The organism is Exiguobacterium sp. PHA03, assembly GCF_041945985.1.
GTDB lineage: Bacteria > Bacillota > Bacilli > Exiguobacteriales > Exiguobacteriaceae > Exiguobacterium_A.
Window position 1 is genome coordinate 230,687 of sequence record NZ_JAUTYQ010000002.1, and the last position, 55,053, is coordinate 285,739.

The following is a 55,053-nucleotide window of genomic DNA, read 5'->3' on the forward strand; positions in this document are numbered from 1 at the left end:
ACTTCCTCTATGCATATCGTGGTTCGGAATGGCTCGGACTTGCACCGCATATCGAAGAGGACGTCGCTTCATCCTCGATCGCGCAAGATTCGATGGGGCACGCGGCAATGTATTACCAACTCCTTGAGGAACTTGGTGAAGGGAATGCCGATGCGTTAGCCCACGTCCGCTTGGCACACGAACGGAAGAACTCGATTCTTGTCGAACGTGTCAATGGACCCGGCTACTATATGGAAAAACCCGAATATGACTGGGCATTCGCTGTCGTCCGGAACTATTGCTATACGGTCGCGAAAAAGATTCGGATTGATGCGTTGAAATCGAGCAGTTACGAGCCCCTTGCTGCTGCTGCCGTCAAGATCAACATGGAGTTGTACTATCATTTGCTGCACTGGCAAACATGGTTCACCCAGCTCTATCAATCGACGGAAACAGCGCGGCAGAAGATGGATGCAGCCCTAGAAAAAGTCCTCTACGACTTCGGCGACATGTTCGATTATGGTGAACACGGTCAAATGATTGAAGAGATGCGATTGATTGAAGGGCAAGGGATTTTACTTGATCGTTGGTATCAGACGATCACGCCGTTACTCGTCGAATTGAACGTGACCCTTCCAGAAATGCAGATGACACGCAATGGACGGGACGGCGATCACACGGAAGACTTGAATGACGCACTCGCGACACTCGGAGAAGTCTATCTGATTGATCAAACGGCGACGTGGTGAAAGGAGAGGGAAGCATGACGACAACGCTTCAGCATGCGATCCGTGAAGCCCTGAATGGGGTGAAGGATCCAGAAATCGATAGCGTCAGTATTTTAGATCTTGGCATGGTCGAGACGATGGACGCGGAAGCGACGGCGCATGGCTACACGGTGCACGTCACGCTTCTCCCAACGTTTCTCGGTTGTCCGGCGCTTGAAATCATTAAAAAAAATACCGAAGCTGCCTTGCAGGTGATTCCGAACGTCGAACAGGTCGATGTCCAGTTCCGGTTTGATCCACCGTGGACATCGGACCGAATCACAGAACAAGGGATGCAAGGATTAAAAGCATTCGGCATCGCACCCCCTCGATTCGAACAAGGAAAGTGGGAGATTGACTGTCCGTATTGTGGATCGACGTATGTGACGATGGAAAACTTATTCGGACCGACGGCATGTCGAAGTATTCTCTACTGTAAATCATGTAAAAATCCATTCGAGGCGATGAAACCCGTCTCTACTCTCATGTGAAGGAAGGTAATCAATATGGCAAAATTAATCGCATTGTACAAACACCCGGAAAATAAGGAAGCATTCGATCAGCATTACTTTGAGGTCCATGGTCCGTTAACAGCAAAAATTCCAGGACTACAAGAAATGAACGTCACAAAAATCGTTGGTTCACCAATGGGTGGAGACGGAAAGTACTACTTAATGTGCGAGATGGTCTATGAAAGTCAGGAAGCGATGCAAGCTGGCATGCGTTCTATTGAAGGAAAAGCGTCAGGGAAAGACTTGATGAGCTTTGCGGGGGATCTCGTCACATTGATGATTGGTGAAGATGTCCATGCCGACACAACAGTACGTTAAGACGGAAATGGTTGGTCGGATCGGTCGAATTCGCCTCGACCGGACGGCACGATACAATGCGCTGAACCGGACGATGGTCCGCGAAATCGTCGAGGCGATGGAGATATTTGATCGTGACGACCAGGTGACGGTCATCGTCTTGACGGGAAACGGAAAGTCGTTTTCAGCAGGTGCTGATATCGAGGAGATGCTTGAAGCGACACCGATCTCGATGGAACTCCTCGATCCGTTCGCGGACTGGGACCGGATCAGCCGAATCAAAAAACCGATCATCGCAGGTGTCCACGGTTTTGTTCTCGGAGGCGGCTTCGAACTGGCGCTCGCTTGTGATTTAATCTACGCCGATCCCGCGACTCAGTTCGGTTTTCCAGAAGTCGGACTCGGCGTCATGCCGGGAGCAGGCGGGACGCAACGTTTGACGAAATGCATTGGTCGAACGCGGGCGCTCGAATGGCTCTTCACGGGTGACCGGATGCAGGCAGAGGAAGCGGAACGACTCGGTATCATCAATCGAGTGACGATGGACGTTGAAGCGACGGTGCTTGCGATGGCAGAGCGGTTATCGAACCAGCCGAGCATGGCGTTACGACTGATCAAGGACGCAGCAAACAAAGCCGTCGATTTATCGTTACAAGATGGCATGGAGCACGAACGCCGAAACTTCTATCTGTTGTTCGCAACAGCCGATCAAACAGAAGGTATGCAAGCTTTTCTCGAAAAACGCCCACCGATTTTCAATCAACAGGAACAGGAGTGAATACAATGTCGACAGTACATGAAAAAACACTTGAAATGAAACGGTCCGTCTATCATTTGCTCATTAACGGCGAACAAGTCGAAGGTGCAACAGGCGAGACATTTAAAACATATAATCCGGCAACGGGTGAAGTGATTGCGGAAGTTGCAAAAGCGTCGAAGGAAGACGCTGATCGTGCCGTTCAAGCCGCACGGGATGCGTTTGATCACGGGAAGTGGAAGATGTGGCCAGTCGGACGCCGCGCGCAAATCTTAAATAAGATTGCGAGCATCATGCGTTCCCGCTTCAACGAAATCGTCGAACTGGAGATTCTCGATACAGGGAAATCACTAGCAGCGGCACAAGGACAAGTCACGCAAGCGATTGAAGACTTTGAGTTCTACGCAGGTGCGATCGTCGGTCATCGTGGTGTCGTCAATAACGTGCCGGGACAATTCCATAACTACACAGAAAAAGAAGCGGTCGGTGTTTGTGCGCAAATCATCCCGTGGAACTATCCGTTGATGATGGCAGCTTGGAAAGTCGCACCAGCGATCGCAGTCGGTTGTTCGGTCGTCGTCAAACCAGCGACATTGACACCGTTGACAGCGATCATTCTCGGTGAGATTTGTCTAGAAGCTGGCGTTCCGGCAGGTGTCGTCAACGTCATCCCAGGCTCAGGACGCGAGATCGGCAACCATCTCGTCGAGCATCCAAACGTCGATAAAGTCGCCTTCACGGGCTCGACGCCAGTCGGAAAAGACATCATGGGACGTGCCTCGGAAACACTAAAACGAGTCACACTCGAACTCGGTGGAAAATCACCGAATATCGTTTTTGAAGATGCAGATGTGACAGCAGCCGTTGATGGTTCATTGTTCGGAATCTTCTATAACAGCGGTCAATCGTGTGAAGCACGCTCACGTTTGTATGTTCACGAAGAGATTTACGACGCGTTCATGGAGCAATTCGTCGCAAAGACAAAACAACTCGTTCTCGGCAATCCATTTGATAAAGGGACACACGTCGGAGCGATCATCGACCAACAACAAGTCGATGTCATCGATGGATACGTCCAGTCAGCGAAAGCAGACGGAGCGACGATCGTCACAGGTGGTCATGCGACAGCACCAGAAGGATACGAAAAAGGCTTCTGGTACGCACCAACGATCATCACGGACGTCACGCACGAGATGAAAGCGGTCAATGAAGAAATCTTCGGACCGGTCGTCGTCGTCATGCCGTTCAAAGATGAAAAAGAAGCGATTCGTTTAGCGAACGACACATCGTTTGGACTCGGATCAGCGGTTTGGACAAAAGACGGTGCAAAAGCGACGCGCGTTGCCAACCAAATCAAAGCCGGTATCGTCATGGTCAACTGTCCGTTTTCTGCTTTCCCAGGTACACCGTTTGGTGGGTATAAACAATCAGGATTCGGTCGTGAACTCTGTATCGAAACACTTGATCTGTACACAGAAACGAAGAGTATCTTGTCGTATTACGGCAGTCGTCCACTCAATCCGTTCGGACTATAAGCAAGAGGGAAGGCTGGAGTTCCGTCGGGAAGTCCAGCCTTTTTTAACAGCACAGGGGATAAGGGGGAAATCAGATGGTAGAACAAATCGTTGTCGTCGGATCCGGCGTCATGGGACGTGGCATTGCGTACGTTGCCGCACACCGTGGATTTCAGGTGACACTCGTTGATATTAAAGAAGCGTATGTCGAAAGTGCCTATCAAGAACTCGAACGCATCGCGGAGAAAGGCATCGCGCGGGGGAAAATGTCCGCGAGTGAAGTCGAGGGACTGTTCGATCGATTAAGTTTGTCGACGGATTTAGCAACAGCGGCACAACAAGCGGATCTCGTCATTGAGGCGGTACCGGAACAACTCAGCATCAAACAGCAAGTCTTTGAAACGTTAGAAGCGAATGCACGTCCGGACTGTTACTTTGCGACGAACACGTCGACGATGAGTCCGACGGAAATTGCCTCTTTTACGAACCGGGCGGACCGGGTCATGGCGATGCATTTCTTCAATCCGGTTCATTTGATGCCACTGATCGAGCTCGTTCGTGGTCTTGAGACGTCGGATGAGACGGTTGCTGCCTTAGAGCAAGTGGCGCGTCAAATGCAGAAGGAAACGGTCGTCATCCGTGAGTTTCCCGGTTTTGTGACTTCACGGATCAGTGCGCTCGTCGGAAACGAAGCGTTTTATATGTTGCAAGAAGGGCTTGGAACACCGGAAGAGATCGATAAAGCAATCAAACTCGGCTTGAATTATCCGATGGGACCCTTTGAACTGGGTGACTTGGTCGGACTCGATACTCGACTCCACAACTTAAAGTATCTCCATGAGAAACTCGGTGAAAAATACCGTCCGGCACCACTGCTTGAACAGTATGTCAAAGCCGGTCGACTCGGTCGTAAAACAGGTCGTGGGGTTTACGACTACACGAATCGTGAGGTGACGTCATGAAACGGGTCGCCATCATCGATGCCGTTCGGACACCGATCGGTCGCTATAACGGCGCGTTGCGTCAAGTTCGCCCGGATGATTTAGGGGCACGTGTCATCGAAGCGTTGCTTGAGCGCAATCTACAAGTCGATCCGAAGACGATCGAGGAAGTCATTTTCGGCAATGCGAATCAGGCGGGGGAAGATAACCGGAACGTCGCCCGGATGTCGGGACTACTAGCTGGTCTACCGGTCGAAGTAGCCGGTACGACGATCAATCGTTTATGTGGATCAGGACTCGACGCCGTCATCGCGGCGGCGCGCGGAATTGCCTTAGGTGAAGGTGACATCTATATCGCTGGTGGGACGGAAAGCATGACGCGTGCACCGTTCGTTCTCGCGAAGCCGGATCAGGCCAACCCACGTGGCAATCAGACGATGTACGATACGACGATTGGTTGGCGCTTCGTCAATGATCGTTTAGCAGATCAATACGGAACGGATTCGATGCCGGAAACAGCTGAGAACGTCGCCCGTCAGTACGGAATCTCGCGCGAAGCACAGGACGACTTTGCGTTCGAAAGCCAACAACGCGCAAAACGAGCGATCGAGGCAGAGCACTTCACGGACGAACTGGTTGCGGTCACACAAACGGACCGGAAAGGTAACGTCAGCGTCTTCGACCGCGATGAACATCCTCGTCCTGAGACGACACGTGAGAAACTGGCGACACTTCGTCCGTTATTCCCGAACGGTACCGTGACGGCGGGGAATGCATCTGGTGTCAACGACGGTGCGTCGGCGTTGTTATTGATGAGTGAAGAAAAAGCAAACGAACTCGGTTTGACGCCGCTTGGGTATTACCGGGCGAGTGCGACGGCAGGGGTCGAACCTGCCATCATGGGGATCGGACCGATCGACGCGACGAAAAAAGTCCTCCGACGGGCAGGGTTGACGGTCGAACAGCTCGATCAAATCGAGTTGAACGAAGCGTTTGCGGCTCAAAGTCTTGCCTGTATCGAAGCACTTGGTTTACCAAGCGAAAAAGTCAACGTCAACGGCGGTGCGATTGCCTTCGGTCATCCACTTGGTGCAAGTGGGGCGCGGATTTTGACGACATTATTGCATGAGATGCGCCGGACGAACCGGACGTATGGTCTCGCGACGATGTGTGTCGGAGTCGGACAGGGTATCGCACTCGTCGTCGATCGGGAGGGGCTCGTATGATTCACTTAGAACGAGAAGGCTATATCGCAATCGTTCGGATTGATCGTCCAGAACGTTTGAACTGTCTCGATTATCCGATGCTTGTCGCTTTGCAAGAACAAGTCGATGCGTTATCGGTCGACCCGGAAGCGCGGGTCGTCCTGTTTACGGGAACGGGGAAAGCATTTAGCGCCGGCGCCGATTTAAAAGAACGCGTGCATTTAAACGAAGAAGAAGTCCGGCGCAATGTCCTTGCGATCCGGAATGTCTTCACTTCGATCGCACAATTGCCGCAACCAACAATCGCAGCCGTCAACGGTCACGCGCTCGGCGGTGGGTTCGAGTGGATCCTTGCCTGTGATTTCCGTTTTCTCGTCGAGGATGCACTCGTCGGCTTGACGGAAACTAGCTTCGGGATCATTCCAGGAGCCGGTGGAACACAACGCTTGCCACGACTGATTGGGGAGACGCGGGCAAAGGAATTGATCTTCACAGCGAAAAAAATCGATGCGATGACAGCAGAACGGTACGGACTCGCGACAGCCGTCGTCGCCCGGGAAGCGTTGATGACGACCTGTCTTGAGTTTGCCGGTCAGATGTTACAGAATGGTCCGATCGCCTTGCGCCAAGCGAAGCGAGCGATTGATCAAGGGCGGGATGTCTCACTCGAAGAAGGACTACAGCTCGAAACAGAAGCTTATGAAGTCGTCATTCCGACGGCTGATCGTCAGGAAGCGCTACAAGCCTTCGCTGAAAAACGACCACCACGCTTTGAAGGAAGATGAGGATGGTCGACGTTTGAAATAACCCGTATACTAACGATACACACTATGAACGACTGAAGAGAGAGTGAATACCATGAGTGCGAACACCCAATCGATGATCTTTACGATTTACGGCGATTATATCCGCCATTACGGCAATCAAATCTGGGTCGGGAGTTTAATTCGACTCGTCAAAGAGTTCGGACATAACGAGCAGGCCGTTCGGGTTGCTGTGTCCCGGATGGTTAAACAAGGCTGGCTCGTCTCCGAGAAACAAGGAAATAAAAGCTTCTATTCATTGACACCACGTGGGGTGGAACGGATGGAGGAGGCTGCACGTCGGATCTACAGATCAACACCGCACGACTGGGACGGGAAGTGGCGGACGCTGATGTACACGATTCCGGAGGATAAACGCCAGATTCGCGATGAGCTCCGCAAAGAACTGACGTGGAGTGGGTTTGGCAACCTATCGAATGGGGTTTGGATTTCACCGAACCCGCTTGAAAAAGAGGCGGAACGATTGATTGAAGCGTACGAAATCGAAGAGTATGTCGATTTCTTCGTCGGTGAATACCACGGTCCGAAGCAAGACCAATCCCTTGTTGAGCGCGCTTTTCCACTCGAGGAATTGCAGGAACGTTACGAAACGTTCATCACGGATTATAGCCGGCAATACATCGTCCATCAGAGTCAGATCCAACTAGGAGAAATGACGGATGAGCAGTGTTTCGTCGAACGGACGATGCTCGTACATGAGTACCGAAAATTCCTCTTCACGGATCCGGGACTCCCGCAAGAACTATTACCGGATGCTTGGAGCGGACACCATGCGGCACTGTTGTTCGAGCAATATTACCGTCTGCTTGCGCAACCAGCGAGCCGCTTCTTTGAATCAATCTTTGAAGAGACACACGATGTGTCACAACGTAGCGCTTCGTATGATGCAACAGAACACCCGCTGTTTGCGGAACGATGATATACAAAAGAGCGGGACGGATCGCGCGATCCGCCCCGCATTCGTGTCATTCAGATGTGTTTTGTTCGGTTGATCCTGCGAGAATGTTTCGGAAAGCGTAACCTTTATCGACATAGGAATCAATCGACTCCTGAATCATCGCGAGGTCCGCTTCCGTCAGTTCACGCACGACTTTACCCGGTGAGCCGATGATCAGCGAACGGGGTGGGAAGACTTTTCCTGATGGAATCAACGTGTTCGCCCCGATGATGCATTCTTCACCGATGTCTGCGTGATCAAGAACGGTCGCGCCCATTCCGACGATCGAACGACGTCCGATTTTACAGCCGTGTAAAATCGCGTTATGTCCGACCGTCACTTCATCCTCGATGACGACAGGTGCGCCTTCGTACAGATGAATCGTTGCGTTGTCTTGGATACTGCAGCGTTTGCCGATTGTAATCGGTCCTTCGTCACCGCGTAATACAGCGTTGAACCAGATGGTAGACTCGGAACCGATCGTGACGTCTCCAATCAGATAAGCGCCAGGAGCGATGAATACATCGGATGCTACGTTCGGATGAATCGATTGATACGGAATCTTCATAACAGAACGACCTCATTTCTAGGATAAGATGAACTACTATTCATTCCCTGTCAGTATATCATGCGGTGGGAGTCGAGAACGGAGGAAAGATATGTTTCCGATTTGTGAGCTATTCAACATTCGTTATCCATTGATCCAAGGAGGGATGGGTAACATTAGTCATGCAGCACTCACGGCAGCGGTGTCGAATGCCGGAGGACTCGGAACGCTTGGGTGCGGTACGTTGTCGGTCGATGAAGTAGCGTCTCGGATTCACGAGACACGAACCCTGACGGAGCAACCATTTGCCTTGAACATCGCGATTCGTGTATCTCCTTATACGGAAGCACTGATCGATCTCGCGATTGCAGAAAAGATTCCGGTCGTCTCTTTGTCGGCAGGAAATCCGGCACCATACATAGAGCGACTTCAAGCTGCTGGCATCAAAACGATCGCTGTTGTCGCTTCAGTCAAACAGGCAGTAAAGGCAGAACAGGCAGGCGCTGATGTACTCGTAGCGGAGGGAGTTGAAGCGGCAGGTATCAATTCCCCGCTTGAACTGACGACCCTCACTTTGATTCCGCAGCTTGTCGACCGGGTCAAGATTCCGGTTCTTGCAGCGGGTGGGATTGGCGATGGGCGTGGGCTAGCAGCTGTCCTGTTGCTTGGTGCTGCCGGCGTCCAGCTCGGAACACGGTTGATCGCGACGGAAGATGCGAAGGTCCACCCAGTTTATAAATCGCGCTTAACGGATGCGACAGATACCGATACACGCATCATCGGGCGCTCCGTTGGATTTGTCCGACGTGTCCTTGATGGTCCTTACGTCGAACAGCTCACAGCCAAGACACCTGCTGCTTTTCTCGATCAGACGAATGAGTCGTATCATATTACAGGCGCTCTTGAAGGCGATGAAGAGAAAGGATATGTCAACGCTGGACTGGTTGCCGGTTTGATTCGTGATGTGCCAACGGTTGCTGAGTTGTTTACGCGCATGATGGAGGAAGCAGAGGAACAGCTGAAGCGGACGACTGCTCGTTTTGCGACATGAACATACAATGATGACCCGTAAACCCGCTTGTGGAAAGCGGGTTTTTCATGTTTTTTTGAAAATGGGACATTTGTCCTTTTCAAGTGAGGCACGAATAAGGTCTACTCTAGTGTAGAGATTAAAGGAGGAGATGACGTGCAAGGAGTCGTGTTTGCTTTGATGAGCGGTCTGTTCATCGCCCTGCAAGGTATATTCAATGCGCGCCTTGCGACAGGCGTCGGACCGTGGTTATCCGTATTGATCGTCCACTTTGTTGGTCTGATGGGTTGTTTAGTCATTTATAGCTTCGTACGAGATCGGAAAATCGGCGGATTCCGTCAGTTACCGTGGATTTATGCGAGCGGTGGTTTGATTGGCGTGCTAGTCGTCGTAACGGAACTGACAGCGATCCAAAAACTCGGCATGACATGGGCGATGTGTTTGTTACTCGTCGCGCAGATTTTATGTGCCTTTCTGATTGATTTAAAAGGATGGTTCGGTGTCTTAAAAAAACAAGGAAATCGTGGTCAGTGGGTTGGTGTGGGTCTCATGCTTGCAGGAGTTGCGATTTTCTCACTTGCCTAAAGGGAGGGAACGAACATGGAAACCGTCATCCAACAATATGGACTGGATACGATTTTAACGGAAGAGACGCGCGCTTGGTTGCGTGAAGAAACCTTCCGAAAAGGAGAACTCCTCTGTACGACCGGTGCGACAATCGACCGGATGTACTTCATCGTCGCAGGCAAGGTCAAAATTTCTGCTGCTTCGTCAGAAGGGAAACAACGGATTTTACGATTCAAAACACCACTGACAGTGATTGGTGACGCCGAGTTCATCAATGAACGAGAAGTGTTGAATACAGTTGAGGCGGTGACCGATGTCGATGTGTTGAGCGTGCCGTATGCGATTTTACGCGAGCACAATACGACGAATGTCTTTCTGCAATTTTTACTACGAACAATTACAGCGAAGTGGTATGCCGATTCGAAATCAGCGTCGCACCACGTACTCTATACGGTCGAGGAGCGATTTGCAGGCTACTTATTATCGATTGCGTCCGAAGCTAGTGACAGTTTGTTTTATCAGGAGATGCGGACGTCGAATCTACATGACGTCGCTGACTGGCTTGGAACGAGTTATCGTCACCTTAACCGGATCATCACGAAGTTGTGTGAGGAAGAGATCCTTGTTCGACGACGTGGCAAGATCATCATCGTCGATTTGGAACGGATTCGCGAGAAAGCGAACGGTAACAGCTATGAGTAAGGAGGAACGAACATGATAATAGGCATTGTATGTGCCGTATTGGCTGGAATGTTAATCAGTTTGCAGACGGTATTGAATGCTCGGATGAGTGATGCATTCGGCGCATGGGCGACGACGACGCTGGTTTTCTTCGTCGGCTTCATCGGAGCAAGCATCACGTATGTCCTGTTTCGTGGTGGAACGATCGGACAGATTCAAAACGTATCGCCACTCTATTGGTTTGGTGGACTTGTCGGTGTCGGCGTCGTTTTTTGTGTCATGCGTGGGATTCAGTTGCTTGGTCCGTCCGTCGCGATCTCTGTCGTTCTGATTTCGCAGTTAAGCTTTGCTCTTGCTGTTGATACGTTCGGCTGGTTCGGTTTACCGCAAATTGATTTATCATTCGGTCAGCTCGTCGGTCTCGCCGTCATGGTATGTGGGATCTTCGTTTTGAAGCGGTATCAAGTCGTGGCGCCGGAAGAGAAGGCGAAGGATATACCGAAGCAAGTCTCTTAAAAAATCTGATACTAGTTCGATCGACTGACGAACGTTTCTGTCATCCTCGCTTTCCGCAGGCGGGAGGTAAGCCGCGTCATCCCGCATTCCATGCGATTTGCCGGGTCTTACCTGACCCTGAAGAAAGCGCGATTCGCGCTTTCTTTCCCTGCAGGAGTCGAGGATGAACACTCACGTTCTAGATTGACTAAATAAAACATGCGCGTTTCCCGCTAATTCAATCGGGAGATTCGCATGTTTTTATGTGTTGTGACTTGATTTCAATCGAATAGATGAACCATTCGTCTTCTGAAGTAAAGCGAGAGGACAAGGATAAGAAGACCACAGTACAACATGATCGTCGTGATTGAAACATGAAACGACAGTAGAAAAGAGAGAAGCGCATAAGATAATGGAACGAGACCGTTTGACGCGGCATTCACGACACTCATGACACGTCCCATCGTCTGTTCCGCACACTGAGACTGGATGAACGTAATGAAGCGAATATTGATGATGGAAGAAAGGACACCAAGTGATAACAGGATGATCAGGTACAACAAAATCTGCTGGGCTTGACTAAGCAGGAAGAAAAGCAAACCTAAGGCGCCAATTAATCGGACCGATGAGGTAAGCCCATTTGCTTTCGTCTGCGCAAAACCACTCCAGAGCGCCCCTCCGAGCATTCCCATTTGATAAGCCCCTTGCATATAACTTAAATCCATCGCATCTCCTTGGAGCACATCATGAACGAGTAAGGGGATTCCGAGTAAGAGTGGTCCAAAGAAAAAGAAATTGACACAGATGACAAGAAAAAGTGTCTGCTTGAGTTGCTGAAAGTGAAAGACGTAATGTAGCCCTTCTTTTAGTTCAAAGAAAGCTGAATGCTGACGTGCTCGCTTGACCTTAGATTCACGAATACCATACGTGAAGAGAAGCGTCAGACAGAGTGTTCCGAAAATCACGAGAAAGACGTACGAGTAAGAAGAATGACTGAGGATGACTCCACCAAGAATCGGACCTGAAAAGAGAGCGATTTGATTAGATGTCTGAATCAATGAATTGGCTTTAGTGAGCTGTTTTTTCGAAACGAGTGTAGGCAGTAAGGAAGCATTCGCTGGCGAAAAGAATGCATCCACACTACCGAATAAAAAGGCAAATCCTAAAATCGTCAGCAATGTAAGCTGATCGGCATGAAGTAACACGAGGAGGCAAATTATAAAACTGATCCGTAGACCGCTTGAGATACGCATGATCGTTGAACGTTTATAGCGATCGGATAAGACGCCACCGAACAACATGAGAAAAATACGGGGTAACAAGGTGGCCATGAGGACGAATCCGAGATATGACGCCTGGTTTAGCGTATGGATGACATACCATTGTTCAACAAACAGATAGGTTGATAGGGAGAGGGCGGAGCACATACCGGACCCCCATAAAAATAAAAAAGATTGATTTTTAAACAGTGATTGTTCCGTATCCATTTCAACAGGTAGCATAAGACACCTCCGATTTAGACCTCGTCGTTCTCAAACAGTGGTTCATCAATTGCGAAGGCAGTCGACATGATATAGAAGTGTTTTTTATCTTCTTCGTCTAGTGAAGGAGACCGTGTGAACTCGTCCAATAGAGCACGATATTTTGTAGCAAAGCGTTGGAAGTCGGCTTCAGACATCGTCAGTTCCTTTTGAAGTGATAAGCTCATCCAGTCCTCGACGTTCGAAGATGAAGGAGAAAAAGTAGCTGTCGGAGCCGTTAGAACGCGTGTCTTTGCCCGGTCCAATACTTCGAGATACGACTGTCGGGTCGCTTCATTTGTCTCGACGAAGTTCAGTAGATGATCGGCAGGAATGTATCCTCGAGCAATCGCTTGATAGTATTTCAATAGATTGCCGCCCTGTTCTTCCGTCCGGACGAGACGAATCAAGTCATGCTTTTCAAGTTCCCGTACGTGATAGAGGACCTTCGCGCGGGATAACGTCAGCAAGTGGGCTAACTGATGTACCGTATGTGGTTTTTCGACGAGAAACATAAGAATTTTTGTTCGTAACGGATCACTGATCACTTTTAACTGTTCATAGCTCTCTAATATGTGAATCGCTTTTTGTTCCATGCAATCATCTCCTTTTTAACCGGTTAATTTTTATTAACCGTAAAACAAAAGACTGTTTTTGTAAACGGTTACAAATTTATGTAAGGGTGTTGATAAAGAAGACATCATTTGTTTGCATACAAAAAACTGACTCCCGTAACATCTCGATCATCCTCCACTTTCTACTGAAAGTAAGGGAAGAACGAGATGTTTGAAATCAGTCTCAGCTACTGTATGTGGTTCGAGGTGATTAGACCGTCGTCGTATCTTTCCATTCCTGCTCGATGAAAGCATCGCGACCAGAAGCAGCACGATCTTTTTTATAGTGCTCTGGATTTTTCTTATGGAAGTCTTGATGGTACTCTTCCGCTGGATAAAATTCAGAAGCGGTATCAATCCGCGTCACGATTGGCTGTTTGAAACGGTTGCTTGCAGCAAGAGCGTCACGAGAAGTAATCGCAGCTTCATGCTGCGCATCCGTATGATAGAAGATTGCTGGCGCGTACTGCGTACCGCGATCTTGGAATTGACCTTCTGCATCCGTCGGATCCGTTTGGGGCCAGTAGAGTTCAAGTAAACGCTCGTACGGGAACAGGCTCGGATCAAACGTGATTTGGACGACCTCGAGGTGTCCCGTCGTTCCTGTTTTGACTTGCTCGTATGTCGGGTTATCGACGTGTCCGCCCATGTAACCTGATACGATTCCCTCGATTCCTGGTAATTCTTCAAATGGTGTCACCATGCACCAAAAACATCCACCTGCAAATGTTGCTTTTTCCATCTGTCTCTTCCTCTCCGTGGGAAATCCCCATTGTATGTCTGACAGCGAGAAAACGAAAACGACTCCTTCGCTTGGTTGCAAAAGGAGTCGCCGCTTTTTATCAACCAAAGCTTTCGCTTTGCTGGTCGTAGCACCTTGCTATGCGCAGGTTGCTGGGACGTCATCGATCCAGATCTCTCGGTCCACTCTTGATAAGGGTATATGAAGTTGATGTCATTCGTTATCATTGTTGTGATGATACCATTCACAAAGAAATAAAGTCAATCCTTAGAATTTAAGGCACGTAAAACGGTTGCCCCAAGTGTCTTCGCACCGATCAACAACGCTTGTTCATTGATCTCGTACTGTGGATGGTGCTGCGGATAGTTGACGCGACCGTCCGTATAGCCAGAGCCGGTAAAGAAATAACTACCCGGGACGTGTGTTAAGTAATGTGCGAAGTCGTCCGCCGCCATCATTGGTGTGAGTGCCCGGACGGATGCTTCCGGTAAGAAAGCAGCAGCTTCCTGAACGAGTTTTGTCTCGTCCGGGTGATTCCAGAGCGCCGGGTAACCAGTCGTGAAGTCAATCGAATACGAAGCACCGATGCCAGCACACGTCGTCTTAGCGACAAGATCGACTTCTTGCCGGAGCTGATGCCGCAGTGTCTCATTGAACGTTCGGATTTCCCCGACAATGCGTGCCTCACCCGTAACGATATTTGGTGCTGTTCCTGCATGGAAAGAACCGATTGCGAGAACAGCCGGCTCAAACGGATCAACCCGTCGACTAACGAGATGTTGTAAGTTGCAGACGAGTTGCGCTCCAGCGACGAGAGCATCTTTTGTTTTATGCGGTGCCTGGGCATGACCACCTTGACCATGGACGATGATTTCGAATTCGTCGATCGCACACAATGTATGTCCTTCCCGGAACCCGATCGTGCCAACCGGTAAATCATTTTCGAGGTGTGTCGCGAAAATTGCATCGACCCCTTCGAGGACGCCGGCTTCGATCATTTGGATTGCTCCACCGGGAAAGACCTCTTCTCCATGCTGGTGGATGATCCGAATCGTTCCTTGCAATTGATCGCGTAACGGATAGAGTGTAGCAGCAAGGACCATCACGATCGCCGTATGACCATCGTGTCCACATGCATGCATGACCCCGGGATGGATCGACCGGAAGGCAAGCGTCGTCTCTTCTTGAAGTGGTAAAGCATCAAAATCGGCACGGACCGCAATCGTCGGACCAGGCTGTTTGCCTTCGATCGTCGCGACGACACCACGACCTCCGACGGCTGTTTGATGAGGAATGCCCTGTTCTGCGTAAAAGGCGGCAATCCGTTCTGGTGTGCGGACTTCCTGGAAAGAGAGTTCCGGGTGTCGATGAAAATCGCGACGTAACGCGATCATTGTCGGTTCGAATTGTTCGAGTGCTTCAAAAAGTTGAGTTTGCATGTTCAAGCTCCTTTAACGTGTGTCTTTTCGCGAAAATGGGTACAGATACAGGTAATCACGAAAGGGGATAATGTAACATGGGAGAAATCGTCGTCAATGCTGTACTTACAATCAAAGCTGGACTTGCGGATCAAGTCTTCCCGATTTTACAAACGGTTTATCATGCTTCACAAAAAGAAGAAGGATGCTTACGTTATTCCTTGCACCAATCGATCGAGGATGAGCATCAATTCATGTTGTATGAAGTGTATCGGGACGAAGAAGCGCTTGAAGCGCATATCGCATCCGACCACTATAAAGCCTACCGTGAACAGATCGAATTATACTTGATGGACCGACAAGTGGCGAAATACGTCGAGATGACTTTCTGACGTGTTGCGATAAGAAGAGACGAACCCGTCGAAACCGACGGATTCGTCTTTTTTATTACATCGATTTAAAGCCGAGGAAATGCTCCTGCCAACGCGGTTCATAGATTGAATTGATTTGCAGCTGTGAACCACCCGCATGGATGAAGTGTTCGTTATCAAGCATGATTCCAATATGCGATGGACCGTCTGTATAGGTGTTCTGGAAGAAGACGATATCTGAGCGTTTACCACTTGAGATGCTCGTCCGGCGATTCGTGAAGAACGCACCATACCAGTAGCCACGAACGTTCGTCCGACCACCGTATTTTCCAGCTTGGTTCGTCGCATAGTGAATCAGTCCGGAACAGTCGAAGCCACCGTTTACGGCATCTTGCGAACCCCATGTGTAGGGTGTTCCGATATGCTGGACGGCTGCTTGGATCAGCTTTTCACCACGCGTATTATTCTTTTTGACGACTCGTTTATCCGACGTGATCGTCACGGCGGATACCGGAAGATAGACAGGTGTCCAACCTGATTGGATGACATAGAAATTTCCGACCCGGTGACGCGGATAGACGCGTTTGCCTTGTTCAACAAGTCCACTGCCTTTTGGGCTCGTCGGACTTGCGAAAAAGGATGTCGTCTGTTTGACGGTATAGATTTTCGCCCGGTCGATCGCTTTTTGTGCCAGGCTCATATCGGGTTTACTCGTGCTGATATAAGGGTTGAGGACATAACCGGTTTGACCACTGACTAAGCGGACTTGCCAAAAGTCATCATCAATCGATTTCAAACCGACTAATTTCGTCCCTTTCTTCAAATAAGCGGCCGGACGACTGTAAGCGACGTCGGCAGAGAAGAGGGGAGTTTGATCTAGATGAACATAAAACGTCGTCCCTTTTTTTGCTTTTGCCATCGGTTTGTTCAGTCCGATACGACTCGAATCGACGAAACCAAAGGTATTTTTGTATTTGACACGTGTATAATAACCGCTTTTTCCGTAGATCGAGATCGAGGCACCTTTTTTTAATGTACCGATTTTTTTACCCGACAGTTTTGCCTGCGACCGGATGACGACGTCGTCTTCTGTCACGTAACGTTGACCAGAGACATCATACAGATCCGGCTTTTTCGTGACGAGATCCGTCGTCTTGACGTAACCGTAGATCGATCCTTTTTTCAAGCGTGTGTAACTACCGCTCGTTCCGTAAATCGTCAATTGATCAGCCCGTTTAACAGTATAGACTGTTTTACTGCTCGTCGAAGCCGACGTATAAACAGACAGGTTGCGTTTCGCGTATCGTGTCCCGGTTGATGCATAGACTTTTCCAGTACCGAGATCAGCTGTCTTGACGTAAGCATGAATCCCGCGGAAGTTGATTCGACTATAGACACCGTTCGTCCCGTAAACGGTCAGTAAAGTATTCGTTTGATGTTGCTTTAAGATAGGACTTGAAGATTTGGCATCCGAATAGATCGGTGTAGCGCGCTGAACATAGAGGCGTGCGGTCTTCGGATAGTACTTTAGTGTCCCAAGATGTGCCGTCAGCACATAGGCATACTCGTCGTTTCGTTTGATTCGTGTAAATGAACCCTCGATGCCGTACGTTTGAAGCGAAGTATTCACAGGAAGCGATTGTACGACTTTTCCTTTCGTAGTCGCAGTAGCATAGACCGTCGTCTGCTGTTGGACGTAACGTAGCCCTGTTTCCGGATGGTTCACGATTGGCGTATCAGCTAAATCAGTCGTCAATACGAAAGCGTAACCCGTTTTAGTCGCCACACGCGTAAAAGTACCCGTCGTCCCAAACGTTTCGAATGCTTGATTTTGAACGATGGCTGTCTTCGTACTCGTCGTCTTCGGCTCAACGAAAAGTGAAGTTGTTCGTTTAACATAACGCAGTCCTGTTTCCGGATAATTTTCGACCGGCGCATCTGCTAAATCAGTCGTCAATACGAAGGCATAACCTGTTTCAGTCGCCACGCGCGTAAAGGTACCCACCGTACCGAATGTCTCGAATGCTTGATTTTGAGTGACGGCTGTCTTTGTACTTGTCGTCTTCGGCTCAACGAAAAGGGAAGTTGCTCGTTTGACGTACTGTGTTCCAACCAATTTCGGAAGTTGCTCGAGTTGTGTCGTAGGTACGTAGACGTATTGCTCTTTCCATTTCAGGCGTGTGAACGTGTCAAAAGTGCCGTATGTATCGATTCGCTGATAAGCGGGAAGTGTCGTCACGACGGTGGAGTCAAAAGGTGAAGCGACTAATGAAAGTGGACTTTTCGAAGTCAACGTTGCTTGTTTTTGGAAGACAGGCGCTGTTTGCGTTAACGCACTTGTTGCGACATAAGCAATTCCTTCTTGCCAACTGACACGAGTGAAGTCACCGTCCGTATCGAGCGTCTTGAATGTCATTCCTGCTGGTAGTTGTTGGATGACAGTGGTAGAGTCAGCTGTTTGTAGCAATGCGGTATTCTCTTTCAAATAAGCCGTTCCTGTCGTTTCTGTGACTGTTTGTACTTCTGCCGTCGGTTGAGCAGGTGGCGATTCAGCGAAAGCAGGTGCGGGTAGAACCGAGCTCAACATCAATGTTGCAGCGAGTCCAGCAACATGAGCAGTCCATTTTTTCATCAAGAGGTTCACTCCAATTCTTAAAATTTGTCATTAGGAATAGTGTAGCATGCGCTTGTTTAAAAATTGATGAAAATCAAAAAAATAGGAGATTGGGCATAAAAAAACGGTATGCCGAAGCACACCGTTTGAAGTCATATTTTAGTCATCGTCCTCATGATCGACTTGCCATTCCCAGTCGAGCATGCCGTAAATTAAAGAGTCGCGCCAGTGGTCTTCTAAATAGACCGTCTCGCGAAGCTGTCCTTCCTTTGTCATACCGACTTTTTGTAAGACACGTTCAGAAGCGACGTTCCGTGGATCACATGTCGCTGTGATTCGGTGTAATTCTAGTTTTTCAAAACCGAATTGAAGAAGGAAAGAGGCAATTGACGTCGCGTACCCATTTCCCCATTCATCGGGTGAGAGGACATATCCGATTTCGGCGATTTTATGTTCCACGTCTGTAATGACGAGTTCACCGGCACCGATGACGACGTCACTTGGAAATGTCACGGCAAAGACATAACGACGTCTTGGTGTCTCGAGTTCACTTTCTAGTGCATCGTGCAGGAATTGTTTCGTATCGGTCTCGGAATTCGGTCCCCACGACTGAAATTGGCTGACGATGGGTTGTGACGCATAGGCGTGGACCGCTTCTACATCTTCCGGTGTAAAACGACGAATCCGAAGTTGGTCATTGATTTTATAACGCATGCAGCATCCTCCTCTTTCAGATGAAGTCACTTTAATTCTATTAGACAAATCGAAGACGAATTCCTGTTTGACACGGGAAAAAGGGCGTGCTAGGGTGGACGTATCGAATGAAATAGGCAGTATCCTCTAGGGTTCCGTACGGCTGGACCGAGGGAGGAACATGGACGTTTGTCCATGCAACGGAGGGATAAAAGCCCGGGAGTAAAGCGAATCGTCTCGCTTGCTCCCGGGCTTTTTCATTTGAAATCATCTATTAGGAGGCAATTACTATGGCAAAGTATTGGATCGGGATCATTATCGCAGCGTGTTTTGAAGTCGGTTGGGTCATCGGGTTAAAACATGCGGCAACACCATTCGAATGGGGAGCGACAGTCATCTGTATCATCGTTAGCTTCACCGTATTGATTAAAGCAAGTAACCATTTACCGGTCGGAACGGTCTATGCTGTCTTCGTTGGTCTCGGGACGGCAGGGACGGTCTTGACGGACATCGTGTTGTTCGATCAAGCGGCTTCCGTGATGAAATTAGCATTGATCGCTGTCTTACTCGTTGGCGTCATCGGTCTAAAATTAGTCAGTGGAGAGGAGAAATCAGCATGAGTTGGGTGTATTTAGTCATTGCCGGAATCTTTGAGATGTTTGGTGTCGTCTTGATCAATACATTTAATCAAAATAAGAATGCGAAGAATCTACTGTTGATGGGAACAGGGTTCGGACTCAGTTTTCTATTCTTGACGCTTGCAATGAATGGCTTACCGATGGGAACAGCGTACGCGGTCTGGACAGGAATTGGAGCAGCGGGCGGAGCGATTCTCAGCATGGTGCTTTATAACGAATCAAAAGACTGGAAACGGCTCGTCTGTATCGGTCTTGTCTTAAGTGCGACGATCGGTTTAAAACTTGTCGGCGAATGACCGTTTACATGTCAAACAGATGACGTTTTAACGGAACTCATATTTTTTGGCATATTTTAATGCAAAAGAGGAAATACTCCTTATAGAAGCTACGCATGACAAATCGTGTTAATAAGGGGAGAACATCCATGAAAACGAAACAATATATCGGAACGTTCTATTCAGAAGACGAATTGATCTCAAAAATGGACGAACTACACATTCAAGGACATCGGGAAGAAGACTTTTACGTGATCGTCAAGGAGAAGTCGAATATCGCACTCGTCCGTAGCCAGATGGACGCAGAAATCGCGACAACAAAACCGTCTTGGATGGACCGGATTCGTGGGAACAAAGGTCGTGATCAAGAAGTCGATGATCTGTTCGAGTCACTTGATCTATCAGATAATGAAATCGAACAACGAAAAACGGAAGTCGAAGGTGGGGGCTTCGTTCTGTTACTTGAAGTCCAAGACATCCAGTTCGATCCACATTTAAATACAGACAACACACATCCTGATGTAAAAGTCCGTTATGGTAGTGGAGAAGAAACGCATACGTCATCAGACGCTAATTCTAACGCACAGCTTGGCTCAGGTAATTCGCTTGACGTTGATAAGGATTCAAAGGAAGAGCACGCGGAGATTGATTTGCATCGCGCAGGTACCGATAAGATGCCGCAAGACGAGCAAGCAATCGATCATTCGAAAAAGCTCGATGGAAACCGAGAACCGAATATTGCGATGCGTCGGGATGATGATTTCCGGCGTCCAGAAACAGAATACGAGGAAAAAGAACAGGATGCAACGCAAGACGGTGAAGAACATCGTCAATCCAAACATCAATCGAATGACATTGCCAAGCAAGACCATGGAAATAATTTAGACCGCTAAAATAATAGAATGGAATCACACGTCAGGGTCATAATCGAAGAAGGTACCTTTCGGATAAAATCTGAAAAGTACCTTCTTTTTGTATGGAGATAAAACGAGAATCGTCTCGTTTTATTTATCATCCGGATTTGATCCTGTACGCACATTAGCGTTCAATTGATCAATCGCTTGCATATCAGTGTCTGACAAGCTGAAGTCGAAGACATCGAGATTTTCGCGAATCCGGCTTGGTGTGACGGATTTCGGAATCGCGACGATGTCATGTTGCAAGTGCCAACGGAGAACGACTTGAGCAGGTGTTTTCTGATGACGGTCGGCGATATCGACGATGATCGGATGCGTCAACGCATCGCGTCCTTTCATCAACGGACTCCATGCTTCGACGACGATACCTTGCTTGCGGCAAAAGTCTCGAATCGCTTCTTGGCTAAGAAACGGATGGAGTTCAATCTGATTGACGGCAGGAACAACCGATCCTTCGGCTAAAATTCGTTCCAAGTGAGGAATATGGAAGTTCGAGACACCGATGGCACGCGTCTTCCCTTCTGCATAGAGATGCTCGAGCGCTCGCCATGTCTCGACATAGCGATCTTCTTTAGGCATTGGCCAATGAATCAGATACAAATCAACATAATCAACGCCGAGCTTTTGCAGACTCGTCTCAAAAGCGGCAAGTGTCTCTTCATAGCCATGATCGGAATTCCAGACTTTCGTCGTCAGAAAGATTTCTTCCCGGGGAATACCCGAGTCACGCAGAGCACGACCGACGCCTTCTTCGTTCTCATAAATCATCGCCGTATCGATTGAGCGATACCCGGCGCGAAGCGCTTCGCTGACCGCTTCATATACTTCTTCTTCCGGTACTTTAAAAACACCATATCCGAGTTGGGGCATACTGATTCCGTTATTTAACGTGATCTGTTGCATCGATTCATCGACTCCTTTATAGTAAATTCTTTTCTTGTCTAGTGTACGCGCTCCTCCTATAAAAATCGAATGATTGCCGAAGCGCGTTCTTTTGCGTATACTGAGCGATAACAAATATTAGGAGGCGATTCTGTGATTCGACAAGCTGTTTTACAATACATACATGAGGAACACGCACTCGATCAACTCGAAGAAATAATAGGTAACCGTTCGGCAGTCTTGATTCATGGACGTCAAGCCTACGAAGCAGCTGCTTTTGCTTTACCGGATGTTCCCCGCTTTTTATTTGAAGGACATTGTACGGATCAACAGGTGGCATTCTTCAAACAAGTATGTGCTCCGTATGATGTGATTCTCGCACTCGGAGGTGGGAGTGTCATCGATACGGCAAAACAGGTCGCGTTTCAATTACAACGTCCTGTCATCGTCATTCCGACGATTGTCTCGAACTGTGCCCCGTGGACTCCGCTCAGTGTCATGTATAACGAACAGGGACAGTATATTCGATTTGACACGTTTCCTGTCGTGATTGAAGCTCTTTTACTCGATCATCGTATCATCGCAACGAGTCCGTATGATTATTTTGTCGCCGGACTCGTCGATACGCTAGCAAAATGGTATGAAGCACGTGCCTTGAGTGGGTCTACAGCAAGCGATCCCGTCATCGAGACGGCACTCCGGACAGCTGAGCGATGCAAGGACCTCATTTTGTCGACGAATGTGACAGAAAAACGTTTTCGTGAATATCAAGCTGAAATCCAATACCTCGTCGAGACCGTCATTCCATTAGCTGGAAGCATTGGAGGTTTTGGTGATGCGGCTACACGCGGTGCAATCGGACACGCGGTACATAACGCATTGTCTCCTTATCCAGAAACACATACATTCTTACATGGGAGTAAGGTCGGTTACGGGTTACTCGTCCAAGAGAAGCTGCTCGGACATGATGATGATTATATAGAGTTGCGTGACTACCTTCTTGCACAAGAGCAGCCAACGACCCTCACTGATTTCGGAGTTTCGCTCAACATTGTCGAAGCACTTGCTTTTCAAACATCGAAAGAGGAGCTGTGCCGTCTGTTGCGTCCAATCGTATCAGCAGAACAACTAGTCGATGCCATCACACAGAACGAGACAGTTTCCGTTTCGACTTCTTAACCTAAAAATACGCACATGTTCCGAATCAGACGGTCCATGTGCGTATTTTTATTGTGCTTTCGCCAAATGAGCGTAAGGAGTGGGACGACCGAGTAGGTATCCTTGACCAAGATCAAAGCCGAGTTCGCGGCAAAAATCGAGTTCTTCTTGACGTTCGATGCCTTCAGCTAAGATTTGAATCCCCATTTCTCGCGTTAGATAACGGGCTTTTCGTAAGAACGCTTCGTTTTCTGAGTTCGTATCGCAGTGATCGATGAAGGAACGATCGATCTTAATATAATCCGGTTGAAGCAAGGACAACATATCAAGTGTTGAGAAACCAGCGCCGACATCGTCTAGTGCCACTTGAATGCCTTGCTTTTTATACTGTTCGAAGACGTGTTTCAAATGGTTGACGTCTTCAATTTTTTCCGTTTCGACGACTTCGAAGACAAGCCGACTTGGATCAACTTGATAACGCTCAACGATTTCAAACGTATGGCGCAGGCAGTACTCCGGATTATAGATCGTCGAAGGGAGAAAGTTGATGAACGTTTTTGTTGTGCCACCGATATGATGTGTCGCGCGAATCGCTTCTTCGCGCGCCCGTTGATCAAGCCGAGAATGAAGCCCCATCTTCGATGCTGTTGAGAATAGGACACCTGGTGAGATAGGAGTGTTGTCATCTGCTGCTCGCAGTAATGCTTCATTCGCAACGAGTACATTTTGTTGAATATCATAAATCGGTTGCAAATGGCTCGTCATGACACCGTGTTGGATAAAATCAATTGCTGACCGATGCTTTAGTTGTTCTAGAAGTGCTGAAGCTAGAATGGGTGCTGTCACATAACGCGATTGTGTGGCGCGACAGGATACCGAATAATCCGCTACACGCAAGAGCGATGTTAGTAACTGTTCGAGTTGTTCGAACGATTGATAGGAATAGATTTCTGGTGTTGGTGATTGGATATGGAGTGCTCCAGCTTCGACGAAACGGATTGATGTCGTACATTCGGCGCAAGGATGCCACATAAAAGATGTCCACCTCTCGATACATCAAAAGATGTATTTATTAAATTAGTTAAACTCTTTACCCTGAGAGAAAAAGAAATTAAACCTATTTTTCATAATCATTGACCTCATATAAAAAAGAGAAGGGAACGACGGATGCATTTCCGTACGTTCTCTTCTCTATCGGTCACATGATTTCATTGTGAAGTGTAAAATATCCAGAAAGCGAGATGCAACACAGCTGCAAGTGGCACCAACCATTGAAATTTCGCTTTCCGTGTCTTGTGCCGGACTGTATACATACCGATCCAAGAACCAAGCGCACCACCGAGAAAAGCAATCGTCAATAGTGTCGCTTCCGGTGTCCGGTAAGCATGTTGTCGTGCTCGACGTTTATCCTGCCACATCGAGCCAAATCCGATGAGTGTCAGGAGTATGTAATAGCCTAAGATAATCCTCATGAAAACCGACTCCTTTTCTAACGTTCGGCACCACCGCCGCCGGAACTTCCGCCACCACCACGACTACCGCCGTTTCCACCACCGCCACCGCGCATGATTGCGGAAAAAATGTTCAAAATTGCAAAGAAGAACATACCGCCAGTGAACTTCATATCGAGGAACAATAAGATCAGTAATCCGGCACCGATCAGAATCTTCGTCCACAGCGGAAGCCCACCATCATTTTGAGATTTCCGAGGGTCTTGCGACTCAAGCGACTGATCTTTTGAAATGACACTGACGACAGCTTTGTATGTTTCGCTTGCTGCTTTTCCATACTGACCATTCTCTTTATAAGGAACCGCGTATTGATCGAGGATACGACCGGCCGTGATATCGGTCAGAACCCCTTCGAGTTTATAACCGACCTCGATCCGAAATTGGCGATTCTTTTCGTTCGGAGCGACGACGACGAGTACACCATTGTCTTTTCCTTTTTGACCGATTCCTTGTCGCCGGAATGTTTCATTGGCGTAAGAACTTAAGTCCTGTCCTTTTAGATCGGGAACCGTCTTCAGCACGACTTGCGCCGTCGTGTACTGTTCGAGTTCCTGACCGAGTTGCGCGAGTTCGGCTTCTTCCGACGGTGTGAGCAACTGAGCATCATCTTGAATGAAAAAGGCTGCTCCCGTTCGTTCTGAAACGGCACTAGCCGTCGGAACGAAGAGGAAGAAGACGAGGAACGCGCTCAACAGAAGTCGCGTCCACCGCCGAATCATTTCGAATCACTGTTAAAGTCGACAGTCGGATTTTCTCGGTCGCTGTCTGAAATTTCGTAATACGGCTTTTTCTCAAATCCGAATGCAGAGGCATAGAGTGCTGTTGGGAAGCTCCGACGTTTTTTGTTATAAAGCGTCACGGCATCGTTGTAATCCTTGCGGGCGATCCCGAGACGATTTTCTGTTCCTTCCAGCGTATCCATCAATGATTGGAATCGTTCGCTTGATTTTAGTTCCGGATAAGTGGTTTGCAAAGCAATCAATCCACGAAGCGAAGACGTGACTTGTTGATCGGCTTCAATCCGTTGTTCGGTTGACGCGGCGCGCGCAAGACCAGCTTGAGCTTCAGCGACTTTGCCGTATACTTTTTCTTCTTGACCCGCGACACCTTTGACCGTTTCGACGAGGTTCGGAATTAAATCCGCACGACGCTTGATCTGGTTATCGACTTGCGACCATTTATTCGATACATCTTCTTCTACATTGACGAGGCTGTTGTATTGGCCGATTGCTAAAAACGCAATCACGACGACGACAACGACTCCGATGATTAATGGGAGTTTTGATCGACTCCGACTTCTGCGTGCCATATGGCGTTCACTCCTTTAAGTATGTCTCATCCCTATATACCCTTAACCGAATGAATTAGTTTCAAAAAAAATAAAAAACCGTCAGCTAAAATAGCTAACGGTTAGAATTTACATGTAGACGATGACAGCAAGAATAGCTGCTAAGACAAGACGGTAGATTGCGAACGGGACGAGTTTGATCTTGTTGATCAGCTTCAAGAAGAAACGAATCGATAAGAGGGCAAACACGAACGATGCGATAAATCCGACGGCATAGAAACCGAAATCACTCGCATGAATGTTATCCCAGTTCTTAACGAGTGAGAGGAAACTGGCACCGAACATGATCGGTACGGCCATGATGAACGTGAAGTCAGCTGCCGTCCGGTGATTCATGCCGAGGAAGACCCCTCCTGAAATCGTTGAACCAGAACGGGAGAAGCCAGGCCAAAGGGAAATACATTGGAACAGACCGACGAATGCTGCTTGGCGATATGTAATCTGATCAAGCGATGTCGTTTTCGGTTCCTTTGGTCCGAGTTTGTCGGCTGCAATCATCAAGAGGGCACCGACCGCAAGACCGATGATGACTGTTTCAATCGAGAAGAGGTTCTCATCGATGAAGTCTTCGAATAACAATCCGAGAATAGCAGCAGGTAATAGACCGATCAAAACGTGACGTAGTTTTAACTTGTGTGTACCTGTCGCATCGTGTTCTCCTTCAATTTTATACAGACCAATCAAACTGAAGAGACGTTTCCAAAAGACGACGATGACCGCAAGGATTGATCCGAGCTGGATGACGACCTTAAAGGTGTTCGCTGAGTATTTACCGAGAAATTCGGTTGTTTGTAACCACATGTCATCAACGATGATCATATGACCTGTTGAAGAGACAGGTGCGAATTCCGTCATTCCTTCGACGAAACCGAGTAAAAGAGCTTTCAAGAGTTCAATGATATGCATGGTAATCTCCTTCTATAATGATGTGCTATGTAAAAACATATCATGTTTTATTCTTGTGAGATAGAACCAATCGGAATATCGGGCGCAGGTCTGAGGGAACGTGACCAATCTGATCCGTGAAGACGCACTTCGATCATAGAAAGCAAGAGAGACGAAATACTTAGGACAGCAACACAAACTTCAAGACGAAGTTTGTGTGTAGGACGGCATCTTGAATAAAATCCTCCGCTTATCACACAAGGTCAGGACAACTTCAAATTGAATAATGATTTGAATGGGAATAGATAAACGAGCAGTGGAGGATTCAATCCACTGCTCGTTGCTTTTGAGCTCAACCTAAAGCGACATCGAGAATCATCATGACCGTGAAACCGACCATTAGACCAAGTGTCGCTAAATCGGATCCGTTCTCTGCTTGTGATTCCGGAATCAATTCTTCGACGACGACGAAAATCATCGCACCAGCAGCAAACGATAACGCATATGGTAGAAGTGGTTGAACGAAGAAGACAGCCGCCGCACCGACCATCGCGGCAATCGGTTCAACGATTGCTGACAATTGACCGTAATGAAAGGCACGCCGGCGCGACATCCCTTCACCGCGTAACGGAATCGATAACGCAGCACCTTCGGGCATGTTTTGAATGCCAATCCCGAGTGCGAGTGTCAAAGCCCCGGCGACGGTCGCTCCGTCCATATTCAAGGCAGCGGCACCAAAAGCGACACCGATCGCAAGACCTTCCGGAATGTTATGCAACGTGATCGCAAGAAACAGCAACGTCGTTTTCTTAAGTCCTGTTGAAGGACCTTCAGCTGTTTCAAGTGGTGCGGATAAGTGCAAATGCGGTGTGACGAAGTCAAGGAGACGGACGAAAAATCCACCCGCAAGGAATCCAATTGCAGCAGGAATCCACGCGATGCCACCGTCCTGCTCCGTGAATTCGATCGCTGGGGCGAGCAAAGACCAGAATGAAGCGGCGATCATGACACCGGCTGCAAAACCAAGCATCATGTTCATGACGCGTTTTTCAATCGTTGTAAAGACGAAAACGAGTGCCGCACCAAGTGCGGTTAATCCCCAAGTCATCATACCGGCAAGTAATGCTTGCACGACGACGGGGAGGGAAGTGAACCAATCCAACATGACTATTCCTTCTTTCCGGGCACGATTTGAAGCGGCTATCTGTATGAAAGCTTACCCGTTTTCGATCCGAACGATTCGTGTGAAGGAGATTTCTACTGCAACACGACCACGCAGAAAGAGAACAGAACGTTCAGGCTCTAGCCGTTCAACAAAACCGACGACCGTCACGTAGCTACTTTCCTTATAATACGTGATTTCGAGTTCGTTTCCTTCTATTAAAGCCTCTTGAAGTAGAAAGTGCCACGATTCTTGCAGTTGTTCATCGATTTCAGGCAAGTCGAGCTGATGCATTTGGACATAATACTCCCGGAGCAATTGCAAGTGCTCCGGCATGAGAAAAGGGATCCACTTTAAATTCCCTCGATCACGATACGCTGTCATGAAGATCACCTCCTGGATGACCGCCAACGAAACGAAGCCGCCGTTTGGCGACGCTCGTATCGAGAAACGAGACAGCGAGACGAATCGTTCCTTTCCCGTAGCGGAGGTTAACGATGTCCATTGCTTTTAATAACCGCCGCCGCTTCCAGAGTCGCGTATTATCCTCGAACAAGGATAACTGTAAGGTGCCTTGATCGGCAGTTAGATGTCCCACTGCGACAGATAAAAAACGAACGGGTTCCCCGTCAAGCCAATTCGGTTCGAATAATTGTAAGACATGACGCAGAATGATTCGCTCATCGGATGTCGGATAAGGCAACCGGACTTGACGCGAGAAGCCACTTCGGACGACGTTTCGAGAATAGCGGACACCGATATGAACAGTCCAACCAACTTGATTCGAAAAGCGGCAACGTGCCGCAACATCCTGCACGAGTTCGTTGAGCACATTCCGGATACGTTCGAATTGATAATAGTCCTGCATCAAGGTCACACCGTGTCCAATCGTCCGTTGAGGGGCTTTCTCGAACAAATGGCGAGGGGCAAGCAGTGTCGGTGACGCGTCAAGACCCCAAGCGTGGTGCCATAGTTCGGCGCCGATGACACCGAAGCGTTCATGTAACTCTTCGACTGGGCGCATGGCAAGGTCACCGATCGTTTCAATCCCCATCATCTGCAGATGTTGTTCCATGCGGTGTCCGACTCCCCACATCTTCCGAATCGGAAAATCATGGAGACGTCGTGCGACATCAGCGTATCCACATTGTGCGATGCCTTCTTTTTTCCCGATTAAGTCAAGCGTCAGTTTCGCGATGACGTTATTTGGACCAATCCCGATGCGGACATGAATGCCGGTCTGCTTCAGAATCGCTTCTTGAATCTTTTTGGCAGCTTGCAGATCGGAACCAAACAGGCGATCGGTTCCAGTCATATCAATGAAACTTTCGTCAATCGAATAAACACGAATCGCTTCAGGTGGGGCAAATTGATGCAGGACATCTAAAACACGAATCGACGTTTTCATATAAGCGAGCATGCGCGGTTCGACGAGTTGAATCGTACGACGAATGGCGTAGGGTAATTGCTCGATTTCGTACAGTCGACCGGCTGTCTTGATTCCAAGCGCTTTTAAGGCGGGAGTAGCGGCGAGAATGACGGATCCGCTTCGTTTTAAATCGGAGACGACCGCAAGACGTGTCGTTAAGGGAGGGAGATTGCGATACTGGCATTCACAGCTGGCGTAGAAGGAAACACTGTCGACACAAAAAATACGTTTATTCTGTGGTAAAACGACGGAAGGAAACATTTGAATCACTCCTTTACATAAAAGAACGTATGTTCTTATTTTGATTTTCTTTGACTATAGCATGGTCTCAAAGTGTCTCAAAATAAAAAACTGTTGAAAAAAGAGGGAATTCGAACGATTGACCCTTATGCAAGAGGAGTTTGATACACTAAAGGAGAGAAAAAGGGGGAATTTCTATGAAAGAGATCGTTATCCGTTTACCAGAATTACCGAAAACGCTTCAAGCAGAGACGTTCGATCAAGTCGAAATCGACGATCCATATCTGAAAGGAGCACGTTATGAAAAGGAGTCGATGCCTGTCGAACTGACGGAACGTATCGATGCCTATCAAGTATGTTTTCAAAATGTCTCGTTCGCGAACCTCACCTTTGACCGCGGTTCGTTCGAAGATATTCGTTTCGAGCAATGTGACTTAACAGGATGTCACTTCCAAGAAACCCGTTTTCACCGCGTGTCTTTCGTCGGATGCCGGATGACGGGTGTTCAGTTTGAAGATTGTACGCTTGATCATCTGACGATCGAAGAAGGACTCGCAGACTATGCCCAGTTCATTCGTAGTACTGTCCGTCATCAGCATTGGAGTGAAACGACGATGAAAGAAGCACAGTTCTTCGAAGTGAAACCGACCCATTGGAAACTCGAAGCGGTCCGGCTTACTGATAGCCAATGGATTGAAACACCATTAAAAGGTCTTGATCTCCGGCAGACGGAACTCTCTGGTATCACAATCGATCCGCGATTTTTACCGGGCGCAGTCATTACGGAAGAACAAGCAGTCGCCTTCGCTCGATTATTAGGATTGGTCATTCCATGAAAAAAGTCTCTTTTCGATGAATTTCGAAAAGAGACTTTTGATTTGTTCTTAAAATGACATCGTTTCGCCATCTTCCGGAATGAGGAAATGGGCAGAGAGGTGGAAAGCAGCTAAAAAGTCAGCAATCATGTCGCGCCGCAGGAGACAGTGATTGACGGACTCGAGGTGCGAGACGATGATCGTTGCTTCCGCTGCTGCTTCGTGTACGGCAAGGAGATCACGCTGCGACATCGTGATCGGTTCTCCCGTCAGGAACTGGGCAGCCCCACTGTTGACGACGATGATATCTGGTGTATGTTGTTCAATCGCATGCGCGACCTCGTCACACCAGATCGTATCACCTGCGATATAAAGCGTCGGTTCGTCCGGATGCGTGAGGACGAGTCCGGAGACATGTCCCATTCGTTCACCGATTTCACCGACACCATGCTGTCCACCTGTTCGATGGACCTGGATATCACCGATCGTCACACCGGAATCGAAGGAAGAGACGTTCGTGAAGCCGGCTTCTCGGATTTGCCGTGCGTCTTCTTCTTGCTGCGCATAGAATGGCAAATGCTTGGGTAGAAATTGTTTTGCAGCATCATCGAAATGATCCGCGTGCAGATGCGTGACGAAGACAGCGTCAGGATCGAGCAGTGTCTTAACATCGACCGGTAAGTCGACGAGTGGATTGGCGACGGCATTCGGCGTTTGACCGAAAGGAGGTAAACTGCCTTTTTCGCCGAGAAACGGATCGATCAGTAAAACTTGATTGGCATACGTGACGACAAGCGTCGCATTACGAATTTGTTGAATATCCATTAGGTTCATCCTCTCTCAATGACTCGGATTGATTATTCCCCGTCTGGCATTCAATGAATCCTATCGTAAGCGTTTCTCCATCGCCATGACGTCGACGTATTCGCCGTTCAAGCGACCTTGTTCCTTAAATGTCCCAACAATCCGGAATCCGGAACGGATGTAGAGCTTTTGTCCGATTTTATTGAACGGGAAGGTAAAGAGAATCAGCTTATGCATCTGATGATCGCGCGCATGTTGTTCGGCAGTTTCTAACAACTGTGTCCCGATCCCTTGTCCGCGATGTGTTCGAGTAATGTAGACGGAAATCTCACCAACTGTCGCATAGACAGGACGCGGGTTATACGGATCAAGAGAAATGAAGCCGAGGACACCTGTCTCATCTTCTGCGACATATCCAGCGTAGCGATGCGTACGCTCTGCATACCACTGGGTCATGAACGATAAATCTTTTCGATCCGTCTCAAGCGTTGCGATTCGGTCTTCGATGCCTTCATTATAAATGGATAGAACGGCGGGTAAATCATGTTCCGTTACAGGACGAATATGCATGTTGCTCACTCCCCAATCGCTTTTCCCTCATTATATCTGTTACGTGTCGATGTAGTGATATGTTTGTGAGATAAGAAAAAGCGCCGATTTTCCTTATATAGAAGAAATCAACGCTTTTGTCGTTCTTAAGAGACCGTGGATGTCTCGTTCTCGTAAATTGGAACCCAGCCATCCGTCGTGACGAAAATTCGAACAGCGACGACTTTCCGATCCTCTTGGAGCGTAAAGTAGTGGCGTGTATTGACAGGAACAGAAATCAAATCACCGGGATTGAGTTCGATGTTATAGTAGCCGACTTCTTCGTCTTTGATCGCGAAGACGCCGTGACCGCTTACGATGAAACGGACTTCATCATCCGTGTGATGATGTTCTTTCTGGAAGTTGACGAGCAACTCGTCAAGGTTCGGTGTCGTATCCGAAAGTGAAATGATATCAGCTGTCTGATATCCACGACGTTCTGATACGTCTTTGATTTCTGGAGCGAACGTATCGAGAATCGTTTGTTTGTCGGCATCCGTCAGTGTGAAGTTCTCGACGAGAGGTGCTGGTAGTTTTGAGACGTCCCATTGTTCGTAAAGAACGCCGCGCGATGCGAGGAAGTCAGCGACTTCCGTTTGATCCGTATACCGTGTGTTTGTTTCTTGGAATAAGACTGTTGCCATGAGATGATTCCTCCTTTTAATAGATAGATTGACGGCATGATTGCAACGTCAACGTATAGTTGAATAAAAACTCGAAGGCTTCGAGGTGTTTCTTTGCTTCAAAGGCGGTCGGTGCCCAGACCGTGATTCCGTGATTGCGAATCAGGACGGCACCGCTGTCCGCTGTGACATATGGCGCAAAAGCAGCAGCGAGTGTCGGGATGTCCGCGTGATTCGGAATGATCGGTACCGTGACCGTCGCATCTTCTTCCCAGTGACCGAGTGCCTTGATGATTTCTTGACCGGAGAAGGTGATACTTCCCTGATCGCCATATAACTCCGAAATCACATTGTTCGCAATCGTATGGACATGCAGGGAACATCCGGCGTTCGTTCGGTTGAACACTTCGACATGGAGCAATGTCTCAGCAGAAGGGCGCCCGGATTGCTCGCCGATCAATTGACCGGTCGCATCGACATGAACGAAGTCGTCAGGAGTCGTCTGCCGCTTATCTTTCCCACTTGCCGTCACAAGAAATTCAATCGGAATACCGGACGTCCGAATGGCGAGGTTACCACTCGTACCAGGGAACCAATCGCGCGCTGCAAGTTCTTGTTTGATGGCGCGTAGTTCTTCATACCGTCGCATGAATGTCATATCGTCACCTCCGATCGTGCTAAATCATGAACGATATCGTGGAACGTCTCAAAAGGTGTATAGGCGATATCATTTTCTTCACACAACGTGATCAGATAATCACGGGCATAGACACGATCCGCTTGTTTTGCGAGTTCGAAGTCCGTCACTGAGTCACCGATGACGATGATGACGTCATCGTCTTTGCATAATGTACGGGCAACGGATGTTTTACAACAGCCGCATCCATTCGTGCAATGGGCATCGCAGGCGTGTGGCCAATCGATGTGGACGAATGGACCACTGAAATCGGCAATGTTACAGTAAATCTGCTCTTGCTCGAGGAACGGTGCTAAGATCGGTTCGACGAAAAAGTCCATTCCACCGCTAACAATCGAAAAATGGATTCCTTGACGACGACTGTACTGAAGCAACTCCGAAAATCCTTCGCGAATGACGGCGCGCTCCATCAAGAAATCAAGATAGTCCGCTTTACCGTCGGACGGCAGAAGCGCGAACATCTGCCCGACACCACTTTGGATCGATAACGTCCGGTCGAGCACGCCACGTTTCAACGGTTCGAAGTCATTCACTGGCACAAATACCTCCATGAGTGCAATGATGTTATCCTGCATCGTTACGGTACCGTCGAAGTCACAAAGAATTCGTAAGGTCATGACTTGATCCCCCAAGCGTCGAGCGCGACTCGTAATTCTTCATGTCGTGACGCAGCATTCGATAGGGATTCATTTGCGAGTGCCGCATCAAGTGCTTGACGAAAAGCGATAACACCAGCCGCAGCACCTTGCGGATGACCATGTACGCCACCACCAGCGTTGATGACGGAATCGATCCCGAAGTCGCGTACGAGTTGAGCAACGAGTCCTGGGTGAATACCGGCTGAAGGGACAGGGAAAATCGCTTTCGTCTGACCGAGGCGAGTCGCTTCGACCGCGATGCCGCGGGCGACGTCCTTCGGAAGAGCGACATTGCCGTAAGGTGACGGGAATAGTGTTAAGTCTGCACCAGCAACGCGCGGTAATGTGCCAAGTAAGACAGGCGCTGCAACACCGTGGTTCGGGCTAGCAATCAATGCACCGCTGTAAGCCGGATGATTGAAAATGGGAACGTTGATCTCCGGATCACTTGCCAATTCACGTAAGACGTCGAGTCCGTATGTGAAGGTATTCAACAAGAAAGCAGTTGCTCCAGCGTCAATCAATCGTTTGGCTTGATCCTTGAGCGTAAAGACGGGACCACTAAGTGTGATCGCATACAACGCACGTTTACCGGTCCGGTGGAAATGAGCATCGATAACCTCACGTCCGATCCGTGCCCGATCAATCGTCGGTGTCAACGGATTGTCATATAGGATCTCATCGTCCTTGACGAGATCGATCCCACCAGCAAGTTGTCCTTCGAGTTGATCACGAAGGAACGATAAATCGCGTCCGATGACCCCTTTGAAGATGCTCATTAACAGTGGACGATCTTCGACACCAATCAAGGAACGAACCCCTTCAATCCCGAACTTCGCACCTGGAAAATCCGACGTGAATGTATCGGGTAGTAGCAGTTCTGTTAATTTGATTTCACCGTCGAGTGAGAGTTTCCCGAAGACGGTCGTCAAGATCGCAGAAAAGTCGCGCGATACATTGTGTTCCGGGTAACGAATCGTGATATAGCCTTTACCGTCGCGCTCTTCCGTATGTACGACTTCTCCTTTGAATGAGGCGAGTTGTTGTTGCTCAAGATGATTCAGCTCCGTCCAGGAACCAACCGTCAGACCAAGCGCGAGTTGTTCGGCGCGTTGCTCCAGTCGATCACGGGCGGTCAATTGATAAGTAGCTGTGATGTAAGACATGTCTTTCCTCCTTCAATAAAAAAATGGTCTCTCGTCAGCGACAAGAGACCATGAATGATTCGAACGTGGACTCTTATCTGTCAGCTTAGTAGCTGCAAGAATTAGCACCGTGCCAAAAGGTCGGTTGCTGCGACATCGTAGGGCTTGTCCCTCCGTCTGCTCTTGATAAGAATTGGATGAAATTGTGAAATCTAATTGCAATTTTTACATGAGAGTCACGACTTGTCAAACTATTTTTAGAAAATTTATTTTTTTGAAAATACTCTTTCTATATATGGAGCGAAAACGATATCCGTTTTTGCTTAATTTCGATTTGACAGCAGAGAAGAGGATTGCGTAAGATTCAAATCAATATCACACACGACAACTACATACGACTCTTATCGCGAGTTGGCAGAGGGAATTGGCCCGATGACGCCGCAGCAACCGACCACTTGGCACGGTGCTACATCCAACAGACGTTTCGTCTGAGAGATAAGAGGACGCAGTGACTTTCCTGCGCCTCTTTTCGATGACGAAAAGAGGCGCTTTTTCGTGTATCACACAGGGGGAACTGAGATGACATACAAAGCATTTACAGAACAGGACGCGATCGAACGGGTCCGCTCACTAGGACTGATCGGCGACGGAACCGTCGAAGCAGAAGAGATTGGCGACGGCAATCTGAACCTTGTCTTTCGAATTCGAGAAGGTGAACATCGATTGATTCTAAAACAAGCACTCCCGTACGCGAAAGTCGTCGGTGAGAGCTGGCCACTATCACTCGAGCGGGCGTGGATCGAGCAATCCGCACTCCGTGAATTCGCCCGGCATGCCGTGCCGTTCGTACCGCGTGTCTTTCATGCTAGTCACGACGAGGCGTATACGGTCATGGAAGATCTTTCACATCTGACAATCGTTCGAAGCGGTTTACTCGCAGGTGAACAGTATCCGTTGCTTGCGGAACATATTGGTTCTTATCTCGCTCGGACTTTATTCCATACATCGGACTTTGCGCTTGGTCCGGTTGAAAAAAAACGTGTCGCCCGAACGTACTACAATCCGGACTTGTGCGACATCACGGAAAAATTAATCTTCACGGATCCGTTCCATGACGCGGAGACGAACGAGATTGAAGCCGGGCTTGAAGAAGAGGTGGCACGTCTGTGGGCGGACGATGAGTTGAAACGCGAAGTCGCAAAACTCGAAGCGCTTTTCATCACAAAAGGAGATGCGTTGCTACACGGCGATCTACATACAGGAAGCATCTTTGCTTCGGCAACGGAAACGAAAGTCATCGATCCAGAATTCGCCTTTTATGGTCCATTCGGATTCGATGTCGGACAGTTCATCGCCCACTTATTCTTTGCAGCATACCCGGATTATTCAGCACTTCGTGATGCCCGGATTCGCGACATCGATACGTTCTGGCTGACGTTCGCTTCGACGTTCCGCGCCTTATGGGAACGCGAAGCCGTCGAACCATTCCGGACATCGGGACTCGTCGACGATGTACTGAGCACGATCTTGCAGGATGCACTCGGCTTTGCCGGTTGCGAACTGATTCGTCGGACGATCGGACTCGCACCAGTCGCTGATTTAGAAACGATTAGTTCTATTACGGAACGACTAGAACGAAAACAACATGCTTTACGTTTAGGATCGGCGTTAATCAAACGTCGGACCGAATGCCGGACATTTGATGATTTACGAAACTTCGACGTAACGGAGGAACTTAGCCGATGAGTACATTCGTTCAAAGTATTCGTTATGAAGATCGTGTCTTGACAATTCTCGATCAGACACGTCTACCGCAGGAAGAACACTATGAAGTCATTACCGATCTTGCACAAGCGGTCGAAGCGATTAAACAACTGCGCGTCCGAGGGGCGCCTGCGATCAGTTTATTTGGCGGATTCGTACTCGTTCAAGAGGCGTACCGGTTTGAAGCAGAACTGTCGATCTATAAGCAGACTTTGCTTGAGACATCAGCGACGTTACTCGCGACACGACCGACGGCTGTTAACTTACGAAATGTCCTTGATCAATTGAATCCAATCATTCAAGACGGGACGTCGGTAGAAGAGATCCGCGAACGGCTCGAGCAGCGGACGATTGCCTTATACGATCAGGATGCGCAGACGTCACGTCAAATCGGGATTCATGCACTTGAATTGTTCCAGTCAGGTAACCGGATCCTAACGATCTGTAATGCTGGATCGATTGCGACCGCTGCTTATGGAACAGCACTTGCGCCGTTCTATATCGCAAAAGAACGCGGCATTGAATTATCTGTTTTTGCGAGTGAGACGCGACCATTACTGCAGGGAGCACGACTGACGACATGGGAGCTACAACGTGCCGGCATCGATGTCACGCTAATTACAGATAACATGGTCGCCCATACGCTGAAAGAAAAACAGATCGATGCAATCATCGTCGGGGCGGACCGGATTACACGAAACGGAGATACGGCGAATAAGATCGGAACGTTCCAACTAGCATTACTTGCTCAAGCTTTCGGTATCCCGTTTTACGTCGCAGCACCGCTCTCGACGTTTGATTTCTCACTTATTTCCGGAGACGCGATCGAAATTGAAGAACGTGATCCGCAGGAAGTGACGACTGTCCAAGGTGTTGCGACAGCACCAGAAGGAGTTGCTGTCTTCAACCCAGCTTTTGATGTCACACCACACACCTTAATCACGGGCATCATCACCGAACTTGGTGTCATCACGCAACCGAATGAAGAAACGATTGAACAATTAACAGGGCTTCAACCCCTCGGATAAGGAGATATGTCATGAAAAAACTAGCTTACGCCGTCCTAGCACCGGCCTTATTACTAGCGGCTTGTGCGAATGGAGAAGCCACGACGACGAAGGTCGTCAAGGATGTACCAAAAGGGGTTCAATCGGACGTCAAGATCGCCGTCATCCGCAACCTGGCATCGGACGACCATACGAAACAATTCCTTGATGGCGCACGAAGTGAAGGCGAAGCGCTCGGCTTTAAAGTCAGCACGTTCATTTCGGAAGGTAACGATGTCAAGTTCAAGGAACTGGTCGCGCAAGCGATTCAGCAAGATTATGACGGGCTCATCATCTCGCACGGTAAGGAAGACTATGCCTATGACATGATCAAACCAGCAGTCGATAAAGGACTAAGGGTCGTGACGTTCGATACGGTCACGAAGAAAAAAGGAGCATCTCTACAAGGCGTGACGGAAACGTTCCAAAACGATCATCAACTTGCGAAGCTATCACTCGATGAAGTGACGAAGGTGACGGACAAAAAGCCGGTCCGTGTCATCAAACTCTGGTTCGGACCAGGTTTTGCCCCGCTCGATCGTCGTCAGGAAATCTATAAGACGTACGAAGCAGACGGAAAAATCAAAACGCTTGAGACGGTTGGACCGACGAACTTCCAAGATGTCCAAGGGGATATCGCGACAAAGATGAATGCCATTCTCGCGAAATACCCGAAAGGAAGCGTTGATGCCGTTTGGGGAGCATGGGACGAAGTCGCAAAAGGCGCTTACAAATCGCTCAAGGATAATAAACGTCAAGAAATCCCATTGATCTCGATCGATGTCTCAAATCAGGACATCAACCTGATGCGTGAGAAAGGCAGCAACTGGGTTTCGACGAGTGCGGTGGATCCATTCCTGATTGGACAAACGGACATGCGACTACTGGCTAAGAAAATCGCCGGAGAGAAGACACCAGATAGCTTTGATCTCGATGCGAAACTCGTTGAGCAGAAGGCATTGAAGCAGGACACAACGATGTATAATCTCGATACGATCATCAAAGGTTGGAGTACGTCGGATAAATTCAATGAGCCGTGGATGGACCGGTTGCGTGACGTCCATAAAAAACAATGACGTCTATCAATCATCACCTGGAAATGACCGGGATTTCACTTGCGTTTCCGGGAGTCCAGGCACTCAAGCAAGTCTCCTTTGAGGTGAAGTCTGGTGAAATTCATGCGCTTGTCGGTGCGAATGGTGCCGGTAAGTCGACGCTGATGAAAGTCTTATCTGGAGCGGAAACAGCGGACGAAGGAATCATCCGTCTTGACGGGAAAGAACTGTCAATTCAATCTCCGCGTGATGCAAAACGAATCGGGATCGATCTCGTCCAACAAGAGGTTGATGTGGCGCTTGTCCCGTATTTGACGGTTGCTGAGAATATCTGTCTCGATCTGTTGACGGACGGAACAATGACGGGTTTGGTATCCCAACGCCGTTACATACAGCGTGCGAAAGAAGCGTTAGCGACATTACAGGCGGATATTTCCGTCAAGACACGTGTCGAAGAATTACGTCTTGCTGAAAAGCAACTCGTATTGATTGCACGCGCCCTCGTTCAGGAACGTCGTTTTTTAATTTTGGATGAACCGACGGCACCTCTCAGTCAGGCGGAAACAAGCCATCTCTTTTCAGTCGTGCGTCGTTTAGCGGAACGGGGACTTGGGATCATTTTCATTTCCCACCGCCTACAAGAATTGTATGACATTTGCGACTCCATCTCGGTCATGCGCGACGGTCAACTCATCTCGCGACATCTTTTGGCAGACATCCCGAAAGAAGCTGTCGTTGAGCAGATGCTCGGGCGTAAGCTTACGTCTGTCGCGAAAACGTCACGGATCAATGCGACGAACGTACTGACGGTCGAGAGTGCCACGAATGCGGACGTCCGCGACATCTCCTTGACGGTTCAAGCAGGGGAAGTCGTTGGTATCGCGGGTCTTGTCGGTGCCGGTAAAACGGAATTATGCAAAGCATTATTCGGTGATCGCCCGTTTCAGGAAGGGGAGGTTCGTATAGGTGGAAAAGCCCATCGCCTTTGCAATCCACAAGCTGCGATTCAAGCGGGAATCGGTCTCGTTCCGGAAGAACGGCGAAAAGAAGGAATTCTTGTTGCCGATTCTGTCGCAGAAAACCTGACAGCAGCGGCAGCTCATGATTTCGTCAACCGCTGGGGACTGATGGATCGTCGTAAAGAAGTCGAACAGGCATCGAAATGGGTTAAGGAGCTGGGCATCAAAGTGGCAGACGTGAAACAGGAAGTAGGTCAACTATCCGGTGGAAATCAACAAAAAGTCGCCATCGGAAAATGGTTACTGACCGATGTTTCTGTCCTCGTCTTAGATGAACCGACGAAAGGTGTCGATGTCGGAGCTAAACAAGATATCTATCGTCTGATTGACGAACTCGCGCAACAACAAAAAGGGATCCTTTACGCGACGAGTGAATGGGATGAACTTTTGACCGTCACGGACCGAATCTACGTCATGTTCGATGGACGGATTGTCCATGAAACGAAGACGGCGGATACATTAGAAGAAACCTTGTTGTGGTATGCGACAGGAGGAGGGCAACGATGAATGAGGTAGTATCAAAACAAATGAATCGGGGGAAAGGTTTACGTCCGGTCCTTGGATTCTTGAACGACTGGGGGATCGTCCTCGCGATCCTTGCCCTCGTCCTGTTTTTTGCGACGACGGCTCCAACATTCCTACAAGGGACGAATTTGATCAATATTTTACGAAGTATCTCCATCGTGACGATCATCGCGATCGGCTTGACGGTTTCATTGACGATCAATGGATTTGACTTATCCGTAGGATCAACTGCAACACTTGCAAGCTCCTTCGTCGTCTCATTCTTCGTCTGGTACAGTCTTCCACTCGGTGTCTCGATTGGTCTAGCACTCCTTCTGTCTTTAAGTGTCGCCTTGTTGAACATCTTACTTATCGTCTGGTTTAAGATTCCGGATTTGTTTGCGACGCTTGCGACGATGTTCATCGTCGAAGGTGCCGCGATGACGTATACTGGTGGTGGTTCAATCAGTGCCGGAATGCCGCGCTTAGACGGTACACCAACAGTCGGCACAATTCCGGAGGCGTTCGCGAAAATCAGCCAGGCGCCTTGGATCATCGTCATCATGCTCGTCGTCGTCGCTATGACACATGTCTTTTTAAGTCATACGCGACACGGTCGTTTTCTCTATATCATCGGTGGGAATCCAGAAGCCGCACGACTGACGGGAATTCGTGTCAACCGCTACCGGGCACTCGCATATCTGATTGCTGGGTTACTTGCTGCAATCGGTGGGATTTTGCTTGCGTCACAAGTCGGATCGTCGCAAATCAACGCCGGGTCCGGTTACTTGATGCCAGCGGTCGCAGCTGCCTTCATCGGCTCGTCGTTCGCAGGGCAAGGAAAACCGAATGCCCTGGGCACACTCGTCGGGGCTTGTCTCGTCGGGATTCTTGAAAATGGTCTTGTCATGTTGTCTGTTCCATACTATTCGTTGAATATCATCAAAGGGCTGGTCCTTGCGGTCGCACTCGCGACGACCTATGCGCGGTATCGGAAAAAATAATTAAAATTCGACGTTTCATTTATAACATATTCGGTAATATTCAATATATGAAAGGATGGTGATGCACATGAATGATTACCAATGTAGAGGGAACGATCGCATGTCGCTTCTGAAAGAAGAGGATCACCGGACTTGACGAACGTTGTCCATTGACACGGATGTATTCGTGTTTTACGTGCAACTGCACGGTTCAAGAACGGATCACGGCATGTGTTCGTTCCTGAAACAAATAAGGGGAAACGCTACGGCGTTCCCCCTTTTTCACGTGCTTGAAACTGCTCGTATTTCTTTAAAAGTATAGCGGAATATGAGATGATATAAAAAGTCAGAAAATTCAACTACTATGAGAGCAAGGGGCCTGACAATGCGAACATACACTAAGGAGATTCAAGCGATTATCGACAACGTAGAGAAAGTCATCATCGGTAAGGAAGATGTCATCACACAATCATTGGCAGCATTACTAGCGGGCGGTCACGTTCTATTAGAAGACGTACCGGGAGTCGGGAAAACGATGCTCGTCCGTGCGTTCAGCCGATCGATCGGGTTGACCTTCAAACGTGTTCAGTTCACGCCAGACCTACTTCCGTCAGATTTGACGGGTGTATCGATGTATAATCAGAAAACAAGCCAGTTCGAATATAGACCGGGTCCTTTAATGGGAAACATCGTCTTAGCCGATGAGATCAACCGAACATCACCAAAAACTCAATCTGCCTTACTCGAGGGAATGGCGGAAGCGAACGTCACCGTCGATGGTGAGATTCATACGCTTCCGAATCCCTTTTTCGTCATGGCGACACAAAACCCGATTGAACATGAAGGAACGTATCCGTTACCAGAAGCACAACTCGACCGTTTTCTCGTCAAAGTCAAAATGGGTTATCCTGATTTCCAGCAAGAAATGAAGTTGCTCACGCGTTTTGAACGGGATGAACCAATCGAAATACTCGAAGCTGTAATTGGTCGCGAGCAATTGCTCCAGATGAAAGAAGACGTCAAGAACGTCCATGTCTCACAGCCTGTCAAAAAATATATCGTCCATCTCGTTCAAGCGACACGGACGAATGGGTCACTCTACCTCGGCGCGAGTCCTCGTTCTTCGATCGCCTTGATGAAGGTCGCGCAAGCGTGGGCGTACATGGAAGGACGCAGTTTCGTTTTGCCGGATGATGTTAAACATCTCTTGATTCCAGTCCTGTCACACCGCCTGATTTTGACAGCGGATGCGCGTTATCACGGTCAATCGTCGGAACGGATTTTAGAACAGATCAAAAAAGAGGTTGCTGTACCGATCCAACAAGACGTGGAGTCCCTATGACGAAGTGGCAAATTGGTTGGCGTTACGCTGTATTACTTTTGACGACGGCAGCCTTATGGGCATATGCGCGCGTTGATGGCGGAAATGTCGCTTCCTTGCTGTTTTACGTCATGGCTGGTCTGACCGTCTACTGGACGCTCTTCCTCGTTTGGCCCGTCACGCAGGCACTTGCGACGCGCGAAGTATCGAACAAGATGCTCGTTGCTGGAACCGATATCCCGGTTTCCTTACGGGTTCGTCGACGTTTTCCGTTTCTCGTCGGAGCCGTCGAAGTGACGGAGGTGATTCCGAACGAACTCAGTGAAGAAAAACTCGATATCAGCCGTCCACTCCGAGCCCATTACCGGAAGACGGAGCAAATCGATTACACGATACCATCGATTCGTCGAGGGGTGTATCAGATTCCAGGCTGTATCGTCGAAATCACGGATCCATTCGGGTTATTCAAGCGGAAGCGGATGTTTCCGGTCGAGACGTATCTTGCGATTGAACCAGCGCGCCTTGCCGTTCAGCTTCCCCATGAGGAAGACCGTGGCGATGGCGGGATCTCACCGGTGTCACTTGATCTTCGCCAGTCGTCCTTTACCGTCGTCGGGGTCCGGGAATACGTCAGTGGGGATCGGATGAATCAGATTGACTGGAAAGCGACAGCGAAACGCCAAGGGTTGATGACGAAGACGTTCGAACGAGAGCAAGAACGGGAGACGACGATCGTCTTTGATGAGGGAACGGAGGCGGGTGAAGCCTTCGAACGTGTCATCTCGATGCTCGCAGAAACGACGGATCAGTTGAACAAACGACGACTGAGCTATCGGATCCATCTCGTCGGGCATGCCGTTCAATCATTGTCATTACCACTTGAAGGAGCGAAACTGACGCATTACCTGATGACGGCGCAACCGAGTCGGACGCGGACGTTCATCGAGTCATGGGAGTACTCGTCTAAGGCGCTTCGATTGAGCGGGAATGTCCTCTTTATCACACCGGATCTTGAATCAAACAATAAACTATGGATTTCGAAGATTAATCAAGAAGCCACCGTTCATGTCTATACACCAGAACGGAGGGGAGTGCGATGATACGACGATTAATCTGGAACGCCATCGCAGCAGCCCTTTTGACTTGTTTCATGCCACCACTTCTCGAACTGACGACATTCGAGCATCTTTGGTCCTTCTTACCGATGCTGTTCCTGCCTTTACTGTTATCGCATCTCGCGCGACGTTACTTCTTACTTGGCAGTCTCGCGGGGCTACTATTGTCGTTCTACTTGATTTTGACACCGGGTTCTGCACCGTGGGGAATTTTTACGGAAATCAGCTCGGATATTCGAAGTGTCATCAATGGTGAATTACCGGGACGACCAGCCTTTGCGCTGTCGATTGGTTTGATCAGTTTCTTGATCGCTTATCTCGCGCGCCGGACGTTCCCGAATCGTGGGTTCGTCTTCGGACTTGCCTTCGGAGTCATCGGGTTCATTGCCTATTGCGATACCTGGACGGATTACTCGGGAGAGACGTTCATTCTTTATCCGATCATCTTGTCTTTGGTATTGCTGTATGCGACGGAGGTCAATGAACGACCGCGTGCTTCCTACGTACGCCCACTGAGCGCATTATTCATCATGGGAGCTGTCATCGTCGCTGCTGTCCAAAGTCCTGTCATCAATGCGACATGGCAAGACAGTTGGTATGATTTGACGTCGGGTCTTGAAGGGGAAGGGGAGCCGACAAATGCGATTCAGAAGGTCGGATACGGTAACAATGATGAGCAACTCGGAGGACCATTCCAGATGGACGACCGGGAAGTCTTCCAAGTCGAAAGTGAAGGGAACCGCTACTGGCGAGTCGAGACGAAAGACATCTATACTGGTAAAGGTTGGATCTTGTCGGAGTCAAACCCTGAAATCGATGGACGTGGTTTTTTCTCGACCTTCGGTACAGAGGTCAAGACCCGCGAAGAGACAGCAACATTTGAAATGGCGCGTGAATTACCATTCGTGCCATATAATGGTGACAATGTACGGGTCGAAGTGAATCAACAACGACAAAATGTGTTGGTTGACCCCGAGAATCAAAAAATTTCGTATCTCGACGAGGCGGATCGTCAACGGAACTATCGAATCGACTATTCGTACCCACTCTTTACGGAAGAACAGCTCCAGACAGATGAACCCGTCAATTTATCGGAGAATGAAACGGAGCGGTATCTCCAACTGCCGGAAGGTTTACCGCAACGAGTTCGTGATTTAGCGGAACAAATCGTCGAGGGTGAGGAGACACCATGGGACAAAGCACGGGCGATTGAAAATTATTTCGAAGAAGAAAACTTTGAATACAATACAGAAGATGTTGCTGTACCGAAAGAAAATCAGGATTACGTCGATCAGTTCCTGTTCGAGACGAAACTCGGATACTGTGATAACTTCTCGACGTCAGCCACTGTATTACTTCGGGCAGCTGGGTTACCCGCACGTTGGGTGAAAGGATTCACGGGGGGCGAATCCGACGTCATCGGAGCTGCCGTGACGAGTTATACAGTACGCAATAAAAATGCCCATTCGTGGGTCGAAGTTTACATTGAAGGACCAGGCTGGGTACCGCTTGAACCGACAGTCAGTTTCGATGGAGCAGGACAATACACGATCGATCGGGAAACGAATAACGAGACGGAACAAGCAAACCCGCAACGTGAGACAGAAGATAATACGGAGACAACGACGCCAAATCGTCCTCAAGAAAATCTTCTCGATGAAGAACAGACGACTAGCGCCGGACAGACGGAGCAGAAGTCAATTCCATTTTGGCCAATCTTCCTGACGGCACTTGCTCTCTTGTTCCTCTACTTGTTCAGAAAACCGATTATTCGGACGCTTGCGATTCTCTTCTTCCGGAGACAGATTGAACGACCGGAAGGATTCCGACGGATGTATCGGTATCTCTTGCGGCGTCTTGATAAAAAAGGATTCCATTATCAAGATGGTCGGACGCTTGCGGAACTTGCTCACGAAGTCGATAGGTACTACGAGACGTACGCGATGCGACCGTTGACGGATGCTTACGAGCGGATGGTTTATGGTGGAGAATCATTATCAGTCGAGAAAAAACGTGAATATTTCGAAAATATCATTCGTCATGTAGAGGGTTGATATTTACGAAACGATACAGGTACAATGGGAACAACGTAAATCACACACATGCAATCTCCTTTGTATATACTCGCGAATATGGCGCGAGAGTCTCTACCGGGTCACCTTAAACGACCTGACTATGAAGGAGCAGACCCTTCGTATACATTTTTTTGTGAAGCGGCCTGCTCTTTTTCCATTTTATCCATGGGCGAAGAGTGGGCTTTTTTCATAGGGTGCGCATGAAATCAGAAAGGCGGGAACAGATTTGGAAGCACATTTGGACCAGGAAATGATTCTCGTCCTCGATTTTGGAGGACAGTACAATCAATTGATCACACGTCGTATTCGGGACCTTGGTGTCTACAGTGAATTGCATTCGCATAAAATCACTGCAGCTGAAGTAAAAGAAATCGCACCTGCTGGTATCATCTTCTCGGGTGGTCCACGTAGCGTCTACGCAGAGGATGCGTACCGGTGTGACCCGGAAATCTTCGACCTCGGTATTCCAATCTTCGGAATCTGTTACGGCATGCAGCTCATGTCACAACATTTCGGCGGAACAGTAGAACGTGCGGGACATCGTGAATATGGAAAAGCCACATTGACGTTACAAGACCCGTCACCGATGTATGCGAACTTACCGCTTGAACAAACGGTCTGGATGAGTCACAGTGACCTCGTCACATCTGTGCCAAACGGATTCGTCGTTGATGGGACGAACGTGTCATGTCCAATCGCTTCGATCAAGAACGAAGAGTTGAAAATGTATGGTGTGCAGTATCACCCAGAAGTAAACCATACGGTCTTTGGAAAAGAATTGCTCAAGAACTTCCTCTTTGAAGTCTGTAAATGTGCAGGCGACTGGTCAATGGAGAACTTCATCGAAATCGAAGTAGCGAAGATCCAAGAACAAGTCGGCGATAAAAAAGTTCTTTGTGCTCTTTCAGGTGGTGTCGACTCGTCTGTCGTCGCAGCTTTGATTCACAAGGCAATCGGTGATCAATTGACATGTATGTTCGTCGATCATGGTTTACTGCGTAAAGGTGAAGCGGAGAGCGTCATGAAGACGTTCGCGCATCACTTCCACATGAACGTCATCAAGATTGATGCACAGGATCGTTTCCTCGACAAACTCCGTGGTATCTCGGATCCAGAGCAAAAACGTAAAATCATTGGTAACGAGTTCGTCTACGTCTTTGATGAAGAAGCTTCGAAGCTGACGGATATGGACTTCCTTGCCCAAGGTACGCTCTACACGGATATCATTGAGAGTGGTACGGATACGGCACAAACAATCAAATCACACCACAACGTCGGTGGATTGCCAGAAGACATGCAGTTTGAATTGATCGAACCGATCAATACGTTGTTCAAGGATGAAGTCCGTGAACTCGGGAAAGAACTTGGTCTTTCTGATGAAATCGTCTGGCGTCAGCCGTTCCCAGGACCAGGTCTCGGAATTCGTGTCCTCGGTGAAATCACAGATGAGAAACTCGAAATCGTCCGCGAATCTGATTTCATTCTTCGGGATGAAATCAAAAAAGCAGGACTCGAGCGCGAAATCTGGCAATACTTCACAGTCCTTCCTCCGATCCGTTCGGTTGGTGTCATGGGCGATGAGCGGACATACGACTATGCCGTCGGAATCCGTGCTGTCACGTCAATTGACGGGATGACTTCAGACTGGGCACGTATCCCATGGGACGTGCTTGAGAAGATTTCGGTTCGAATCGTCAACGAAGTCCAGAACGTTAACCGCGTCCTGTACGATGTGACGTCGAAACCACCTTCAACGATTGAGTGGGAATAATAATGAATCAGCACCACGTTTCTGTAAAAGAACGTGGTGGCTCATAAAGCACGTCATATCAGTGTTTTAAGAGGTATTTAAAGGAGAAAGGCGAAGATAAGTCTGTTTCATCCTTAACAACTCTATTTCAAAATGAAGCTCTCTTTTGTTCACATAACGTGTGAATGAAAGGGGCTTTTTTCGTGAACAAATGTATGGAATTAATGTAATTGGATTGATACAATAATAAAATCTTTAAATATTTTGCTGTGATAACTATATAAGGGGTGGAATTTTTGTCGGATTGGAAATGGAAAGTTCAATATAGTGCTGAAGTAGAAGGCGTTTATTTTGAGAAACCGATTATATTCTTTGATACAGAGTTTGAAATGAGAGTCAAAATTAGTTTTTTAAATGTAAATGATTCTTCGAAAGGTAGAATTGATTTTTTATTCCTTGATTTTAACTCAGATAATAAAGAAGAAAGTAAGCAAAAAACAAAAATAATCGTAGATAATTTTATAAATATTATGGCAGATAGATTTTTATTAAAATCTACATGTCCTTACATTTCTTATATAAGCGAAAATGGAGGGGAAGAAACAGCCATAGGTAGAATCACTTTAAAAAAGCCTGAAAGTGTTAATTTGAATGCAAATCATGCAGATGAAATAATTAAAAGCTTAGGTGACAAAAGCTATTTAGATTTTTTGGCGAATAATGGGCAAAAAAATTTATTTAAAGCGATTATGTTTTCTGAAAATAAAGTAGGCAGTTTCGTCGCAATGTATAGTATTTTAATGGAAATAATAATCCATCATGGGATCGAGAATGGTAAGGGACAAGCAAAAGTTGACGATTTTATAAGAGCACAATCTATTTGGAATGTTTCGGATGATAAAAATAGTGAGTTGCATAAAGATAGACAGGGTATTCCATATAAAGAAACTAAATATACTTGGCTTAGAAATCAAATTGGACATACAAACTTAAAAACTAATTATTTAGAGGTCGAAAGAGAAATTGAAAACTCTTATGCAGATTTAGTCGAGCTTGTTCGATGTGCTATAAATAAATATATAAAATAAATTCTAAAGATTTAACTATCCTGTAATGTGACGTCAAAACTACCTTCATATGATTAAAAACGTTTGGTAGAGACTTATTTAATAAGTCTCTACCAAACGTTTTTACAATACTTACAAATTAATGATGATAAATGTAAAAAATGGTATTATTGCTTTGGGGTGATAGTATGGGAGATTCAAATATATTAGAAGTTGATATTGATTCACTCGTTTCTAAGTTGGATTCTTTTGTTAAAACGTTACATTTCTATAAAGATGATTATTCCATAGGAAATAATAATGAACATATAGGGATGTGTATTAATTATGCGGATCTTATAGAAATGAGACAGGAATTTTTAGAGGAATTACAGTCTACCGTTATATCTTATGTTTATGATAAAAAAAAGCAAGAAAAGTTATTAAATCAATTTAATATAGGTACTCAGCGAGATGATGGGTCAGCCTGGATAAAGCTATACCAACATACCAGAAAAAAATTTAGACGAAATTCATTACAAGGTCAATTCTCTGAGTTATTAATTTTTAATTTATTACAGTATCACTTTAGAGCGATTCCATTGTTAAGAAAAATGCCGATAACAACTAATCCTAATTTAGAAAGAAATGGTGCAGATGCAATTCATATTAATATTGAAAATGGGATATACAAGATATTTATTGCCGAAGCCAAAACTTATAATAGAAAAAAAGGTGGTCTTAAAGAGGGGTTAAAAGATGCGATTTCAGATTTATATGAAAAACATTACATTAATCATAGAAATGAACTTGACTTATATATATATGAAGACTTTATCAGTGCGGATATTGAACAAATAGCTATCGACTACAAAGAAGGAAATAATCTGAATCAATTTGAAGTACACCTTGTTTGTATTGTTACATATGATATGAAAAAAGATATAGACCTAACATCTCGAGATACTGCATTAAATTCGTTAATTCAAGATATCAAAGACGAAACAATGAACTTTACAACTTTAAAAGCATATAATGACTTTCCTAAGCACTTACGTCCAAGGTTAAATTTAATAATGTTTTCTGTAAAAGCTCTTCAAGATTTAATTGATGATTTTACTAAACAACTGGGGTGAAAATAGAATGGAAGTAGATGATAAATTAATAGGAGATCTTTTAAAGCATGATTTGAGAGCATTTTCTTTTAAGATTGGAGCAATCGACTTAAGACCTGATTTAGATGTTAAATTGGCTACTAAAGCTTTGAATTTAGCAGAGAAACTATCACGAGACTTTAATAACACTGTTTCAAAACAAAAGTGTTTATTAATATGTGGTCTTATTTGGGAGCATAGAAATATTGAATGGGAAGGTTTAGTACCATTTATGGTGAGATTGTTGACCAGGATAGGGCTTTCACCAAGTACTATAATGATTGATCAAAATATTGATAATGAATCACTTACCTATAGTGGGTTAGGAAGTATTTTAGATGAAACTTATGTAGCTTCATATTTAATTGATAGTGAGGTGGAAGTTTCTAAAGGAAATTCAATTTTGCTATCACAGTTTCAAAAAAGCATATGGATGACTATAGATGAGCATAAATTTTTAGGAATCTCAGCACCAACTTCTGCGGGGAAATCTTATGTATTAATAAATAAAATTATTTCTATGATACAGGCAGATAAGAAGAAATTTCTTTTTGTTGTACCTACATTAAGTTTAATAAATCAACTTTCGAAAGATTTTGCCAAAAATCTAAAGAGCAGAGGTTTCGATGATGTAGTAATACATCAAGTAGTACCAAATGATTTTTTCGAAGATAATCTTATACATATATTTATTTTGACTCAAGAGAGATTAAGCACAGGTTTAAATGGGAAAAATAATTTTCTTGAAGAATTAGATTTAGCAGTTTTTGATGAAATTCAAAATATTGAACGAGCAAATTTAGAAGACGATGAAAGAGCAAAAAGATTGTATGAATCAATTTTAACTTTAAGAGATGAATTTAATCCTCATAAAATAATTATTAGTGGACCTAGAATAAGTAATATCTCGGTTTTAACTAAGCAATTATTTGGACAAAAGGCCGTTGCTTTAAGTACCAATGTACCACCGGTAGTTAATATAACTTATTCTTTCTCGTATAAGAATAAAAAGTTAATTTTGAATCAATATAATTACATAACAGAAAGTCAACAATCTATTGAATTGAATAATGAATATATGGATAAAAAACTTTTTGGAAAACAAAAGTATGGAAAAGAAATAGTAAACTTACTATTGAAATTAATTGAAGGACTAAATGAAGATGAATCAGGATCAATAATTTTTTCGCCAACTGCAAATTATGCACCCAAGATAGCGAGTATGATTTCGAGTGAGATGCAACAAAATAAATTGAATAAAGAATTAACTGAATTAATAACTTATATTTCGGATACAGTACATCCGAAATATAGTTTAATAGGATGCTTAAAAAAAGAGTTGGCTTATCATCATGGCAAAATGCCAATGCATGTGAGAAATGTTGTAGAGATTGCTTTTAAAGAATTATTAATTAAAAATTTGGTTTGTACAACTACTTTAATACAAGGAGTTAATCTACCTGTTAAAAATATAATTACTAGAAATCCGCATTTGTTTACAAGGAGAAACGTTAATAATGTAAATCCAACCCTGTCTGGATATGATTTTTCAAATTTAAAAGGTAGAGCAGGAAGATTAATGCAAGATTTTTTAGGGAGGACGATAATTCTTGATGAAGAAATGTTTGTGAAAGAGTCTATAAATCCTGAAGAAACTCCTGAAAAAGAAATTAACACGGGTTATGCATCGAGATTTAATGAACACGAGGAATATATTTTGAAGGAGTTAAATAATAATACTGAAGTGAGTTTTCATACTTATGAAAAAGATATTTTGATTTACATAAGACAAACCATAATCAAGTACGGCTTAAAATCTAGTACATACTTAAATAGAGTAGGAATATTTTTATCAGAATTAGATATAAAAAAAATCAATGTTGCAATGAGTAGCTTAAAAGTTAGTAAAGAAATTTGCATAAATAACAGGTACTGGGATCCCATAACATTGAATCGTTTGAAAAAACTTTATGAGAATGGTTCTTTTCCTTCGATTCCGACTAGACCGAATGAAAATGATTTTGTTGAAAAAATTATGGCTTGTTTAATTTTTATAAAAAACCACTGTTCTTTGCAGTATTTTAAATACATCAATATTACAGAGGAGAATTGGTTATACGCTATAGTTATTACAGCGCAAAAATGGAGCTCGGGTGATTCTTTAAAAGAAATCATTTCGTGGAAAAAGGATATAAAGGAAGAAGATGTAGAAAAGGTTTTAAATAATATTAATTCAATGGTATCCTACAACATACCTATAGTTTTAAAACCTTTAGTTGAGATTGTAGGAATTGAGAATAATTTATTAGCTTATTTAGAAACAGGATTATTTAATCCTATTCAAAGAAAAATGCTTGAGTTCGGAATAAATAGAGAGTTGACAATAAGTTTATTTAAAACGCTCACTAAAGATGAAATCGAAAAGTATAATTCAGGAAAGTTAAATGATAAAAGTTTTAAAACTATTTTATCGAGTAAATTAAAGTTTTTAAGTACTTGGGAACAAAAACAGTTAAAATTAATAGTATAAATTTCTTTTTTTTGAAATTACGAACGTTCGGATAAAATAAGTGGTTAAATTTCGTTTTTATGGTTGACCCATGAATTTGACCGTGCTACGATGTGTCTGTTCTTATTTTTCATACCACTAAAAAACATAAATAATGCCGTATAATTCTGGGGATAGGGCCCGGAAGTCTCTACAGGAACACCGTAAAGGTTCCTACTACGGCGCACACGCAACATCGTGCGCTTATTGAAACGGCTTTTACCGCTTAGGTAAGGGCCGTTTTTCGTTTTCAAGGAGACGGCTTATTTGGAAGGAAGGCAATCATGAGCACACAATTGAAACAGCCACACCAACCGAAAGCAAAAGAAAATGCGATTGCGCGTTTCTTTGATTTCAATGGGCTTGGTACGAACATGCGTACAGAGTTCATCGCCGGCATGACGACGTTCTTCGCGATGGCGTACATCTTATTCGTCAACCCGAACACATTAGCAGAGGCAGGCATGGATGCGGGAGCGGTATTCGGTGCTACAGCGCTCGTCGCAATCATCGGTTCCATCACAATGGGAGTATTTGCGAATTATCCAATTGCGCTTGCACCGGGTATGGGTTTAAACGCCTTCTTCGCATATAGTGTCGTCATTGGCATGGGTATTCCATGGCAAACTGCACTTTCGGGCGTTCTCGTCTCAGGTCTCGTCTTCATGGTATTAACGGCTTCAGGCATTCGTGAAGTGATCATCAATGCGATTCCAGAGCCGTTGAAAATGGCAGTCGCAGCAGGTATCGGTTTGTTCATCGCCTTTATCGGCTTGAAAACAGGTGGTTTAGTTGTCGCGAACGAAGCAACACTTGTTTCGCTCGGTGACCTAAGCAAGGGAACAACACTTCTCGCAGTATTCGGTCTTGTCGTATCAGCTGTCTTGATGACACGCGGTGTCAAAGGCGCGATTTTCTTCGGAATGATTATAACGGCCATTGCCGGAATGATTTTCGGATTAATTCCAGTTCCGACTAGTTTTGGTGAAATCGTTTCAGCACCACCAAGTATTGCACCGACCTTCGGACAGGCATTTCTTCACTTTAATGAAATCTTCACGGTCCAAATGATGATCGTCATCCTGACTTTCTTCTTCGTTGATTTCTTTGATACAGCGGGCACGTTGGTTGCGGTAGCAAACCAAGCGGGTCTAATTAAAGAAAATAAAGTACCACGCGCAGGTCGCGCATTAATCGCTGACTCAACAGCAACCGTAGCCGGTTCGATTCTCGGAACATCGACGACGGTTTCATACGTTGAATCCAGTGCTGGAGTCGCAGCAGGCGGTCGTTCAGGGATGACAGCCATCGTTACAGCATTGTTCTTCGGTCTCGCTTTATTCTTCTCACCGTTACTCGCGATCATCACTGCGCCGGTCACAGCACCCGCATTGATCATCGTCGGTGTATTGATGGCAGCTTCATTGCTGCAAATCGATTGGAAAAAATTCGAGTATGCGGTTCCGGCTTTCTTGACCGTCATCATGATGCCATTAACGTATTCGATCGCAACAGGGATTGCATTCGGTTTCCTCTTCTACCCGGTCACGATGATCGCAAAAGGACGAGCAAAGGACGTACACCCAATCATGTACGTATTATCACTTGGATTCCTCGGTTACTTCATCTGGTTGCACTAATTCAAACTGCGTCTTTCTTCTATATAGAAGAAAGACGTTTTTTTGTTAGGGAGAGGGTAAGGGAGAAGAGAGAGGGTGATTCAGATGTTACAGCAGATTACTGGACCTGTATTCGAGTACTTGGCTGAGAATAAGTTACTTATTCAATTCGCCAGAAAAGTCGGGTTACCACTTGGTGGAACATTGTTCGTCGGAGGGCAGGGCGCGGAAGAGACACTCGACACAGTCAAACAGTTCAATCAAGATGGACGAGCGGCGACAGTAGATTGTTTAGGCGAATTCATCGAGACTGAACAAGACGCAGTAGATATTGCGAATGAATGCATCAAAGTCATCGGACAAATCAAAGCATATGATCTAGATGCACAAGTATCTTTAAAACTTACTTCAATCGGATTAAGGATTGATCCAGATATCGCCTATCAACAGTTGAGTCGTATTGCAGAGGTTGCTGATCAGAGAAATATGCGTGTGACAGTCAACATGGAAGAAGCTACGATGGTTGAGTCGATTGTGCAAATATTTGAACGCGTGCATGAACGATATCCGAACGTCGGAATTGCATTACAGGCAAATGTATACCGCAGTCGTTTTGATCTAGAACGTCTTCAGGCAACAGTACGTGTCGTCAAAGGCGCATACGATGGAGACGATGAAACCTATATTCAACCTAAAAAGACCGTCGATGAGACGTACCTTCAATTAGTGAAGATTAATTTGTTAGAAGGCAACTACACGCAAATCGCGACACATGATGAACAAGTTATTCAGCAAATCATTGACTTTACTCAAATGAAACAAATTGATCCATCACGGTTTGAATTTCAAATGCTTCAAGGCATGCGACCAAAACGACAACAAGAGTTAGTTCGACAAGGTTATCGTGTCGTCATCTACGTTCCGCATGGTTTGGACTGGTATACGTATTTGATAAGACGGCTAGCAGAACGCCCAGCGAATATCGCGTTTACAGTAGGCGCCATGTTAAGAAGGTAAAGACTTTGCGAAGAGGATTTAAACTCTTTGCAAAGTTTTTTTAAAATAATGCTTGTGTTTGTCGAATTTTGTTGTTATATTAATAAATGTTCCAGCGAGACGCCTTTTATAAACGGTTCGTTGGGGCTGAAAAGTTTTTTAAAAAGCATGGTTGACATAAACAAAACAACCTGTTAATCTATTAAAGTCGCTAAGGCGGCAGACGAACTTTGAAAACTGAACGATGAGGCAAAAATCGTATTCTACGGAATACAAAA

At 46.7% G+C, this 55,053-nt stretch carries 55 protein-coding genes and 5 riboswitches (1 of these 60 running past the window's edge); of the genes, 33 read left to right on the forward strand and 22 right to left on the reverse strand.

Annotated features, from left to right (window positions below; all coding sequences use genetic code 11):
* The 9 genes from paaC to paaX all read left to right on the forward strand — a co-directional run.
* Window positions 1-728 carry the 3' portion of a 1,2-phenylacetyl-CoA epoxidase subunit PaaC gene (paaC, locus tag Q7C19_RS12295; RefSeq protein ID WP_375092249.1) on the forward strand. Its footprint begins 58 nt before the window's first position, so 728 of the gene's 786 nt are visible here — the last part of the coding sequence; the start codon falls outside the window, past its left edge; the stop codon is at window positions 726-728.
* Window positions 729-742: 14 nt separating this feature from the next.
* Complete coding sequence (paaD, locus tag Q7C19_RS12300) at window positions 743-1,237, forward strand: 1,2-phenylacetyl-CoA epoxidase subunit PaaD (protein ID WP_056063796.1); 495 nt, start codon at window positions 743-745, stop codon at window positions 1,235-1,237.
* A 15-nt stretch (window positions 1,238-1,252) separates the two neighbouring features.
* Window positions 1,253-1,576, forward strand: coding sequence for an EthD family reductase (locus Q7C19_RS12305; protein ID WP_308102149.1), 324 nt, complete (start codon window positions 1,253-1,255; stop codon window positions 1,574-1,576).
* Entirely contained in the window at window positions 1,554-2,333 is a 780-nt protein-coding gene (locus tag Q7C19_RS12310) for an enoyl-CoA hydratase/isomerase family protein (protein WP_375092250.1), read from the forward strand. The genes Q7C19_RS12305 and Q7C19_RS12310 overlap by 23 nt, the downstream gene beginning before the upstream one ends.
* Before the next feature lie 5 nt (window positions 2,334-2,338).
* Window positions 2,339-3,847, forward strand: a complete 1,509-nt coding sequence (locus Q7C19_RS12315) for an aldehyde dehydrogenase family protein (RefSeq protein WP_290782614.1) — start codon at window positions 2,339-2,341, stop codon at window positions 3,845-3,847.
* A gap of 74 nt (window positions 3,848-3,921) precedes the next feature.
* Window positions 3,922-4,788, forward strand: coding sequence for a 3-hydroxyacyl-CoA dehydrogenase (locus tag Q7C19_RS12320; RefSeq protein WP_056063783.1), 867 nt, complete (start codon window positions 3,922-3,924; stop codon window positions 4,786-4,788).
* A complete protein-coding gene (locus Q7C19_RS12325) occupies window positions 4,785-5,993 on the forward strand; it encodes an acetyl-CoA C-acyltransferase (RefSeq protein WP_375092251.1) in 1,209 nt (402 codons plus the stop codon). The genes Q7C19_RS12320 and Q7C19_RS12325 overlap by 4 nt, the downstream gene beginning before the upstream one ends.
* Entirely contained in the window at window positions 5,990-6,757 is a 768-nt protein-coding gene (locus tag Q7C19_RS12330) for an enoyl-CoA hydratase-related protein (protein WP_313491151.1), read from the forward strand. Before Q7C19_RS12325 ends, Q7C19_RS12330 begins: the two co-directional genes overlap by 4 nt.
* Window positions 6,758-6,830: 73 nt before the next feature.
* Window positions 6,831-7,715 (forward strand): phenylacetic acid degradation operon negative regulatory protein PaaX, encoded by an 885-nt coding sequence (gene paaX / locus Q7C19_RS12335; protein ID WP_290786174.1) that lies wholly within the window; start codon window positions 6,831-6,833, stop codon window positions 7,713-7,715.
* A 46-nt stretch (window positions 7,716-7,761) separates the two neighbouring features.
* Here the strand turns inward: paaX and Q7C19_RS12340 are convergent, their stop codons facing one another.
* Window positions 7,762-8,301: a gamma carbonic anhydrase family protein gene (locus tag Q7C19_RS12340; protein WP_290747965.1), complete on the reverse strand. Its 540-nt coding sequence runs from the start codon at window positions 8,299-8,301 to the stop codon at window positions 7,762-7,764.
* 91 nt (window positions 8,302-8,392) lie between these two features.
* Here Q7C19_RS12340 and Q7C19_RS12345 point away from each other — a divergent pair, with 91 nt between their 5' ends.
* The 4 genes from Q7C19_RS12345 to Q7C19_RS12360 all read left to right on the forward strand — a co-directional run bounded on the left by Q7C19_RS12345 (window position 8,393) and on the right by Q7C19_RS12360 (window position 11,074).
* Window positions 8,393-9,331 (forward strand): NAD(P)H-dependent flavin oxidoreductase, encoded by a 939-nt coding sequence (locus Q7C19_RS12345; protein ID WP_290747962.1) that lies wholly within the window; start codon window positions 8,393-8,395, stop codon window positions 9,329-9,331.
* A 135-nt stretch (window positions 9,332-9,466) separates the two neighbouring features.
* On the forward strand, window positions 9,467-9,895 hold the full coding sequence (locus tag Q7C19_RS12350; RefSeq protein WP_035411027.1) for a DMT family transporter: 429 nt from the start codon (window positions 9,467-9,469) through the stop codon (window positions 9,893-9,895).
* Between the two features lie 15 nt (window positions 9,896-9,910).
* Window positions 9,911-10,579, forward strand: a complete 669-nt coding sequence (locus Q7C19_RS12355) for a Crp/Fnr family transcriptional regulator (protein WP_035399014.1) — start codon at window positions 9,911-9,913, stop codon at window positions 10,577-10,579.
* Window positions 10,580-10,591: 12 nt separating this feature from the next.
* Window positions 10,592-11,074, forward strand: coding sequence for a DMT family transporter (locus tag Q7C19_RS12360; RefSeq protein ID WP_375092252.1), 483 nt, complete (start codon window positions 10,592-10,594; stop codon window positions 11,072-11,074).
* A 260-nt stretch (window positions 11,075-11,334) separates the two neighbouring features.
* On the opposite strand, the gene Q7C19_RS12365 is transcribed toward Q7C19_RS12360, so the two are convergent.
* From Q7C19_RS12365 to Q7C19_RS12380, 4 genes are all read right to left on the reverse strand, one after another.
* Complete coding sequence (locus Q7C19_RS12365) at window positions 11,335-12,555, reverse strand: MFS transporter (RefSeq protein WP_375092253.1); 1,221 nt, start codon at window positions 12,553-12,555, stop codon at window positions 11,335-11,337.
* A 14-nt stretch (window positions 12,556-12,569) separates the two neighbouring features.
* Window positions 12,570-13,169, reverse strand: coding sequence for an ArsR family transcriptional regulator (locus Q7C19_RS12370; protein ID WP_375092254.1), 600 nt, complete (start codon window positions 13,167-13,169; stop codon window positions 12,570-12,572).
* Between the two features lie 229 nt (window positions 13,170-13,398).
* Window positions 13,399-13,929, reverse strand: coding sequence for a peptide-methionine (S)-S-oxide reductase MsrA (gene msrA, locus Q7C19_RS12375; protein ID WP_375092255.1), 531 nt, complete (start codon window positions 13,927-13,929; stop codon window positions 13,399-13,401).
* 94 nt (window positions 13,930-14,023) lie between these two features.
* Window positions 14,024-14,127: riboswitch (SAM riboswitch) on the reverse strand.
* Window positions 14,128-14,189: 62 nt separating this feature from the next.
* Window positions 14,190-15,368 (reverse strand): M20 metallopeptidase family protein, encoded by a 1,179-nt coding sequence (locus tag Q7C19_RS12380; protein WP_375092256.1) that lies wholly within the window; start codon window positions 15,366-15,368, stop codon window positions 14,190-14,192.
* Between the two features lie 77 nt (window positions 15,369-15,445).
* On the opposite strand from Q7C19_RS12380, the gene Q7C19_RS12385 reads away from it, so the two are divergent.
* Window positions 15,446-15,739 carry a putative quinol monooxygenase gene (locus Q7C19_RS12385; protein WP_035411012.1) on the forward strand — a complete coding sequence of 98 codons (294 nt, stop codon included), beginning with the start codon at window positions 15,446-15,448 and terminating at the stop codon, window positions 15,737-15,739.
* 55 nt (window positions 15,740-15,794) lie between these two features.
* Here Q7C19_RS12385 and Q7C19_RS12390 read toward each other — a convergent pair whose 3' ends face one another.
* Both Q7C19_RS12390 and Q7C19_RS12395 read right to left on the reverse strand, forming a co-directional pair.
* Window positions 15,795-18,350, reverse strand: coding sequence for an SH3 domain-containing C40 family peptidase (locus tag Q7C19_RS12390; protein ID WP_290747951.1), 2,556 nt, complete (start codon window positions 18,348-18,350; stop codon window positions 15,795-15,797).
* A gap of 141 nt (window positions 18,351-18,491) precedes the next feature.
* Window positions 18,492-19,046, reverse strand: coding sequence for a GNAT family N-acetyltransferase (locus Q7C19_RS12395; RefSeq protein ID WP_035411009.1), 555 nt, complete (start codon window positions 19,044-19,046; stop codon window positions 18,492-18,494).
* A 269-nt stretch (window positions 19,047-19,315) separates the two neighbouring features.
* Here Q7C19_RS12395 and Q7C19_RS12400 point away from each other — a divergent pair, with 269 nt between their 5' ends.
* From Q7C19_RS12400 to Q7C19_RS12410, 3 genes are all read left to right on the forward strand, one after another.
* The gene (locus Q7C19_RS12400; protein WP_035411006.1) at window positions 19,316-19,645 is read left to right on the forward strand and encodes a DMT family transporter; all 330 of its coding nucleotides are present in this window, start codon (window positions 19,316-19,318) and stop codon (window positions 19,643-19,645) included.
* Entirely contained in the window at window positions 19,642-19,959 is a 318-nt protein-coding gene (locus tag Q7C19_RS12405) for a DMT family transporter (protein ID WP_035411003.1), read from the forward strand. The genes Q7C19_RS12400 and Q7C19_RS12405 overlap by 4 nt, the downstream gene beginning before the upstream one ends.
* Window positions 19,960-20,087: 128 nt before the next feature.
* The gene (locus tag Q7C19_RS12410; protein ID WP_056063752.1) at window positions 20,088-20,831 is read left to right on the forward strand and encodes a general stress protein; all 744 of its coding nucleotides are present in this window, start codon (window positions 20,088-20,090) and stop codon (window positions 20,829-20,831) included.
* 111 nt (window positions 20,832-20,942) lie between these two features.
* Here the strand turns inward: Q7C19_RS12410 and Q7C19_RS12415 are convergent, their stop codons facing one another.
* Window positions 20,943-21,758, reverse strand: coding sequence for an aldo/keto reductase (locus Q7C19_RS12415; RefSeq protein WP_329470010.1), 816 nt, complete (start codon window positions 21,756-21,758; stop codon window positions 20,943-20,945).
* Window positions 21,759-21,890: 132 nt separating this feature from the next.
* Between Q7C19_RS12415 and Q7C19_RS12420 the strand changes: the two genes are divergently transcribed.
* Entirely contained in the window at window positions 21,891-22,916 is a 1,026-nt protein-coding gene (locus tag Q7C19_RS12420) for an iron-containing alcohol dehydrogenase family protein (RefSeq protein ID WP_375092257.1), read from the forward strand.
* Window positions 22,917-22,964: 48 nt separating this feature from the next.
* On the opposite strand, the gene Q7C19_RS12425 is transcribed toward Q7C19_RS12420, so the two are convergent.
* The 8 genes from Q7C19_RS12425 to Q7C19_RS12460 all read right to left on the reverse strand — a co-directional run bounded on the left by Q7C19_RS12425 (window position 22,965) and on the right by Q7C19_RS12460 (window position 29,491).
* Window positions 22,965-23,927, reverse strand: a complete 963-nt coding sequence (locus tag Q7C19_RS12425; protein WP_290747937.1) for an EAL domain-containing protein — start codon at window positions 23,925-23,927, stop codon at window positions 22,965-22,967.
* Between the two features lie 176 nt (window positions 23,928-24,103).
* Window positions 24,104-24,367 carry a DUF1294 domain-containing protein gene (locus Q7C19_RS12430; RefSeq protein ID WP_035410989.1) on the reverse strand — a complete coding sequence of 88 codons (264 nt, stop codon included), beginning with the start codon at window positions 24,365-24,367 and terminating at the stop codon, window positions 24,104-24,106.
* Between the two features lie 17 nt (window positions 24,368-24,384).
* Complete coding sequence (locus Q7C19_RS12435) at window positions 24,385-25,125, reverse strand: TPM domain-containing protein (RefSeq protein WP_375092258.1); 741 nt, start codon at window positions 25,123-25,125, stop codon at window positions 24,385-24,387.
* Complete coding sequence (locus tag Q7C19_RS12440) at window positions 25,122-25,715, reverse strand: LemA family protein (RefSeq protein ID WP_029340715.1); 594 nt, start codon at window positions 25,713-25,715, stop codon at window positions 25,122-25,124. Before Q7C19_RS12440 ends, Q7C19_RS12435 begins: the two co-directional genes overlap by 4 nt.
* Before the next feature lie 108 nt (window positions 25,716-25,823).
* A complete protein-coding gene (locus Q7C19_RS12445) occupies window positions 25,824-26,660 on the reverse strand; it encodes an undecaprenyl-diphosphate phosphatase (protein WP_375092259.1) in 837 nt (278 codons plus the stop codon).
* Between the two features lie 331 nt (window positions 26,661-26,991).
* On the reverse strand, window positions 26,992-27,804 hold the full coding sequence (locus tag Q7C19_RS12450) for a ZIP family metal transporter (protein ID WP_023467025.1): 813 nt from the start codon (window positions 27,802-27,804) through the stop codon (window positions 26,992-26,994).
* A gap of 51 nt (window positions 27,805-27,855) precedes the next feature.
* Window positions 27,856-28,185: a YolD-like family protein gene (locus Q7C19_RS12455; RefSeq protein ID WP_056063735.1), complete on the reverse strand. Its 330-nt coding sequence runs from the start codon at window positions 28,183-28,185 to the stop codon at window positions 27,856-27,858.
* Window positions 28,169-29,491: a Y-family DNA polymerase gene (locus Q7C19_RS12460; protein ID WP_035410978.1), complete on the reverse strand. Its 1,323-nt coding sequence runs from the start codon at window positions 29,489-29,491 to the stop codon at window positions 28,169-28,171. The genes Q7C19_RS12455 and Q7C19_RS12460 overlap by 17 nt, the downstream gene beginning before the upstream one ends.
* Window positions 29,492-29,667: 176 nt before the next feature.
* Here Q7C19_RS12460 and Q7C19_RS12465 point away from each other — a divergent pair, with 176 nt between their 5' ends.
* Entirely contained in the window at window positions 29,668-30,306 is a 639-nt protein-coding gene (locus tag Q7C19_RS12465; RefSeq protein WP_035410976.1) for a pentapeptide repeat-containing protein, read from the forward strand.
* A 48-nt stretch (window positions 30,307-30,354) separates the two neighbouring features.
* Here the strand turns inward: Q7C19_RS12465 and Q7C19_RS12470 are convergent, their stop codons facing one another.
* From Q7C19_RS12470 to Q7C19_RS12495, 6 genes are all read right to left on the reverse strand, one after another.
* Window positions 30,355-31,110: an MBL fold metallo-hydrolase gene (locus tag Q7C19_RS12470; RefSeq protein WP_056063727.1), complete on the reverse strand. Its 756-nt coding sequence runs from the start codon at window positions 31,108-31,110 to the stop codon at window positions 30,355-30,357.
* A gap of 60 nt (window positions 31,111-31,170) precedes the next feature.
* Window positions 31,171-31,659, reverse strand: coding sequence for an arsinothricin resistance N-acetyltransferase ArsN1 family A (locus Q7C19_RS12475; protein ID WP_056063724.1), 489 nt, complete (start codon window positions 31,657-31,659; stop codon window positions 31,171-31,173).
* A 125-nt stretch (window positions 31,660-31,784) separates the two neighbouring features.
* Complete coding sequence (locus Q7C19_RS12480) at window positions 31,785-32,321, reverse strand: 1,2-dihydroxy-3-keto-5-methylthiopentene dioxygenase (RefSeq protein WP_035410968.1); 537 nt, start codon at window positions 32,319-32,321, stop codon at window positions 31,785-31,787.
* 16 nt (window positions 32,322-32,337) lie between these two features.
* Window positions 32,338-32,958, reverse strand: coding sequence for a methylthioribulose 1-phosphate dehydratase (locus tag Q7C19_RS12485; RefSeq protein ID WP_290747921.1), 621 nt, complete (start codon window positions 32,956-32,958; stop codon window positions 32,338-32,340).
* Window positions 32,955-33,614, reverse strand: a complete 660-nt coding sequence (locus Q7C19_RS12490) for a 2-hydroxy-3-keto-5-methylthiopentenyl-1-phosphate phosphatase (protein WP_290774315.1) — start codon at window positions 33,612-33,614, stop codon at window positions 32,955-32,957. Before Q7C19_RS12490 ends, Q7C19_RS12485 begins: the two co-directional genes overlap by 4 nt.
* Window positions 33,611-34,801 carry a 2,3-diketo-5-methylthiopentyl-1-phosphate enolase gene (locus Q7C19_RS12495; RefSeq protein ID WP_375092260.1) on the reverse strand — a complete coding sequence of 397 codons (1,191 nt, stop codon included), beginning with the start codon at window positions 34,799-34,801 and terminating at the stop codon, window positions 33,611-33,613. Before Q7C19_RS12495 ends, Q7C19_RS12490 begins: the two co-directional genes overlap by 4 nt.
* 70 nt (window positions 34,802-34,871) lie before the next feature.
* Window positions 34,872-34,973: riboswitch (SAM riboswitch) on the reverse strand.
* 205 nt (window positions 34,974-35,178) lie between these two features.
* Window positions 35,179-35,282: riboswitch (SAM riboswitch) on the forward strand.
* Between the two features lie 77 nt (window positions 35,283-35,359).
* Here Q7C19_RS12495 and mtnK point away from each other — a divergent pair.
* The 14 genes from mtnK (at window position 35,360) to Q7C19_RS12565 (ending at window position 54,796) form a co-directional block, all read left to right on the forward strand.
* Complete coding sequence (mtnK, locus tag Q7C19_RS12500; protein ID WP_375092261.1) at window positions 35,360-36,526, forward strand: S-methyl-5-thioribose kinase; 1,167 nt, start codon at window positions 35,360-35,362, stop codon at window positions 36,524-36,526.
* Complete coding sequence (gene mtnA / locus Q7C19_RS12505) at window positions 36,523-37,572, forward strand: S-methyl-5-thioribose-1-phosphate isomerase (RefSeq protein ID WP_375092262.1); 1,050 nt, start codon at window positions 36,523-36,525, stop codon at window positions 37,570-37,572. The genes mtnK and mtnA overlap by 4 nt, the downstream gene beginning before the upstream one ends.
* Window positions 37,573-37,583: 11 nt before the next feature.
* A complete protein-coding gene (locus Q7C19_RS12510) occupies window positions 37,584-38,666 on the forward strand; it encodes a sugar ABC transporter substrate-binding protein (RefSeq protein ID WP_375092263.1) in 1,083 nt (360 codons plus the stop codon).
* Window positions 38,667-38,689: 23 nt separating this feature from the next.
* Complete coding sequence (locus tag Q7C19_RS12515) at window positions 38,690-40,171, forward strand: sugar ABC transporter ATP-binding protein (protein ID WP_375092264.1); 1,482 nt, start codon at window positions 38,690-38,692, stop codon at window positions 40,169-40,171.
* Complete coding sequence (locus Q7C19_RS12520) at window positions 40,168-41,172, forward strand: ABC transporter permease (protein ID WP_308102131.1); 1,005 nt, start codon at window positions 40,168-40,170, stop codon at window positions 41,170-41,172. The genes Q7C19_RS12515 and Q7C19_RS12520 overlap by 4 nt, the downstream gene beginning before the upstream one ends.
* 364 nt (window positions 41,173-41,536) lie before the next feature.
* On the forward strand, window positions 41,537-42,493 hold the full coding sequence (locus Q7C19_RS12525) for an AAA family ATPase (protein WP_375092265.1): 957 nt from the start codon (window positions 41,537-41,539) through the stop codon (window positions 42,491-42,493).
* Window positions 42,490-43,572, forward strand: coding sequence for a DUF58 domain-containing protein (locus Q7C19_RS12530; protein ID WP_375092266.1), 1,083 nt, complete (start codon window positions 42,490-42,492; stop codon window positions 43,570-43,572). The genes Q7C19_RS12525 and Q7C19_RS12530 overlap by 4 nt, the downstream gene beginning before the upstream one ends.
* Window positions 43,569-45,641 (forward strand): transglutaminase TgpA family protein, encoded by a 2,073-nt coding sequence (locus Q7C19_RS12535; RefSeq protein ID WP_375092267.1) that lies wholly within the window; start codon window positions 43,569-43,571, stop codon window positions 45,639-45,641. Before Q7C19_RS12530 ends, Q7C19_RS12535 begins: the two co-directional genes overlap by 4 nt.
* Window positions 45,642-45,681: 40 nt before the next feature.
* Window positions 45,682-45,783: riboswitch (purine riboswitch) on the forward strand.
* A gap of 129 nt (window positions 45,784-45,912) precedes the next feature.
* Window positions 45,913-47,433, forward strand: coding sequence for a glutamine-hydrolyzing GMP synthase (gene guaA, locus Q7C19_RS12540; RefSeq protein ID WP_375092273.1), 1,521 nt, complete (start codon window positions 45,913-45,915; stop codon window positions 47,431-47,433).
* Between the two features lie 275 nt (window positions 47,434-47,708).
* Entirely contained in the window at window positions 47,709-48,500 is a 792-nt protein-coding gene (locus tag Q7C19_RS12545; RefSeq protein ID WP_375092268.1) for a hypothetical protein, read from the forward strand.
* A 167-nt stretch (window positions 48,501-48,667) separates the two neighbouring features.
* A complete protein-coding gene (locus Q7C19_RS12550) occupies window positions 48,668-49,594 on the forward strand; it encodes a HamA C-terminal domain-containing protein (RefSeq protein ID WP_375092269.1) in 927 nt (308 codons plus the stop codon).
* A 7-nt stretch (window positions 49,595-49,601) separates the two neighbouring features.
* Window positions 49,602-52,142, forward strand: coding sequence for a DEAD/DEAH box helicase (locus Q7C19_RS12555; RefSeq protein ID WP_375092270.1), 2,541 nt, complete (start codon window positions 49,602-49,604; stop codon window positions 52,140-52,142).
* A 116-nt stretch (window positions 52,143-52,258) separates the two neighbouring features.
* Window positions 52,259-52,360, forward strand: a riboswitch (purine riboswitch).
* A 135-nt stretch (window positions 52,361-52,495) separates the two neighbouring features.
* A complete protein-coding gene (locus Q7C19_RS12560) occupies window positions 52,496-53,800 on the forward strand; it encodes an NCS2 family permease (protein ID WP_035411623.1) in 1,305 nt (434 codons plus the stop codon).
* A gap of 84 nt (window positions 53,801-53,884) precedes the next feature.
* On the forward strand, window positions 53,885-54,796 hold the full coding sequence (locus Q7C19_RS12565; protein ID WP_375092274.1) for a proline dehydrogenase family protein: 912 nt from the start codon (window positions 53,885-53,887) through the stop codon (window positions 54,794-54,796).
* Window positions 54,797-55,053: the final 257 nt, after the last annotated feature.

What these genes read in the sequence shown, in the direction of transcription:
- Q7C19_RS12520 (WP_308102131.1), top strand. Translation starts at nt 40,168, where the DNA reads ATGAATGAGGTAGTATCAAAACAAATGAATCGGGGGAAAGGTTTACGT.
- mtnK (WP_375092261.1), top strand. Translation starts at nt 35,360, where the DNA reads ATGACATACAAAGCATTTACAGAACAGGACGCGATCGAACGGGTCCGC.
- Q7C19_RS12370 (WP_375092254.1), bottom strand. Translation starts at nt 13,169, where the DNA reads ATGGAACAAAAAGCGATTCACATATTAGAGAGCTATGAACAGTTAAAA.
- Q7C19_RS12470 (WP_056063727.1), bottom strand. Translation starts at nt 31,110, where the DNA reads ATGGATATTCAACAAATTCGTAATGCGACGCTTGTCGTCACGTATGCC.
- Q7C19_RS12530 (WP_375092266.1), top strand. Translation starts at nt 42,490, where the DNA reads ATGACGAAGTGGCAAATTGGTTGGCGTTACGCTGTATTACTTTTGACG.
- Q7C19_RS12445 (WP_375092259.1), bottom strand. Translation starts at nt 26,660, where the DNA reads ATGCATATCATTGAACTCTTGAAAGCTCTTTTACTCGGTTTCGTCGAA.
- Q7C19_RS12360 (WP_375092252.1), top strand. Translation starts at nt 10,592, where the DNA reads ATGATAATAGGCATTGTATGTGCCGTATTGGCTGGAATGTTAATCAGT.
- Q7C19_RS12410 (WP_056063752.1), top strand. Translation starts at nt 20,088, where the DNA reads ATGAAAACGAAACAATATATCGGAACGTTCTATTCAGAAGACGAATTG.
- Q7C19_RS12320 (WP_056063783.1), top strand. Translation starts at nt 3,922, where the DNA reads ATGGTAGAACAAATCGTTGTCGTCGGATCCGGCGTCATGGGACGTGGC.
- Q7C19_RS12525 (WP_375092265.1), top strand. Translation starts at nt 41,537, where the DNA reads ATGCGAACATACACTAAGGAGATTCAAGCGATTATCGACAACGTAGAG.
- Q7C19_RS12455 (WP_056063735.1), bottom strand. Translation starts at nt 28,185, where the DNA reads ATGACAGCGTATCGTGATCGAGGGAATTTAAAGTGGATCCCTTTTCTC.
- Q7C19_RS12415 (WP_329470010.1), bottom strand. Translation starts at nt 21,758, where the DNA reads ATGCAACAGATCACGTTAAATAACGGAATCAGTATGCCCCAACTCGGA.
- Q7C19_RS12465 (WP_035410976.1), top strand. Translation starts at nt 29,668, where the DNA reads ATGAAAGAGATCGTTATCCGTTTACCAGAATTACCGAAAACGCTTCAA.
- Q7C19_RS12395 (WP_035411009.1), bottom strand. Translation starts at nt 19,046, where the DNA reads ATGCGTTATAAAATCAATGACCAACTTCGGATTCGTCGTTTTACACCG.
- Q7C19_RS12305 (WP_308102149.1), top strand. Translation starts at nt 1,253, where the DNA reads ATGGCAAAATTAATCGCATTGTACAAACACCCGGAAAATAAGGAAGCA.
- Q7C19_RS12440 (WP_029340715.1), bottom strand. Translation starts at nt 25,715, where the DNA reads ATGGCACGCAGAAGTCGGAGTCGATCAAAACTCCCATTAATCATCGGA.
- paaD (WP_056063796.1), top strand. Translation starts at nt 743, where the DNA reads ATGACGACAACGCTTCAGCATGCGATCCGTGAAGCCCTGAATGGGGTG.
- Q7C19_RS12385 (WP_035411012.1), top strand. Translation starts at nt 15,446, where the DNA reads ATGGGAGAAATCGTCGTCAATGCTGTACTTACAATCAAAGCTGGACTT.
- Q7C19_RS12510 (WP_375092263.1), top strand. Translation starts at nt 37,584, where the DNA reads ATGAAAAAACTAGCTTACGCCGTCCTAGCACCGGCCTTATTACTAGCG.
- Q7C19_RS12330 (WP_313491151.1), top strand. Translation starts at nt 5,990, where the DNA reads ATGATTCACTTAGAACGAGAAGGCTATATCGCAATCGTTCGGATTGAT.
- Q7C19_RS12405 (WP_035411003.1), top strand. Translation starts at nt 19,642, where the DNA reads ATGAGTTGGGTGTATTTAGTCATTGCCGGAATCTTTGAGATGTTTGGT.
- msrA (WP_375092255.1), bottom strand. Translation starts at nt 13,929, where the DNA reads ATGGAAAAAGCAACATTTGCAGGTGGATGTTTTTGGTGCATGGTGACA.
- Q7C19_RS12365 (WP_375092253.1), bottom strand. Translation starts at nt 12,555, where the DNA reads ATGCTACCTGTTGAAATGGATACGGAACAATCACTGTTTAAAAATCAA.
- Q7C19_RS12515 (WP_375092264.1), top strand. Translation starts at nt 38,690, where the DNA reads ATGACCGGGATTTCACTTGCGTTTCCGGGAGTCCAGGCACTCAAGCAA.
- Q7C19_RS12485 (WP_290747921.1), bottom strand. Translation starts at nt 32,958, where the DNA reads ATGACATTCATGCGACGGTATGAAGAACTACGCGCCATCAAACAAGAA.
- Q7C19_RS12390 (WP_290747951.1), bottom strand. Translation starts at nt 18,350, where the DNA reads ATGAAAAAATGGACTGCTCATGTTGCTGGACTCGCTGCAACATTGATG.
- Q7C19_RS12425 (WP_290747937.1), bottom strand. Translation starts at nt 23,927, where the DNA reads ATGTGGCATCCTTGCGCCGAATGTACGACATCAATCCGTTTCGTCGAA.
- Q7C19_RS12315 (WP_290782614.1), top strand. Translation starts at nt 2,339, where the DNA reads ATGTCGACAGTACATGAAAAAACACTTGAAATGAAACGGTCCGTCTAT.
- Q7C19_RS12430 (WP_035410989.1), bottom strand. Translation starts at nt 24,367, where the DNA reads ATGAGGATTATCTTAGGCTATTACATACTCCTGACACTCATCGGATTT.
- mtnA (WP_375092262.1), top strand. Translation starts at nt 36,523, where the DNA reads ATGAGTACATTCGTTCAAAGTATTCGTTATGAAGATCGTGTCTTGACA.
- Q7C19_RS12400 (WP_035411006.1), top strand. Translation starts at nt 19,316, where the DNA reads ATGGCAAAGTATTGGATCGGGATCATTATCGCAGCGTGTTTTGAAGTC.
- Q7C19_RS12460 (WP_035410978.1), bottom strand. Translation starts at nt 29,491, where the DNA reads ATGTTTCCTTCCGTCGTTTTACCACAGAATAAACGTATTTTTTGTGTC.
- paaX (WP_290786174.1), top strand. Translation starts at nt 6,831, where the DNA reads ATGAGTGCGAACACCCAATCGATGATCTTTACGATTTACGGCGATTAT.
- Q7C19_RS12340 (WP_290747965.1), bottom strand. Translation starts at nt 8,301, where the DNA reads ATGAAGATTCCGTATCAATCGATTCATCCGAACGTAGCATCCGATGTA.
- Q7C19_RS12490 (WP_290774315.1), bottom strand. Translation starts at nt 33,614, where the DNA reads ATGACCTTACGAATTCTTTGTGACTTCGACGGTACCGTAACGATGCAG.
- Q7C19_RS12550 (WP_375092269.1), top strand. Translation starts at nt 48,668, where the DNA reads ATGGGAGATTCAAATATATTAGAAGTTGATATTGATTCACTCGTTTCT.
- Q7C19_RS12345 (WP_290747962.1), top strand. Translation starts at nt 8,393, where the DNA reads ATGTTTCCGATTTGTGAGCTATTCAACATTCGTTATCCATTGATCCAA.
- Q7C19_RS12435 (WP_375092258.1), bottom strand. Translation starts at nt 25,125, where the DNA reads ATGATTCGGCGGTGGACGCGACTTCTGTTGAGCGCGTTCCTCGTCTTC.
- Q7C19_RS12565 (WP_375092274.1), top strand. Translation starts at nt 53,885, where the DNA reads ATGTTACAGCAGATTACTGGACCTGTATTCGAGTACTTGGCTGAGAAT.
- Q7C19_RS12535 (WP_375092267.1), top strand. Translation starts at nt 43,569, where the DNA reads ATGATACGACGATTAATCTGGAACGCCATCGCAGCAGCCCTTTTGACT.
- Q7C19_RS12450 (WP_023467025.1), bottom strand. Translation starts at nt 27,804, where the DNA reads ATGTTGGATTGGTTCACTTCCCTCCCCGTCGTCGTGCAAGCATTACTT.
- Q7C19_RS12380 (WP_375092256.1), bottom strand. Translation starts at nt 15,368, where the DNA reads ATGCAAACTCAACTTTTTGAAGCACTCGAACAATTCGAACCGACAATG.
- Q7C19_RS12355 (WP_035399014.1), top strand. Translation starts at nt 9,911, where the DNA reads ATGGAAACCGTCATCCAACAATATGGACTGGATACGATTTTAACGGAA.
- Q7C19_RS12475 (WP_056063724.1), bottom strand. Translation starts at nt 31,659, where the DNA reads ATGCATATTCGTCCTGTAACGGAACATGATTTACCCGCCGTTCTATCC.
- Q7C19_RS12555 (WP_375092270.1), top strand. Translation starts at nt 49,602, where the DNA reads ATGGAAGTAGATGATAAATTAATAGGAGATCTTTTAAAGCATGATTTG.
- Q7C19_RS12495 (WP_375092260.1), bottom strand. Translation starts at nt 34,801, where the DNA reads ATGTCTTACATCACAGCTACTTATCAATTGACCGCCCGTGATCGACTG.
- guaA (WP_375092273.1), top strand. Translation starts at nt 45,913, where the DNA reads ATGATTCTCGTCCTCGATTTTGGAGGACAGTACAATCAATTGATCACA.
- Q7C19_RS12310 (WP_375092250.1), top strand. Translation starts at nt 1,554, where the DNA reads ATGCCGACACAACAGTACGTTAAGACGGAAATGGTTGGTCGGATCGGT.
- Q7C19_RS12325 (WP_375092251.1), top strand. Translation starts at nt 4,785, where the DNA reads ATGAAACGGGTCGCCATCATCGATGCCGTTCGGACACCGATCGGTCGC.
- Q7C19_RS12480 (WP_035410968.1), bottom strand. Translation starts at nt 32,321, where the DNA reads ATGGCAACAGTCTTATTCCAAGAAACAAACACACGGTATACGGATCAA.